The 57,671-nt window shown below is 30.7% G+C and carries 53 protein-coding genes (2 of these 53 only partly in view); 28 read left to right on the top strand and 25 right to left on the bottom strand.

Features of this window, described 5'->3' with window-relative positions:
• The 3 genes from WHD08_RS07610 to metE all read right to left on the bottom strand — a co-directional run.
• A protein-coding gene (locus WHD08_RS07610) for a hypothetical protein (protein WP_165732874.1) crosses the window boundary here: on the bottom strand, positions 1-262 show its 5' portion. It extends 47 nt beyond the left edge of the window; the window shows 262 of its 309 coding nt (coding positions 1-262); the start codon lies at positions 260-262; the stop codon falls past the left edge of the window.
• On the bottom strand, positions 263-1,558 hold the full coding sequence (locus WHD08_RS07605; RefSeq protein WP_208888649.1) for an NAD(P)/FAD-dependent oxidoreductase: 1,296 nt from the start codon (positions 1,556-1,558) through the stop codon (positions 263-265).
• Positions 1,559-1,644: 86 nt separating this feature from the next.
• Positions 1,645-3,951, bottom strand: coding sequence for a 5-methyltetrahydropteroyltriglutamate--homocysteine S-methyltransferase (metE, locus tag WHD08_RS07600; RefSeq protein ID WP_208888650.1), 2,307 nt, complete (start codon positions 3,949-3,951; stop codon positions 1,645-1,647).
• 153 nt (positions 3,952-4,104) lie between these two features.
• Between metE and WHD08_RS07595 the strand changes: the two genes are divergently transcribed.
• On the top strand, positions 4,105-4,566 hold the full coding sequence (locus WHD08_RS07595) for an Lrp/AsnC family transcriptional regulator (protein ID WP_165733172.1): 462 nt from the start codon (positions 4,105-4,107) through the stop codon (positions 4,564-4,566).
• Here the strand turns inward: WHD08_RS07595 and WHD08_RS07590 are convergent.
• The 4 genes from WHD08_RS07590 to dnaK all read right to left on the bottom strand — a co-directional run bounded on the left by WHD08_RS07590 (position 4,561) and on the right by dnaK (position 9,481).
• Entirely contained in the window at positions 4,561-5,085 is a 525-nt protein-coding gene (locus tag WHD08_RS07590; RefSeq protein WP_208888651.1) for a hypothetical protein, read from the bottom strand. The two genes, WHD08_RS07595 and WHD08_RS07590, sit on opposite strands and share 6 nt — an antisense overlap.
• Positions 5,086-5,094: 9 nt before the next feature.
• Positions 5,095-5,916: a hypothetical protein gene (locus WHD08_RS07585; RefSeq protein WP_340833746.1), complete on the bottom strand. Its 822-nt coding sequence runs from the start codon at positions 5,914-5,916 to the stop codon at positions 5,095-5,097.
• Positions 5,917-5,969: 53 nt separating this feature from the next.
• A complete protein-coding gene (locus tag WHD08_RS07580) occupies positions 5,970-7,406 on the bottom strand; it encodes an MBOAT family O-acyltransferase (RefSeq protein WP_208888653.1) in 1,437 nt (478 codons plus the stop codon).
• Positions 7,407-7,576: 170 nt separating this feature from the next.
• Complete coding sequence (dnaK, locus tag WHD08_RS07575) at positions 7,577-9,481, bottom strand: molecular chaperone DnaK (RefSeq protein ID WP_165732868.1); 1,905 nt, start codon at positions 9,479-9,481, stop codon at positions 7,577-7,579.
• A 257-nt stretch (positions 9,482-9,738) separates the two neighbouring features.
• Here dnaK and WHD08_RS07570 point away from each other — a divergent pair, with 257 nt between their 5' ends.
• Both WHD08_RS07570 and WHD08_RS07565 read left to right on the top strand, forming a co-directional pair.
• Positions 9,739-10,077, top strand: a complete 339-nt coding sequence (locus WHD08_RS07570) for a DUF2853 family protein (RefSeq protein ID WP_165732867.1) — start codon at positions 9,739-9,741, stop codon at positions 10,075-10,077.
• A gap of 84 nt (positions 10,078-10,161) precedes the next feature.
• Positions 10,162-11,586 (top strand): L-serine ammonia-lyase, encoded by a 1,425-nt coding sequence (locus WHD08_RS07565; protein WP_208888654.1) that lies wholly within the window; start codon positions 10,162-10,164, stop codon positions 11,584-11,586.
• A gap of 84 nt (positions 11,587-11,670) precedes the next feature.
• On the opposite strand, the gene yaaA is transcribed toward WHD08_RS07565, so the two are convergent.
• From yaaA to WHD08_RS07550, 3 genes are all read right to left on the bottom strand, one after another.
• Positions 11,671-12,429, bottom strand: a complete 759-nt coding sequence (gene yaaA, locus WHD08_RS07560; RefSeq protein WP_208888655.1) for a peroxide stress protein YaaA — start codon at positions 12,427-12,429, stop codon at positions 11,671-11,673.
• A gap of 187 nt (positions 12,430-12,616) precedes the next feature.
• Positions 12,617-13,657 carry an RluA family pseudouridine synthase gene (locus tag WHD08_RS07555; protein WP_208888656.1) on the bottom strand — a complete coding sequence of 347 codons (1,041 nt, stop codon included), beginning with the start codon at positions 13,655-13,657 and terminating at the stop codon, positions 12,617-12,619.
• A gap of 116 nt (positions 13,658-13,773) precedes the next feature.
• On the bottom strand, positions 13,774-14,331 hold the full coding sequence (locus tag WHD08_RS07550) for a PASTA domain-containing protein (protein ID WP_208888657.1): 558 nt from the start codon (positions 14,329-14,331) through the stop codon (positions 13,774-13,776).
• A gap of 92 nt (positions 14,332-14,423) precedes the next feature.
• On the opposite strand from WHD08_RS07550, the gene WHD08_RS07545 reads away from it, so the two are divergent.
• The 6 genes from WHD08_RS07545 (at position 14,424) to WHD08_RS07520 (ending at position 22,238) form a co-directional block, all read left to right on the top strand.
• Positions 14,424-15,398, top strand: a complete 975-nt coding sequence (locus WHD08_RS07545) for a D-alanine--D-alanine ligase (protein WP_208888658.1) — start codon at positions 14,424-14,426, stop codon at positions 15,396-15,398.
• Positions 15,399-15,711: 313 nt separating this feature from the next.
• A complete protein-coding gene (locus WHD08_RS07540; protein WP_208888659.1) occupies positions 15,712-16,071 on the top strand; it encodes a four helix bundle protein in 360 nt (119 codons plus the stop codon).
• 82 nt (positions 16,072-16,153) lie between these two features.
• On the top strand, positions 16,154-16,609 hold the full coding sequence (coaD, locus tag WHD08_RS07535; protein ID WP_208888660.1) for a pantetheine-phosphate adenylyltransferase: 456 nt from the start codon (positions 16,154-16,156) through the stop codon (positions 16,607-16,609).
• Positions 16,610-16,611: 2 nt separating this feature from the next.
• On the top strand, positions 16,612-18,369 hold the full coding sequence (locus WHD08_RS07530; RefSeq protein WP_208888661.1) for a M14 family metallopeptidase: 1,758 nt from the start codon (positions 16,612-16,614) through the stop codon (positions 18,367-18,369).
• A 3-nt stretch (positions 18,370-18,372) separates the two neighbouring features.
• Entirely contained in the window at positions 18,373-19,488 is a 1,116-nt protein-coding gene (locus tag WHD08_RS07525) for a lactonase family protein (RefSeq protein WP_208888662.1), read from the top strand.
• 1,061 nt (positions 19,489-20,549) lie between these two features.
• The gene (locus WHD08_RS07520) at positions 20,550-22,238 is read left to right on the top strand and encodes an LIC_10190 family membrane protein (RefSeq protein WP_422894396.1); all 1,689 of its coding nucleotides are present in this window, start codon (positions 20,550-20,552) and stop codon (positions 22,236-22,238) included.
• A gap of 309 nt (positions 22,239-22,547) precedes the next feature.
• Here the strand turns inward: WHD08_RS07520 and WHD08_RS07515 are convergent, their stop codons facing one another.
• From WHD08_RS07515 to WHD08_RS07500, 4 genes are all read right to left on the bottom strand, one after another.
• Entirely contained in the window at positions 22,548-23,360 is an 813-nt protein-coding gene (locus WHD08_RS07515; protein WP_208888664.1) for a TdeIII family type II restriction endonuclease, read from the bottom strand.
• A 28-nt stretch (positions 23,361-23,388) separates the two neighbouring features.
• The gene (gene dcm, locus WHD08_RS07510) at positions 23,389-24,627 is read right to left on the bottom strand and encodes a DNA (cytosine-5-)-methyltransferase (RefSeq protein WP_208888665.1); all 1,239 of its coding nucleotides are present in this window, start codon (positions 24,625-24,627) and stop codon (positions 23,389-23,391) included.
• 105 nt (positions 24,628-24,732) lie between these two features.
• Positions 24,733-26,625 (bottom strand): SulP family inorganic anion transporter, encoded by a 1,893-nt coding sequence (locus WHD08_RS07505; RefSeq protein WP_208888666.1) that lies wholly within the window; start codon positions 26,623-26,625, stop codon positions 24,733-24,735.
• A gap of 201 nt (positions 26,626-26,826) precedes the next feature.
• Positions 26,827-27,429, bottom strand: a complete 603-nt coding sequence (locus tag WHD08_RS07500) for an NUDIX hydrolase (protein ID WP_208888667.1) — start codon at positions 27,427-27,429, stop codon at positions 26,827-26,829.
• Positions 27,430-27,436: 7 nt separating this feature from the next.
• On the opposite strand from WHD08_RS07500, the gene pyrE reads away from it, so the two are divergent.
• Both pyrE and WHD08_RS07490 read left to right on the top strand, forming a co-directional pair.
• Positions 27,437-28,078 carry an orotate phosphoribosyltransferase gene (pyrE, locus tag WHD08_RS07495; RefSeq protein ID WP_165732852.1) on the top strand — a complete coding sequence of 214 codons (642 nt, stop codon included), beginning with the start codon at positions 27,437-27,439 and terminating at the stop codon, positions 28,076-28,078.
• A gap of 10 nt (positions 28,079-28,088) precedes the next feature.
• Complete coding sequence (locus WHD08_RS07490; protein ID WP_165732851.1) at positions 28,089-28,478, top strand: SRPBCC family protein; 390 nt, start codon at positions 28,089-28,091, stop codon at positions 28,476-28,478.
• Here the strand turns inward: WHD08_RS07490 and WHD08_RS07485 are convergent.
• Positions 28,475-29,206: a biotin--[acetyl-CoA-carboxylase] ligase gene (locus WHD08_RS07485; protein WP_165732850.1), complete on the bottom strand. Its 732-nt coding sequence runs from the start codon at positions 29,204-29,206 to the stop codon at positions 28,475-28,477. The genes WHD08_RS07490 and WHD08_RS07485 overlap by 4 nt on opposite strands.
• Before the next feature lie 87 nt (positions 29,207-29,293).
• Between WHD08_RS07485 and rsfS the strand changes: the two genes are divergently transcribed.
• From rsfS to WHD08_RS07450, 7 genes are read left to right on the top strand one after another with little or no spacing between them, the layout of a single operon-like run.
• A complete protein-coding gene (gene rsfS, locus WHD08_RS07480; protein WP_165732849.1) occupies positions 29,294-29,662 on the top strand; it encodes a ribosome silencing factor in 369 nt (122 codons plus the stop codon).
• Between the two features lie 20 nt (positions 29,663-29,682).
• On the top strand, positions 29,683-31,656 hold the full coding sequence (ftsH, locus tag WHD08_RS07475) for an ATP-dependent zinc metalloprotease FtsH (RefSeq protein WP_165732848.1): 1,974 nt from the start codon (positions 29,683-29,685) through the stop codon (positions 31,654-31,656).
• Between the two features lie 3 nt (positions 31,657-31,659).
• A complete protein-coding gene (locus tag WHD08_RS07470; RefSeq protein ID WP_208888668.1) occupies positions 31,660-32,244 on the top strand; it encodes a hypothetical protein in 585 nt (194 codons plus the stop codon).
• A gap of 1 nt (position 32,245) precedes the next feature.
• On the top strand, positions 32,246-33,040 hold the full coding sequence (locus WHD08_RS07465) for a phosphatidate cytidylyltransferase (RefSeq protein WP_208888669.1): 795 nt from the start codon (positions 32,246-32,248) through the stop codon (positions 33,038-33,040).
• Between the two features lie 2 nt (positions 33,041-33,042).
• Positions 33,043-33,699, top strand: coding sequence for a phosphatidylserine decarboxylase family protein (locus WHD08_RS07460; protein ID WP_208888670.1), 657 nt, complete (start codon positions 33,043-33,045; stop codon positions 33,697-33,699).
• Between the two features lie 5 nt (positions 33,700-33,704).
• Positions 33,705-33,971, top strand: a complete 267-nt coding sequence (locus tag WHD08_RS07455) for an acyl-CoA-binding protein (RefSeq protein WP_165732844.1) — start codon at positions 33,705-33,707, stop codon at positions 33,969-33,971.
• Positions 33,972-33,975: 4 nt separating this feature from the next.
• A complete protein-coding gene (locus WHD08_RS07450) occupies positions 33,976-34,605 on the top strand; it encodes a YceI family protein (protein WP_165732843.1) in 630 nt (209 codons plus the stop codon).
• 6 nt (positions 34,606-34,611) lie between these two features.
• Here WHD08_RS07450 and WHD08_RS07445 read toward each other — a convergent pair whose 3' ends face one another.
• Positions 34,612-35,487, bottom strand: coding sequence for a TIGR01777 family oxidoreductase (locus WHD08_RS07445; RefSeq protein ID WP_208888671.1), 876 nt, complete (start codon positions 35,485-35,487; stop codon positions 34,612-34,614).
• 124 nt (positions 35,488-35,611) lie between these two features.
• Here WHD08_RS07445 and WHD08_RS07440 point away from each other — a divergent pair, with 124 nt between their 5' ends.
• The gene (locus tag WHD08_RS07440) at positions 35,612-36,736 is read left to right on the top strand and encodes a vWA domain-containing protein (RefSeq protein ID WP_208888672.1); all 1,125 of its coding nucleotides are present in this window, start codon (positions 35,612-35,614) and stop codon (positions 36,734-36,736) included.
• A 60-nt stretch (positions 36,737-36,796) separates the two neighbouring features.
• Positions 36,797-38,263, top strand: coding sequence for a magnesium chelatase (locus WHD08_RS07435; RefSeq protein ID WP_208888673.1), 1,467 nt, complete (start codon positions 36,797-36,799; stop codon positions 38,261-38,263).
• Between the two features lie 567 nt (positions 38,264-38,830).
• Here the strand turns inward: WHD08_RS07435 and WHD08_RS07430 are convergent.
• The gene (locus tag WHD08_RS07430; RefSeq protein ID WP_208888674.1) at positions 38,831-39,415 is read right to left on the bottom strand and encodes a YdeI/OmpD-associated family protein; all 585 of its coding nucleotides are present in this window, start codon (positions 39,413-39,415) and stop codon (positions 38,831-38,833) included.
• A gap of 265 nt (positions 39,416-39,680) precedes the next feature.
• Between WHD08_RS07430 and WHD08_RS07425 the strand changes: the two genes are divergently transcribed.
• Genes WHD08_RS07425 through WHD08_RS07415 form a run of 3 tightly spaced genes read left to right on the top strand, consistent with a single transcriptional unit; the run spans position 39,681 to position 43,944 of the window.
• A complete protein-coding gene (locus WHD08_RS07425; RefSeq protein ID WP_208888675.1) occupies positions 39,681-41,780 on the top strand; it encodes an HAD-IIB family hydrolase in 2,100 nt (699 codons plus the stop codon).
• A gap of 4 nt (positions 41,781-41,784) precedes the next feature.
• Positions 41,785-43,059 carry a glycosyltransferase gene (locus tag WHD08_RS07420; RefSeq protein WP_208888676.1) on the top strand — a complete coding sequence of 425 codons (1,275 nt, stop codon included), beginning with the start codon at positions 41,785-41,787 and terminating at the stop codon, positions 43,057-43,059.
• A 3-nt stretch (positions 43,060-43,062) separates the two neighbouring features.
• Entirely contained in the window at positions 43,063-43,944 is an 882-nt protein-coding gene (locus WHD08_RS07415) for a carbohydrate kinase family protein (RefSeq protein WP_208888677.1), read from the top strand.
• A 76-nt stretch (positions 43,945-44,020) separates the two neighbouring features.
• Here WHD08_RS07415 and WHD08_RS07410 read toward each other — a convergent pair whose 3' ends face one another.
• From WHD08_RS07410 to WHD08_RS07380, 7 genes are all read right to left on the bottom strand, one after another.
• Positions 44,021-44,578: a hypothetical protein gene (locus WHD08_RS07410; RefSeq protein ID WP_208888678.1), complete on the bottom strand. Its 558-nt coding sequence runs from the start codon at positions 44,576-44,578 to the stop codon at positions 44,021-44,023.
• 145 nt (positions 44,579-44,723) lie between these two features.
• Entirely contained in the window at positions 44,724-45,278 is a 555-nt protein-coding gene (locus tag WHD08_RS07405) for a hypothetical protein (protein ID WP_208888679.1), read from the bottom strand.
• Between the two features lie 228 nt (positions 45,279-45,506).
• Positions 45,507-46,196 (bottom strand): hypothetical protein, encoded by a 690-nt coding sequence (locus WHD08_RS07400; RefSeq protein ID WP_208888680.1) that lies wholly within the window; start codon positions 46,194-46,196, stop codon positions 45,507-45,509.
• Positions 46,197-46,338: 142 nt separating this feature from the next.
• Complete coding sequence (locus WHD08_RS07395; RefSeq protein ID WP_208888681.1) at positions 46,339-47,664, bottom strand: M28 family peptidase; 1,326 nt, start codon at positions 47,662-47,664, stop codon at positions 46,339-46,341.
• Positions 47,665-47,813: 149 nt separating this feature from the next.
• Positions 47,814-48,764: a succinylglutamate desuccinylase/aspartoacylase family protein gene (locus tag WHD08_RS07390; protein WP_165732832.1), complete on the bottom strand. Its 951-nt coding sequence runs from the start codon at positions 48,762-48,764 to the stop codon at positions 47,814-47,816.
• Complete coding sequence (gene rimK / locus WHD08_RS07385) at positions 48,754-49,629, bottom strand: 30S ribosomal protein S6--L-glutamate ligase (RefSeq protein ID WP_165732831.1); 876 nt, start codon at positions 49,627-49,629, stop codon at positions 48,754-48,756. The genes WHD08_RS07390 and rimK overlap by 11 nt, the downstream gene beginning before the upstream one ends.
• On the bottom strand, positions 49,629-50,066 hold the full coding sequence (locus WHD08_RS07380) for an ATP-dependent zinc protease (RefSeq protein WP_165732830.1): 438 nt from the start codon (positions 50,064-50,066) through the stop codon (positions 49,629-49,631). The genes rimK and WHD08_RS07380 overlap by 1 nt, the downstream gene beginning before the upstream one ends.
• Before the next feature lie 393 nt (positions 50,067-50,459).
• Between WHD08_RS07380 and WHD08_RS07375 the strand changes: the two genes are divergently transcribed.
• Complete coding sequence (locus WHD08_RS07375) at positions 50,460-51,374, top strand: NAD(P)-dependent oxidoreductase (RefSeq protein WP_262887629.1); 915 nt, start codon at positions 50,460-50,462, stop codon at positions 51,372-51,374.
• Between the two features lie 216 nt (positions 51,375-51,590).
• Here the strand turns inward: WHD08_RS07375 and WHD08_RS07370 are convergent, their stop codons facing one another.
• Positions 51,591-53,147, bottom strand: coding sequence for an NAD(P)/FAD-dependent oxidoreductase (locus tag WHD08_RS07370; protein WP_208888682.1), 1,557 nt, complete (start codon positions 53,145-53,147; stop codon positions 51,591-51,593).
• Between the two features lie 453 nt (positions 53,148-53,600).
• On the opposite strand from WHD08_RS07370, the gene WHD08_RS07365 reads away from it, so the two are divergent.
• The 4 genes from WHD08_RS07365 to WHD08_RS07350 all read left to right on the top strand — a co-directional run.
• Positions 53,601-54,458 carry a PPK2 family polyphosphate kinase gene (locus WHD08_RS07365; protein WP_165732827.1) on the top strand — a complete coding sequence of 286 codons (858 nt, stop codon included), beginning with the start codon at positions 53,601-53,603 and terminating at the stop codon, positions 54,456-54,458.
• A 65-nt stretch (positions 54,459-54,523) separates the two neighbouring features.
• The gene (locus WHD08_RS07360; protein WP_208888683.1) at positions 54,524-55,351 is read left to right on the top strand and encodes a 3'-5' exonuclease; all 828 of its coding nucleotides are present in this window, start codon (positions 54,524-54,526) and stop codon (positions 55,349-55,351) included.
• 182 nt (positions 55,352-55,533) lie between these two features.
• The gene (locus WHD08_RS07355) at positions 55,534-56,019 is read left to right on the top strand and encodes an ABC transporter ATPase (protein ID WP_165732825.1); all 486 of its coding nucleotides are present in this window, start codon (positions 55,534-55,536) and stop codon (positions 56,017-56,019) included.
• 190 nt (positions 56,020-56,209) lie between these two features.
• Positions 56,210-57,671, top strand: the 5' portion of a protein-coding gene (locus tag WHD08_RS07350; protein WP_208888684.1) for a glycoside hydrolase family 3 N-terminal domain-containing protein. It continues 1,457 nt past the right edge of the window; 1,462 of the gene's 2,919 nt are visible here — the first part of the coding sequence; it begins with the start codon at positions 56,210-56,212; its stop codon lies off the right edge, out of view.

Genomic DNA, 57,671 nt, shown 5'->3' with positions numbered 1-57,671 from the left:
TAATACTAACAATTGTAAATGCAGAATATAAAATCCAACCAGTAATTTTATACAAAATATTAGGATGTTTTTTTAATCTTTCTGTTAAATTGGGATTTTCTCTTTCATGAATAACCTTGTCAATTTCATTTTGTTTTACAATATCGGCTTTGAGTTCTCTTTTCTTTTGATGAGAAATTAGGGTGTTGCAGTTTGTGCAATATTCTTTATTGGTGTTAAAAACCCCACAGTTCGGACACTTTATGATTCTTTTTTCTGCCATTTATTTTCTAAAACTAAAGCTGTTTTTATTTTTATAAGGTCTAATAATTAATCGGGTCTCTCTATCGAAACGAATATAATTATATACCCAATTTAGAAATACAATGGCTTTGTTTCTAAAACCTATTAAAGAAAATAAGTGGACAAACATCCAAACAAACCAAGCAAAAACTCCTTGAAATTTCCAGTTTTTTAAATCTACAACGGCTTTATTACGTCCAATAGTTGCCATAGAGCCTTTGTCTTTATATACAAATACTTCTTGTTTTTTATTGAAGAGTTTTGCCAATATGTTTTTTGCAACTAACCGACCTTGTTGAATAGCAGGTTGGGCCATCATTGGGTGTCCGAAAGGAGTTTTTTCTGAAGACATACAAGCAACATCGCCAATGGCATACACATTTGGGTGCCCTAAAACTTGATTGTATTCATTTACTTTTATTCTAGCGGCTCTTTCAATAACACATTCAGTGTTTAGGCCATCAATCATTTGTCCTTTTACGCCAGCAGCCCAAATAACAGTTTCTGCTTTAAAATGATCTTCTCCATTTGTAGTAACTGTTTTTCCATCATAATCTAAAACACGCAAATTTTTCCAAACATTTACACCTAGTTTTATTAGAAAATCTTCTGCTTTTTCAGAGGCTTTTGCGCTCATTCCTTTTAAAATACAATCAGAGCTTTGTATTAAGTTTATTTGCATTTGACGGATATCTAAATCAGGATAATCTTTAGGTAAGATTCCTTTTTTCATTTCTGCCAAAGCACCAGCTAATTCTACACCCGTTGGTCCACCACCAACAATTACAAAATTCATTAAAGCGTTTCTTTCTTCAATATTAGAGGTTAATAAAGCTTCTTCGAAGTTCTCTAAAATTAGACTTCTAATATTTAAAGACTGCGGAATGGATTTCATTTCCATTGTATGTTTTTGGATGTTGGTGTTTCCAAAAAAGTTGGTTGTAGAACCCGTAGCTATAATTAATTCATCATATTCTAAGCTTCCAATTGAAGTTTCAATGGTGTTATTCTCAGGGTTTATTTTTTGTACCTCAGTTAACCTAAAATAGAAGTTTTCTACATCGTTAAAACGCTTTCTTAATGGAAAAGCAATAGAATCTGGTTCTAATCCGCCTGTTGCTACTTGATATAACAAAGGTTGAAACGTATGGTAGTTATGTTTATCTAATAACACAACCTGCAGTTCTTGCTCTTCTAAGCCTCTAGCTGCCGCTAAACCAGCAAAACCACCACCAATAATTACAACTCTTGGAAAACTAGTTTGTGGTATGTTCATATAGTATCTTTTATGTCAAAAATACAATATGTTTACGTAAAAAAAGAGAACAGCCTAAGACTAATTCCTAAACTGTTCTGTTTTTATTAAACTGTGGTTGCTACTCTTTCTCTCATTAATTTTGCAGAAGCAACTAAATTTTCTAAAGCAGAAATTGTTTCTGGCCAATCTCTGGTTTTTAAACCACAATCTGGATTCACCCAAATATTTTCTGGTGGCAATAATTTTGTTGCTTTTATAAGTAAATGTTCAATTTCATTTATGTTTGGCACTCGTGGTGAGTGAATGTCATAAACTCCTGGTCCAATTTCATTGGGATATTTAAAATCGACAAAAACATCTAGTAATTCCATTTCCGAACGCGAAGTTTCTATGGTAATTACATCGGCATCCATATCTGCAATATTTGCAATGATGTCGTTAAACTCCGAGTAACACATGTGTGTGTGAATTTGCGTTTCATCCTTAACAACACTTGCTGAAATCTTAAACGCATTTACTGCCCATTTTAAATATGTTGCCCAATTATCCTTTCTTAAAGGCAAACCTTCTCTTATGGCAGGTTCATCAATCTGAATAATTTTTATACCTGCTTTTTCTAAATTAGCAACTTCATCTCGTATGGCTAGTGCAATCTGATTACACGTTGCTGCCCTTGGTTGATCATCTCTAACAAAAGACCATTGTAAAATTGTTACTGGCCCAGTAAGCATTCCTTTTACATACTTTTTAGACAAACTTTGCGCAAATTCAGTCCATTTTACAGTCATTGGGTTTTCTCTAGACACATCACCAAAAAGAATAGGAGGTTTTACACATCTTGTACCATAACTCTGCACCCATCCAAAACTAGAAAAAGCAAAACCATTTAATCTTTCTCCGAAATATTCTACCATGTCATTACGCTCAAATTCACCATGAACCAAAACATCTAAACCAATATTTTCTTGAAACCTGATAGCGCTCGTAATTTCTTTTTCTAAAAAGGAGTTGTATTTTTCTTCGGATAATTGATGCTTCTTGTATTTTAACCTTAAAGATCTAACTTCTTTTGTTTGTGGAAAAGAACCAATTGTTGTTGTTGGAAAAAGAGGGAGTTTTAATGCTGATTTTTGTGTTTTTTGTCTTTCTACAAAAATATTATTTCTTAAACTATCTGCTTCCGTTAATGCATTTATACGATTTTTAACCTGGTTGTTATGTATAAGTGTAGAGTTGTTCTTATTGATAAAAGCGAGTTTGTTTGCTTCTATCTCTTTAATATCTGATGCTTGTAAATTATTCTTAGCTATTTTTTTAAGCAATACAATTTCTTGTAATTTCTGTTTAGCAAAAGCCAACCATTGCGTTACTTCCTCCGGAATAGAACCGCCATTTTCGTTATCTAAATTATAAGGACTATGGAGTAAAGAACATGAAGAAGAAATCCAAAGATTATCGCCTTTAATTGCTTTTGCTTTGTTGATAATTTCTATGGAAGTATCAAAATTATTTTTCCAAATATTTCTTCCATCAACAATACCTAAAGACAGTATTTGGTTTTTATTTTGATGAACTAAAATAGAATCTAACTCATCTAAACCTCTCACTAAATCTACATGTAAAACATCAACAGGTAAAGACAGCGTTAGGTTTAAGTTATCGTTTAAATTACCAAAATAGTTGGCTAAAATAAATGTAATCTTAGGGAATTTAGCTTTTAAAAGAGTGTACGTTTTAAAATAAGCTTCTTGCTCTTTTAGTGTTAAATCTAAAGATAAATAAGGTTCATCAAACTGAATATTCGTTGCTCCTTCGTTTTGTAATTCTTCAATTAATTGAATATAAGTAGGTAATAAACGATCTAATAATTCTAATCTATGAAAGCCATTTTCCTTTTCTTTTCCAACCAATAAATAAGTTAAAGGACCAACTAATACAGGTTTTGTTTTAATACCTTCTTTTAATGCTTCTTGATATTCGCTGATAATTTTACAAGAATTTAATTCAAATTTTTGTTCTTTTTCAAATTCAGGAACTAAATAATGGTAATTTGTATCAAACCATTTTGTCATTTCCATTGCAACAATATCAAAACTATCTTTCTGAAAACCACGTGCCATTGCAAAGTATAAATCGACAAAAGAAACCTTGTTTTTTAATTCTCTAAATCTTTTAGGAATACAATTTAAGGTTAGCGACATGTCTAAAACTTGGTCGTATAAAGAAAAATCATTAGAAGGAATAATATCGATTCCTATTTCTTTCTGATTTAACCAGTTCTTCTTTTTAATGTCGCTGGCAACTTTTAATAGCGTTGTTTCATCTATATTTTCTTTCCAGTAACTTTCAATTGCTTTTTTTAGCTCTCTTTTTTCTCCAATTCTTGGATGCCCTAAAATAGTAGTTTTCATAGTTATAAGTTTTAATTACTGTACAAACCTATAACTTATAAATAAAAATAATGTATTTTGATTCATATTCAGAATATAAAACTATTTTTGAGTAAAATACAGTGTAAAATACTTTTATGTACTGTAATTGAACTTAAAAAAGAAAAATATTCTATGTATCAAGTTGATGAAATTGATTTACAACTACTTCGTTTATTACAAAAAGACGCGGATATTACTACAAAAGAACTTGCTCAGCGTGTAAATCTTACAAATACGCCTGTTTTTGATCGTATAAAACGATTAAAAAAAGAAGGGTATATAAAAAAAACAACGGCTGTTTTATGTAGCGAGAAGTTAGATGTTTCTTTAATTGTATTCTGTAATGTGAAGTTGAAGGAACATACCAAAGAAATAGGGAATCAGTTTGTAAAAGATATTATGTTTCTTAAAGAAGTAACAGAGTGTTATAACACTTCTGGCGATTTTGATTTCTTATTAAAAGTGATGGTAAAAGATATGAAACATTATCAATCGTTTGTGTTACAAAGTTTGGGTTCTGTGAAAGGTATAGGAAGTGCTCATAGTACTTTTGTGATGGGAGAAATTAAGAATAACCACGGAATTCCTTTATAATTCTCTTTTAATTTGTTGTAATGTTTTATTGGTGTTGATGAATTCTGTAATTACTTTATAACGAGTAGTGTCTATATCGTCTTCAAAATAGTTTGCCCATTTGGTTTCTTTAAATAAAATGGAAATCTGTTTTATTTTTTGTTGCGCTTCTGTTAACGTAAAAAAGGGATTCTTTGTCTCATTTTCTTTTTTAGGTTGAATTATCGCTGTTTTCTTATCAAAATCTACATCAATAAAGAATATTTTTTCTATTGAATTAATAGGGTAGAAGTCCACCCATTTAGCGAAACCAATTACTATTTGTTGGTTTTTATAGTCTTCGTTTGCTAGTAATTTCCATCTACAATTGGCAACTCTTCCCCAATGATTCGATTTTCTATACACACCTTCTTTGGTATAAAAATACATACTTTCAGATTTACTTTTATAATTGGTGTCTTCAGGGAATTCAAAATTTTCTATTTGTTTGAATTCACAAAAAGTATGTTTAAAGAAATTGGTTTTGTTGTAGGTTTTCATAATACTAGCTTACAAGCCAAAATTTTTAATTATGGATAGCGTAAATTGACGAGCGCCTTTATTATTTAAATGACCTAAATCTTTAAAGTATTTTATACTTTTAATAGAACCAGTATAATTGATTATATTATTTTCTTTACAAAATAAGTCGAACTCTTGGTTGTTTTTTCGGTTGTAGTAAGGAGAAGTATAAAGTGTTATTTGAATATTATTTTCTTTAGCATACTCTTTAATCTTAGTTAACAATGAATTATTATATTTTTTTACAAATTGATAAGTCTCGTTTTTTTTGTCAAACGTTGTTTTTAATCCAATAAAAAAATTATCAGCTCTTTTTTTTCCACCTAGAGTAAGTAGTAATTCTCTATATCCAATTTTAGGATTATATTTTATATATCTGTAAAAAGGAAAATAAACATCATATTTATAGTTAGCATCATAAATTTTCATGTGATTCTTTATACTACTATTTAAATTTATGTATGGCATAAAATAGCTTGCTCCAAGAAGGTTTCTTTTTCCAATAGTTGATTTCAAACTTGATTCATCTACCTGTAGAAAGATTCTTTTCGCTTTAATTTCGTTGTCATTTAATAGCTTTAACATTAAAAAATTTTCGGGTAAGCTTTGTCCTGAAATACCTAAATTAAGACTCTTTTTCTGTGTGATACTATCTATTAAATCTGTGTTAATATGAAATTCAACTCTAGAGGAACCTAAAAAAATATAATCAAATTGTGTGTTTTTATTTTTAAAAACATATTGAACTTTATTTCTGATAACATTTGTATGAAAATAGACTTGAGTGAAAATTAAATCAAGAATAATCATCAATATGAAGAGAATAATCAGCCTAATGGTTATATATTTTAAAAATCGAATCATTAAAATTGAAAATAAATGAAATTAGAATAATTAGAGTAAATACCAAATACAAGTAATAAAAGTAGAATTATAGTTTCATTAATCAGTTGAAATTTTCCATTAAAGGGAGTTTCTTCTTTTCTGTAAAACCATTCATATATTAATAAAATTGGTAATAAAAATATTATTTCAAAAGAGAATCTTTCTATAGTTGATAAATAATTAAGTTTTAGAAACGTTTCGTTTGAGAAAACTAATCTTAAGTAGTTTAAAGCATCCGTTATAGTTTCAGACCTAAAAAAGACCCAAGCTAAAGTGGTTAAAGTAAAAGTGAAAACTATTTGACCTAATTCTTTAATTGATGGAAATAATTTGTTTTCTGAAGTAATATTTAGATTTTTTCTGTTGTTGTTAGTTAGTAGGAGTGGTAGAAAAAATAGTGCATTAAGTCCACCCCAAACTACAAATGTCCAGTTGGCACCATGCCAGAATCCGCTCACTAAAAAAATAACAAAAACATTTCTAATTTGTTGAAATTTACTTCCTTTAGAACCACCTAGTGGGATATACAGGTAGTCTCTAAACCAAGTTGATAAACTTATATGCCAACGTCTCCAGAATTCTGCAATATCTCTTGAGAAATAAGGGTAGTTAAAGTTTCTCATTAATTTAAAACCAAATAATCTTGCTGTACCAATAGCAATATCAGAATATCCAGAAAAATCACAGTAAATTTGGAAAGAGAAATAGATGGCACCCAAAATTAATGTAACCCCACTTAACTCGTTGTAATTGCTAAATATATCGTTTGCATAAATAGCACAATTATCAGCAATTACAATCTTTTTAAACATTCCCCAGAGTATTAATTTAATTCCGGATTTTGCTAATTGATATTCAAATTTTCTTTTTATAAAAAATTGAGGTAATAAATTAGAAGCTCTCTCAATGGGACCAGCAACTAATTGTGGAAAGAATGAAACAAAACTTGCAAAGGCTATAAAGTTTTTTGTTGGTTCTAATTTGTTTCTATAAACATCAATTGTATAACTGAGTGTTTGAAAAGTATAAAAAGAAATTCCTACAGGAAGAATAATGTTTAAGGAACTTTCATGCATCTTTATGTCAAAGGTTGCCCAGAGTTGAATCCAATTATCAATAAAAAAATTGTAGTATTTAAAATAGCCTAATAAACCTATATTAAAAATGATACTAGTCCAAAGGAGGTATTTTCTTTGTAGATTATTTTTATTCTTCTTTAACCTTAGAGCTAATGTGTAATCTACTATTGTACTTAAAAGTATTAGTGACAAAAATCTCCAGTCCCACCAACCATAGAAAACATAGCTGGCTATTAATATTAATCCATTTTGTAATTCTATTTTTTTTAATATTAGCCAATACAAAAAAAAGACTGCAGGTAAAAACAATAAAAACTCAATAGAATTGAATAGCATTTTTTTTCTTTAGAGGAGCGAAGATACATTTTTAATAAAAAAACGCAATCAAATTAATGATTGCGTTTTAGTATTATAAGAAAATATGTTTTTCTTTTTATGAAGATTCCTCCTTTCGTCAGAATAAGCGATTCATTCACTTTTGCTGAAAAGCAAAATTGGTTCTCTGCTTACTTTACTTCTTCGAAATCTACATCTTCAACATTGTCTCCTTGAGCATCAGCTTCTGGTTGACCTTGTTGTTCAGCTCCAGGATTTGCTCCTTCAGCACCACCTTGTGCAGCATACATTTCTTCAGAAGCAACTTTCCAAGCTTCATTGATAGTTGCTAATGCAGTATCAATTAATGTTAAATCTTTAGATTCGTGAGCAGCTTTTAATTCAACTAAAGCAGCTTCGATTGGTGCTTTTTTATCCGCAGATAATTTATCACCAAACTCAGTTAATTGCTTTTCTGTTTGAAAAATCATAGAATCTGCTTCGTTAATTTTTTCTGCAGTTTCTTTAGCTTTTTTATCAGCATCCGCATTTGCTTCTGCATCTTCTCTCATTTTTTTGATATCATCTTCAGATAATCCAGAAGACGCTTCAATTCTAATTTCATGAGATTTGTTTGTTCCTTTGTCTAAAGCAGAAACTTTAATAATACCGTTTGCATCAATATCAAAAGTTACTTCTACTTGAGGTACACCTCTTTGTGCAGGAGGTAAACCATCTAAATGGAAACGTCCAATAGTATTGTTATCTGCAGCCATCGCTCTTTCACCTTGTAAAACGTGAATTTCTACTGATGGTTGGTTATCTACTGCTGTAGAGAATACTTGAGATTTTTTTGTAGGAATCGTTGTGTTTGCATCAATTAATTTTGTGAAAACATTCCCCATAGTTTCAATACCTAAAGATAAAGGAGTAACGTCTAATAACAATACATCTTTTACATCTCCAGATAAAACTCCACCTTGAATAGCAGCTCCTAAAGCAACAACTTCATCAGGGTTTACACCTTTACTTGGCGCTTTTTTAAAGAACTTCTCAACAGCTTCTTGTACAGCAGGTATTCTTGTAGAACCACCAACTAATACGATTTCATCGATATCAGAGATTGTTAAATCTGCATTTCTTAAAGCAGTCTGACAAGGCTCGATAGTTCTTTTTACTAAATCGTCAATTAATTGCTCAAATTTAGATCTAGATAAAGTTCTTACTAAGTGTTTTGGTCCGCTAGCAGTAGCAGTAACATATGGTAAGTTAATTTCTGTAGAAGCAGAAGAAGATAATTCAATCTTCGCTTTTTCTGCAGCTTCTTTTAAACGTTGTAAAGACATTGGATCTTTACGTAAATCTAAATCTTCATCCGCTTTAAACTCTTCAGCTAACCAGTTAATGATTTTTTCATCAACATCATCACCACCTAAATGTGTATCTCCATCTGTAGCTAATACTTCAAAAACTCCATCTCCTAATTCTAAGATAGAAACATCATGTGTTCCACCACCAAAATCAAAAACAACAATTTTCTTATCGTCATGAGATTTGTCTAAACCATAAGCTAATGCAGCAGCAGTTGGCTCATTTATAATTCTTTTTACTTGTAAACCTGCAATTTCACCAGCTTCTTTTGTAGCTTGTCTTTGTGCATCGTTAAAATATGCTGGTACAGTAATAACTGCTTCAGTAACCTCAGTTCCTAAATAATCTTCAGCAGTTTTTTTCATTTTTTGTAACACCATTGCAGAAATTTCTTGTGGCGTATATAAACGACCATCAATATCTACTCTAGGTGTATCATTATCTCCTCTTACTACTTTATAAGGAACTCTTGTAGCTTCTTGTGTAGATTCAGAAAATTTGTTACCCATAAAACGTTTAATAGAATAAACAGTTTTAGTAGGGTTTGTTACAGCTTGTCTCTTAGCTGGGTCACCAATTTTACGTTCTCCTCCTTCTACAAAGGCAACGATAGATGGTGTAGTTCTTTTTCCTTCTGCGTTAGGGATTACAACTGGCTCATTTCCTTCCATTACAGAAACACAAGAGTTTGTTGTACCTAAATCAATTCCAATTATTTTACTCATAATATTTATTTTAATAAATTTTAATTCAATTTTACATTTTCTATTAGGCAAATGCTGTGCCAACCCCTTTTTGACTAGCAAATGTCAGTTATTTTAAAAAAATATTTTAAATTGATGTGACATAATGACACAAAATGTATCTAATATATTGGATAGGAAGAATATTTGAATATAATTTTTAATTCCTTATATTTGGATAGTTCTATTTCAGACAAAGTAAATCTATAAGTTATAAATCTAAAATTCTAAAAAAAATCATGAGTAAATTTGACGAAAAAGTAGCACAGTATTCTAAGTTTATGGACGATAAAGGTCTAAAATATGATTCAGACTTGTTAAAAGCTGTAACAAAAGGACTAGGCCCATCTATTTATAAAAAAGATGCCGAAACCGTATCTGGTTCAGATGCAAAAGAGTTGTTAACTGTTAAAAATAATTTTTTAATTAAAAAGTTAGGTTTAGCAGATGGTCCAAAATTAGATGAAGCAATTAATAAAGTTGTGGAAGCAATTGGTAAATCTGAAAGAAATAAATATAGAGCTGTCGTTTACTATATGTTAGCGGTAGAATTTGGTAAGGAATCGATATATAACTAATATAAAATATATTTTTGATAATAAAATCCAACTCATTGAGTTGGATTTTTTACATTTACCGCTATTCTTAATTAAATCTTACGAATGTCGCAATTTATTAGTGTTTTTGATATGCTTAAAATAGGTGTTGGCCCCTCAAGTTCTCATACACTTGGCCCTTGGCGAGCTGCCGAACAATGGATCCTTCAATTAAAAGAAAATAATAACTTTGATTTGGTTGATGCTATTCAGGTAGATTTATATGGGTCTCTGTCTTTAACAGGAAAAGGACACGCTACCGATTTGGCAATTCAGTTAGGTTTAAGCGGTGCAGATCCAGAATACTTACCTATAGAAAACATTGCTACTATTATTGATGATATTAAAGATAAAAAAGTACTTTCTTTAAACGGAGAAAAAGAAGTGCCTTTTTATAAAGAATCAATTGTCTTTAATAGAGCCTTTTTACCATTTCATGCAAACGGAATTACTTTTAGAGGTTTTTTTAATGGCGATGAAGTTTCTACACAAACTTATTTTTCTATTGGTGGCGGTTTTATTGTGCAAGAAAATGATCATTTAGAAGAAGAAATAGAAATCAATAAAAAGAACTTTCCGTATCCAATCAATAGAGCTTTACAGCTTGAAGAATATTGTGAAAAAGAAAATTTATTAATTTCTGATATTGTTCTTTTAAATGAATTAGAATTAAATTCTGCAGAACATATAGATAAAGAATTGCATAGGATTTGGGATACGATGTTAGAATGTATGCATACAGGCTGTCATACAGAAGGAAGGCTTCCTGGAGGTTTAAATGTAAAAAGACGTGCTTTTGATACGCATAAAAAATTAATAAAAGATACCAGTTATACAAACCCTAAAGAATGGCTTACTGCCATTAGAAGTACAGAAGTAAAGTTTAGAGAAATTTTAAAATGGGTAAGTTGTTTTGCTCTTTCTGTAAATGAAGTAAATGCCGCTTTGGGTAGAGTAGTTACCGCACCAACAAACGGAAGTGCTGGCGTAATACCTGCTGTTTTAATGTATTATATGGTGATAGAAAATCACGAAGCAGATTTTAGTCACGTTAAAAAATTCTTATTAACGGCTGGCGAAATTGGGAGTGTTTTTAAGAAAAATGCTACAATCTCTGCAGCCATGGGAGGTTGTCAGGCAGAAATAGGAGTCTCTTCTGCAATGGCAGCAGCTGCTTTAACAGAACTATTAGGAGGTACAGCAGCTCAATGTTTGTCGGCTGCAGAAATTGCTATGGAACATCATTTAGGTTTAACCTGCGATCCTATTGCTGGTTTGGTGCAAGTGCCTTGTATAGAACGTAATTCTATGGGCGCAATAAAAGCGATTCATGCCGCAGAAATTGCCTTAGAAACAGATCCTAAAGAAGCTTTGGTGCATTTAGACAGTGTAATAGATACCATGTGGGAAACCGCAAAAGACATGAATAAAAACTACAAAGAAACCTCAGAAGGTGGTTTGGCAGTTACAGTGAGAATTGTAGATTGCTAATCAGTGGGCAGTTTACAGTCTCAGTATTCAGTAAGAGTTCACAGTGAAAAACTGAAAACGGTCACTGAATACTGTAAACTATTTTTATCTTGTAAACACCAAATCATTTCCAGAAGATAACTCTTCAGAAAAACGATATTTATCAACATTAAAACCTTTTAAATCTTCAATAGTTTTAACGTTATTGTCAATAATATAGCGTACCATTAAACCACGTGCTTTTTTAGCGTACGTCATCACAATTTTATATTCTCCGTTTTTATAGTCTTTAAAAACAGGTGTAATCATTGGTACTTTTAAAACCTTTTTAGGAATCACTTTAAAGTACTCTGTACTTGCTAAATTCACTAATAATTCTCCATCCTCTAATTCATCATTCAAAGCATTCGCAACAGTATCATCCCAGAATTTGTATAGATTTTCTTTAGTTCCTACTTTTAAACGAGTTCCCATTTCTAAACGATACGGCTGAATTAAATCCAACGGTTTTAACAAACCATACAAACCAGATAAGATTCTTAGATTATTTTGTAATAATGGAATTTTCTCTTCTTCAATAGAGTTTACATCAATTCCTTGAAAAACGGCACCTGTAAAAGCATAAATTGCTTGCTTTGCATTTTCTGGAGTAAAAGGAGTTGCCCAAGATTGATTTCTATCATAATTTAAAGCAGACAAATCATCAGAAATTTTCATCAATTCAGATAAATTTTTCTTAGAAAGTGTTTTTAGTTTCTTATTTAACTTTTCAGATTGGTCTAAAAAACGTGGTTGCGTATGTAAGCTTGTTGGTACTTTACTTTCGAAATCTAAAGATTTTGCTGGTGATATTATGATTTTCATATGATGTAATTCAGAAATAATTAAAGTATAAAAATACAAATGTTTATAGATTTCTTAAATGTATTTTAAGAGTAATATTTAATACTACTATCATTAAATGTAATAGTAAAGTTGATTTTCGATAAGTGTTTTCTATTTTAAATAAAAAAACTACTTTCTGTTTAGGAAAGTAGCTTTTTAAAATTAGTTAATCTAATTCAATATCTTTAGAATTCTCAGAGTAAGTTCTCCATTTTTCTAGACATTCTGTAATATCTGACGGTACTTCAGAATTAAAACGCATAAACTCACCCGTTTTTGGATGCGTAAATCCTAATGTTTTTGCATGTAGTGCCTGTCTTGGTAACACTTTAAAACAGTTGTTTACAAATTGCTTGTATTTAGTAAACGTAGTTCCTTTTAAAATATCATCTCCACCATAACGTTCGTCATTAAAAAGCGTGTGTCCAATGTGTTTAAAGTGTGCTCTAATTTGGTGTGTTCTACCTGTTTCTAATTTACATTGTACTAAAGTTACATATGTTAAGCGCTCTAAAACTTTATAATGTGTAACAGCGTGTTTTCCAAAATCTCCATCAGGAAAAACAGACATTTGTAAACGATTTTTTAAACTACGGCCTATATTTCCTTCAATCCTACCTTCATCTTCTTCTACATTTCCCCAAACTAAGGCGTAATACAAACGCTCTGTAGTTCTGTCAAAAAACTGTTTAGATAAATGAGCTAAGGCGAATTCGGTTTTTGCAACTACCAATAAACCACTAGTATCTTTATCAATTCTATGCACCAAACCTGGTCTTTCGTTAGAATTAGTTGGTAAGTTTTCTATATGATGAATTAAGCCATTCACCAAAGTACCAGAATAATTTCCGTGACCTGGATGTACTACCATACCTGCAGGTTTGTTCACTACAATTACGGTATCATCTTCATAAACGATGTCTAAAGGAATGTCTTCTGCCACCAATAAGTTTTCTGCTGGTGGATATGTTAAAACAACTCTAACTACATCGTTTGGTTTTACTTTATGATTCGATTTTACAATGGCATCATTCACCAAAATATTTCCTGCTTTTGCAGCTTGTTGAATTTTATTTCTAGTGGCGTTTTCTACAAAATTCATTAAAAATTTATCAACTCTTAAAGGTTCTTGTCCTTCACTAGCTGTAAATCTGTGATGTTCGTACAAATCGTCGTTTTCTATATCTTGAGGTTGATTTTCTTGCAAAATTTATTTTTTAAGTCGAAGTAGACATTCATCGAATATCAACCTTTAACAGTTTAATTTTTTATTTTTGAATACTGAATACTGAATACTGAATACTGAATACTGAATACTGAATACTAGTTCCCGTTTCCGTCACCTAAAACTAAATCTACGATAGAGTTTAGTGGTAATTTATCTCCGTGATTTAGAATTTCTCCTTTGTAACGCAATCCACGTACAACATCTTTACCAATATCTCTAACAGAAATTGGGTTTGTACCAATATTAAAACCAATAGAGCGTAAATGAGAAGTAGCTTGTCTTTTTGTTCTTCCGTTTAAATCAGGGACAGTAACATCTCTATATTTAGAGGGGTTTAAGGTTAAGTAAATTTTACGTTTTTCTTTTACAAAATCTCCTGTTTCTGGAGATTGTTCAATTACAGATTTTTTTGGATAATCTGGATTGTAGCTCGCGCTATCGATAACAATAAAATCTAGATTTAATTCTTCTAACTTTAGCTTTACATTTTCTAAAGACATTTTATGTAAGTTAGGAACTTGAATTTTTTGATCGTGATTGGTAGAATAGCCTAACCAATATTTTAAAGCAAAAATAAAGACCAACAAACCTACACCTGCAATAATAACTTGTATAAAGAAGGACTTACTTTTAATAAATTGAAAAACACTCATTTTTTGATTTTTAGAACGCACAAAGATATAAAAACTAAACGTTGCTATTTCTATAATTATTTTGATAAATTTGTTTTATTATTTTAGAATCCATGAAACAGAATATTGCAATTGTAATGGGTGGTTATTCATCCGAAGTTAATATTTCACTAACCAGTGGAAATGTAGTGTACAAGCACTTAAATAAAGAGAAATACAATCCGTATAGAGTCCATATTTTAAAAGATAAATGGGTTGCTTTAGATGATGATAATCAAGAATATCCAATAAATAGAAGCGATTTTTCTTTTTCATTGAATGGTACTTCTGTTATTTTCGATTGTGTTTTTAACGCAATACATGGCGCGCCCGGAGAAAACGGAACCTTGTTAGCGTATTTTAATTTGATCAATTTAAAACACACTTCTGCACCTTTTTATCAAATGGCATTAACATTTAATAAGCGAGATACTTTAAGTGTTGTTAAAGAATATGGCATTAAAACGGCAGTTTCTGTGTACTTAAATAAAGGTGATGTTGTAGATTTAGATGCTATAATTAACAAAGTTGGGTTGCCTTGTTTTGTGAAACCTAATAATGCGGGTTCTAGTTATGGAGTTTCTAAAGCGCATACAAAGGCAGAAATGTTACCTGCTTTAGAAAAAGCATATAAAGAAGATACAGAGATTTTAATTGAATCTTTTTTAGACGGACCAGAAGTTTCTGTTGGTGTAATTCATTATAAAGGAGAAACTACAGTATTGCCAATTACAGAGATTGTTACAGAAAACGATTTCTTTGATTATGAAGCTAAATACGAAGGGAAATCTCAAGAGATTACTCCTGCTAGAATTTCTGATGAAGAAAAAGTTAAAGTAGAAGAAATAGCAAAAAAGGTCTATAAAATTTTAAATATGTCTGGTTTTTCACGTTCAGAATATATTTTGGTTAACGGAGAACCACATTTCCTAGAAATGAATACGGTACCAGGTTTAACCGAAGAAAGTATTTTACCGCAACAAGCGAAAGTGGCAGGTATTTCTTTAGAGGAATTATTTGATAACGCAATTCAGTCGGCTTTTTTATAGAAACAAGATGTTTTTGAACCACGAGGCATGAAGATCACTGTTGTGTAATTGAAACAGGATGTTTTTTGAAACATGAGAGAAGGTGATCACTGTTGTGTGATTGAAACAAGATTATCACTGTTATGCTGTTTGATGCAAGATGATGTTGAAGCACGAAGCAAGATTATCACTGTTGTGTCGTTGAATCAGGATGTTTTTGAGACAAGATATTTTTGAAACAACGCGTAAAAACTAATTTATGTATATTGTAGTAACCAGAATGATTCTTGGTTCTTAGTTCAAAAACATCAAAAAATCAAAAAATTACAAAACTATGAAAAGACATAATTTTAAAAAGTTACAAATTTGGCAAGAAGCAATAGAATTAGTTACCTTAAACTATAAATTTACGTCAACTTTACCTGATTTCGAAAAATTTGGTTTGGTGAGTCAATTAAATAGGTGTGCTGTTTCTATTCCTTCTAATATATCCGAAGGTACAAGTAAAAGGACTAATAAACATTTTGTTTCTTTTTTAGAACATAGTTTAGGTTCTGCTTTTGAATGGGAAACACAAATTATAATTTGTAATAATTTAAACTTCATGTCTCATGAAGTTTTTCTCGATTTAGAAAAAAGAATTCAGAAATTACAACAAAAAATATCAAATTTTATAGACTCCTTAGATAAGTAATTTTATTTCAAGAGTCTTCGTTCGTGGTTCAAAAACATCATGATTCAAAAAAATCTAATAACATCAAATTTTTAAATAATAAATGAAAAGAGCAATTTTTCCAGGATCATTTGATCCAATAACATTAGGTCATTTTGATATCATTGCAAGAGGTGTAAAATTGTTTGATGAACTAATTATTGCCATCGGTGTAAATGCGGACAAAAAATATATGTTCAGTTTAGAAGAACGTAAAAAATTTATTGAAGACTGTTTTGCGCATGAACCTAAAATAAAAGTGGTTACCTATAAAGGGTTGACAGTTCATTTTTGTCAAGAAAACAATGTCGATTTTATTTTAAGAGGTTTAAGAAACCCCGCAGATTTTGAGTTCGAGAAAGCAATTGCACATACAAACCGAGATTTAGCGCCTATAGAAACCGTGTTTTTATTAACCGCAGCAAGCACTTCTTATATTTCTTCATCTATTGTAAGAGATGTAATTAGAAATGATGGAGATTACACAAAATTAGTTCCTAAAACGGTAAGAATTAAATAAATATGTGTAAACCTTTTAAAGCATTTTTTTTAGTTACTATTTTACTGTTGCTATTTTCTTGTGATCAATTATCTAAAGAAAAAAAAGATTTCACAACACTTTTCGAAAAGTCTAACGGAACCGAAACGCCAGAATACAAAGACATCATTTCATATTATAAAGATTTAGCTGAATCACATTCTTCGATATCTTTATTTTCGTTCGGACAAACAGATTCCGGAGAACCTTTGCATTTGGTTGTTTATAATAGAGAAAGTGTTTTTAATGTGGATGAAATTAAAAAATCAACCAAAAATAGAATTTTAATTAACAACGGAATTCACCCGGGAGAATCAGACGGAATTGACGCTTCCATGTTGTTGCTTAGAGATATTGTGGAAAACGATTCTTTAATAGAGAAATATAAAAACACTGTTATTTGTGTGATTCCAGTGTACAATGTTGGCGGTTCTTTAAATAGAAATTCGCACACAAGAGCCAATCAAAATGGCCCAAATGAATACGGATTTAGAGGAAATGCAAGGAATTATGATCTAAATAGAGATTTTATAAAACAAGACTCTAGAAATTCAGCGGCTTTTACAGCCGTTTTTCATACTGTAAACCCAGATGTTTTTATAGATAATCATGTAAGTAATGGAGCCGATTATCAATATGCAATTACACATTTATTTACGCAGCACAATAAACTAGGAGGGAAGTTAGGTAACTTTTTAGAGACACAGATGCGTCCGAGTATTGAGAATTCACTAGAGCAAAAAGGAATTTCAATTACACCTTATGTAAATGTTTGGGGCACTACTCCAGAAACAGGTTTTTCTCAGTTTTTCGATTCTCCAAGATATTCTACAGGATACACAACTTTGTTTAGTACCTTAGGATTGATGGTGGAAACACACATGTTAAAACCTTATAAAGTAAGAGTAGAACAAACGTATGAATTGATGTTTTCTGCGTTAGATTTTACGGAAGATCATTCCGATAAAATTAAAGAATTAAGAGCCAATGCTGTTGATGAGGTGTTATCTAAGAAAACTTATCCTATTGCTTTTAAGGTTGATAAAGAAAAACCTACAGAATTACAATTTAAAGGCTACGAGGCCGAGTATATCGATAGTAAAGTAACTACAGGGAAACGTTTGTTTTATGATACTACAAAGCCGTACACAAAACCCGTGAAATATTACAATAATTTTGTAGCGACTCAGTTTGTAAAAATTCCGAAAGGGTATATTTTAGAACAAGGTTGGCATAAAGTTTTAGAGCGCTTAAAAACCAATAAAATTGAATTTACTCGTTTAAAAAATGATACTATCATAACGGTGGAAGTAAATCATATTGCTGAATTTGAAACTCGAAAAACAGCCTACGAAGGTCATTATTTACATTACAATACCACAGTAAAACGGGTAACCCAAGATTATCAATTTAGAAAAGGAGATATTTACATTTCTACAAATCAAAACGGAGTTCGATATTTGTTAGAAACGTTGGAAGCTGCAGCAACAGATTCTTTTTTTAATTGGAATTTTTTCGACACTGTTTTACAACAAAAAGAAGGGTATTCTGCTTATGTTTTTGAAGATATTGCAGCCTCTTTTTTAGCTAATAATCCATCAATAGAAAAAGAGTTTTTAGAAAAACTGAATACAGATACTGAGTTTGCAAATAATCCAAAAGCACAACTAGATTTTATCTACAAAAAATCACCTCATTACGAACCAGCACATTTACGTTTGCCAATTTTTAAAATATTTTAAATTATGAAAGTACTACCAATCGTTTTGTTATCCATATTTTTCTTCGGATGTAAATCTGAAAAAGTTAAAACAGCAACAACAAACACAGTTGTTAAGATTAATTCCTTTTATGTTGGTACGTACACCAATAAAGATGCAAAAGGAATTTATAAATACGAACTTTCAGAAAAAGGAGAGCTACGAAAAGTAGGCTTGGTTGCAGAAACCATAAATCCTACTTTTTTAACGAAATCGAAAGATGATAAAATACTTTTTGCAGTGGGAGAAACCAATGTAAACGGAACTGGATTTATAAAATCTTTTAAAATTGAAAATGATTCTTTACTATTGGTAAGTAACGAAAAGTCTGGTGGAGCAGGGCCTTGTTTTGTCGCTATAAATGATGATAATTATTTGGTTACGGCAAATTATGGTGGCGGAAGTGTTGGTTTATTAAAGGCAGATGCTTCTGGTAAATTATCAGAGTTATTAAATGTGCAACAACATGTTGGTAAAGGAACAACAGACAGACAAAAAGGACCTCATGCGCATTCTGCGTGGTTTCATCCAACAAAAAAAGAAATTATCTCTGTAGATTTAGGAACCAATGAATTGTTGTTTTCTAACATAAATGAAGATAAACTTGTTTATACCAAGCAAAAGTCTTTAAAAATGGCAGAAGGAGCAGGACCAAGACACCTAACGTTTCATCCAAATAATAAATGGATTTATGTTTTAAATGAATTAGACAATACGGTTTCTCTGGTAAAAGAAAAAGAGGAATCGTATTTTGTAGATTTTACAATTTCTACCTTGCCAAAAGAATTTGCAGATTATAGCAAAGCAGCAGATATTCATATTTCTAAAGATGGAAAGTTTTTATATGCATCAAATCGCGGACACGAATCTATTGTTATTTATGTAGTAAATGCTGAAAATGGGACGTTAACCACAATTGGTTACGAACCTGTTTTAGGAAAAAATCCTCGTAACTTTTCATTGTCTTCAGATGAGCAATTTTTATTAGTTGCAAATCAAGATACCGATAATATTGTTTCTTTTAAAAGAGATATTGCTACGGGTATGTTAACTTTTGTAAGTGAGATTGCTGCACCATCTCCAGTTTGTATTTTGTTCTAGGTTTGTAGTAGGTGAAATTCAATTAGTGCGTTTTCTGTCTGATTCGGTCAAAGACTTTGTAGCGTGGTAAATATCCTTCGACAGGCTCAGGAGGACATTTTGCCTTTAAATTGGATTAAGATATATTATTAGTTATATTTTGTTTTCAAGAGTTATCAGGTAAAACTCAATGCAATGCTGGTGCGAGCGTCTCGCTCGTACTTTCTGAATTCTATTTATAAAAAAAAACAGCATAGATTGTTATGAGAGAAGTATTGTCGATTGCACGAGCGTGACGCTCGCGTTAGCGGATATTTATATATGAGTCTGTAGATTTAAATTGTTTTCAGATATTTTATTACAAAATCTATGTATCAATTTTGCAACGATATGTCAGTCAGAGCTTGTCGAAGACTTCTTTGAGTGTAAAAGATCCTTCGACAAACTCAGGAGGACATTGTGAATTTAAATTGGATTCAGATATATTATTAGTTATATTTTGTTTTCAAGAGTTATCAGTTAAAACTCAATGCAATGCTGGTGCGAGCGACTCGCTCGTACTTTCTGAATTCGATTTACAAAAAAAAACAGTATAGAATGTTATCAGAGAAGTATTGTCGATTGCACGAGTGTAACGCTCGCGTTAGCGGATGTTTATATATGAGCCTGTGCATTTAAATTGGTTTCAATTTTATAACACAAAATGTATGTTTACTATGTGTCTTTGTAGTTGATTTTGTACGTGTTAAAAATCCTTCGACAAGCTCAGGAGGACATTTTGCCTTTAAATTGGTTTCAGATATATTATTACAAAATCTATGTATCAATTTTGCAACGATATGTCAGTCAGAGCTTGTCGAAGACTTTTTTGAGTATAAAAGATTCTGCGATAAGCTAAGGAAGACAATGTGAGTTTTAATTGGGTTTAGATATATTATAACATAAAACCTATGTTTACTATGTGGTCAACTTTTTTTAAGAGTTGTCTGTTCGAGCGCAGTCGAGAACAATTCGATATTTAAGGAAGTAGAAAATTATTTTATTCGTAACTTGTAATCTCTAAAATCAATTTTAAAAAACACATGCTTTTAATTTTAATTAATTGGATTTATATTTTTATATCCTCCTTAAGCTTTGGGTTCTTATTAAAAAAACTATTTAAAATTGAATCCCAAAATTTTACCATCCACCATATTTTAGGACTGTTTTCAATTACATTATTCAGTTGGCTGTATGCTTTTTTCTTTGCTTTAGATCTTGCTTTTTACGGAATAATGAGCAGTATCACTCTTTTCTGTCTTTATTTTTTCAGAAATGATATTAAGATCCAGTTTAATCTGATTAAAAATAGTTGGTTGTCATTTAGTAAAACCTATAAATTTGGACTCCTTTTTATTTTTATCATTGCTTTGGCAATGTCTTCGGTTACACCTTCCATTTTTGATAATGAGAGTTATTACCTACAAACCATTAAGTGGTTAAATGAATATGGTTTTGTAAAAGGATTGGGGAATTTACACATCTTTTTTGCGCAAACTTCTAGTTGGCATATTTTACAAGCAGCGTTTACCTTTCCATTTTTAGAAACAAATTTTAACGATTTGAATGGTTTCTTTTTAATCATCTTTTCTTTTTTCTGCTTTCAGCAGTTGCATCAATTTAAGACAACAAAAAAAATACATCAATTATATATAGGAAGTGTGTTGGTTGGTTTGCCTTTTATTATTTTTTTCATCAACGCACCATCGCCAGATTTACCAGTGTTTTTAATCAGCCAGTTGTTGTTTTATCTTTTTATAAAGCATTTTAATAAGATTGATTATTCTAATTTTATTCTTATTCTATTACTCACAATTTTCTTATGTGTTATTAAAATTACGACGTGTGTATTGATTTTATTACCATTAATTTTATTTGTAAAGCATTATAAAATACTGAAAAGTAATTTGGTGAAACCAATTGTATTCTCCCTTTTTGTAGTTGGATTGTTTTTAATGAAAAATGTAATTCTTACCGGTTACTTGTTATATCCTTTACAAATTTTAGATGTTTTAGATGTCGATTGGAAAGTACCAACAGCACTTATTCAATTGTTTAAAGTAGGTACGTATAGTGCTGCCTTCGATTATCAAGAGTTGGCAAACCTTTCTACTTATCAATTGTTTATTGCTTGGATAACCTCGTTTAAATTTAACGGAATTATCAATATTATATTTACCACGCTTCTGGTTTCTTTTCCTTTTTTATGGTATTTTAAAAGTAAAGAAAAGTCCGTGTTTATTTTGTATATCATTGGTGTTTTACACTTTGTATTGGCTTGGGTTTTCTCTCCTCAATACCGCTTCTTCTTTTTTTACATGTTATTCTTTGCTATGCAAATCTGTGTTTGGTTTTTTAGAAAAGAAAAAACAATTGTATTTTTTACGGCTGTGAGTTTGTTATTAAGTTTGGTACCTTTTTTAACAGAATTAAAACTGAGTAATTACACAACCATTAAAAAAACGAATACTAAAACAAGCCTTTTAAAGTTTAATAATATCCTACAACCAAATGTAAATTCTAGCATGAGTGCCGACTTTGAGCAACATATAGAAAACGGATTTCATTATAATTCGCCAACAAAAGAAAGTTATTTCTGGACTGTAGGGATTGTGCCTTTGCCAGCTGTGAATTTCAAACAAATTTCATTTATAAAAAAGCACTATAAAATTATTCCGAGTTTAAGAACTGAGTATATTGGTGATGGTTTTAAGAGTGTGAATTGTGAGTAAAGTTAACCGATGTTTTAATTTATGACTTTTGTGTATTTCTAGTCTTATTACTTAGGTTTCATTAAAAGAAGGAGTAGTAGAACAACACAATTTCTTCGATTACCCAATGACAAGAATGTAAGAATCTCTGAAGATTCATGTGGGTGTTTTAGATAAAATTCATGAACCTCCAGCAAGGTATTGGCTAATTAGGTGGGGCTGTAATTGAGCGCGCAATTTGCAATGCCATTTTTAATGCAACCGGTAAACGTCATAGAAGTTTGCCTTTGGTGGATTTTGGGTTGGTTTAAAAATAAGAAATATAATTTCTTATTTTTCATAAAATATTTCCTGAATAATTTCTTCTAATTCACCTGACTCAGAAATAGAAATAAAAGCATTATGAATGATCTGGTAGGTATTTTCTCTACCCGAACAAAAATCCCAAAACTGATTTTCTACCCATCCTTCATTATCAGGTTCTATTGGCCAACCACCTCCCATCGTTTTGCTCCAGAAATTTATTTCTCCATATGGATTGTAAGGAAAGACAATTCGTGATTGAGCAGATTGGTTTGGAAATTGCGAATAAAAATATGCGTACCAATTAATTACTTGCTCAAAACACCGAGAAAGAGCACCTACATTTGGTTGAACAGTTTTAGTGTCAAAAAAATAATTTATTTCATTTTTTTTTAACCAAATATCAACACCAAAACCTCTTGGAGCAGCTGAGAAATCACTTATTGGATTGTTAATATAAGCCTGACATATTTCTTTTATTCTGTCATGACAATAAACTGAATTAAAAATAGGATCTTTATTATTTCTTCCTTCAATTACAATTTGTAATGTGTTTTGTAAATTTGCAGGCATATTTGTAGGCTTCGGTAAGTTTTGATTTATTACTTCAAAACCATTAAGACTTGCTAAATTTTTTGCAAGTGGTTCCCAAAGTGTTGTTCCTAAAGAGGTTTCCATGCCTCCAACTATTGAACGAATCTTTCTTTCTACAGGAATAATTAAATCAAGTATCTGAAAATTAGGGACAACATCTATCCTGTTTTTTATAAAATTTGTAATACTTCTAATTACTGTATCTCTAGAAATTTTAAATACTTGTTCTTCTGTTGGTATAGCCATAATAATAAATTATGACCGAAATATAATCTTATTTAATTACACTTTCGTAATAAGAATTCAAAAAGTTAATAATAGAATAACCTATTTCCTGTCCCAAATTACAAGGAACAGCATTTCCTATTTGCTTATATTGCTGAGATACTGAGCCTGTAAATTTCCAATCATCTGGAAAAGTTTGAATTCTTGCATATTCACGAACGGTAAAAGGACGTGTTTCTTCCGGGTGACATCGTTCCGTTTGTTTTTGAGCTGGACTACAGGTAAGTGTTAAACTTGGTTCATCCCAACCAATTCTTCTTGCAATTCCTGTTTTCCCTCCGCCTAAATAAAAACTTTTACCCATATACTTTTTTTGGATATCTAAAGGTAAATTTCTCCAATATCCTTTTTGAGGAACTAAATCTAAAACCTCTTTTTTATACTCAGGATATTTTGAGCCTTCTGATTTAGGTACATCAGAATTATATAATTCTCCTTTTTTTAGGGCATCAATTAAATTGTAAATTTTATAATGAGGTTTTGGGTATTCAAATTTTATATCTATATCTTTTCTAATTCCTACTAAAATTAAGCGTTCTCTTTTTTGAGGTACTTTGTAATTTATAGCTTTTAAAACTTGAACAGGAACAACATTATAGCCTATTTCGTCTAAAATAGAAATCATACCTTGTAAGGTTTTTCCTTTTTCATGAGATAATAACCCTTTTACGTTCTCTCCTATACAAATAGGTGGGTTTACTTCTTTTACGACTCTTGCAAATTCGTAAAACAAAGTTCCTCGAGCATCTTGAAGTCCTAGTTTTTTTCCAGCATAACTGAAAGCTTGACAAGGGAAACCTCCAGTGACAATATCAACCTTATTATTATATTCTTTAAAATTAAAAGATTTAATATCACCTTCTAAAACATTCCATTTAGGACGGTTTTCTCGTAAAGTGTTGCAAGCCCATTTATCTATTTCGTTTAAAGCAACACATTTAATTCCAGCTTTTTCTAAACCTATAGCTAAACCTCCTGCTCCAGCAAATAATTCTAAAACTTTAAAATTTTTAATTGGTTTTACAGCATTATCTACAGTATCTTCGTAGTTAATTGATAGCTGCTTCAATAATGTATTAACTTGTTCTTTTTTGTATATTCTATACTCACTAATTGGTTCTCTAACAGCAGTAAATTTACCATCTCTATCCCAACGCCTTAGAGTTTCCTTGCTTTTCCCAAGGATTTGAGAAACTTCATTTAAAGAATAATAATCTTTTGTAACCATATTACACAACCTTATACATTGGTTACAAATTTAGGTAAAAAAAATGAATTAAAAAAGCTCAACTTTTAAAAGTTGAGCTTTTTTAATTATCTATAAATACATTCTCTAAAATTTATATTCACCTAATGGTTTAGGAAAATCTTCAGGATTCGCTGCTAAATGATAACGAGGATCATCAATATCTTCTAAAATTACCTCAGAAAAAACAGGGCTAGATTTGTATAATAATAGTTTACAATCTTCGCTTAAATGTTTTAAAGTTACTTTTTTACCAGCTGCTTGGTATTTTTCTACCAAGTTAAAAATTGCTTCTATGGCAGAATGATCTGTAACACGTGCTTCTACAAAATCTATTTCTACAACATCTGGGTCATTTTTTATGTCAAACTTCCCGTTAAATTCTGTAATACTTCCAAAGAAAAGTGGTCCCCAAATTTCGTAAATTTTTGTTCCGTCTTCTTTAAAGCGTTTTCTAGCTCTAATTTTCTTAGCACTTGTCCAAGCAAAAGATAAAGCAGAAATAATAACCCCAACAAATACGGCAATGGCTAAATCAAAGAAAACTGTTACTGCAGATACTATGATTAATACAGCAGCATCAGACATTGGAATTTTCTTTAAAATTCTGAAACTAGACCAAGCAAATGTTTCTATAACCATCATAAACATAACTCCAACAAGCGCTGCAATTGGTACTTGCTCAATATATTTATCAGCAAATAAAATAAAAGTCAATAGGGTTAAAGCCATCATTATACCAGATAAACGTCCACGTCCGCCAGCATTAATGTTTATAACTGTTTGCCCAATCATACCACATCCACCAGTACCACCAAAAGCACCACTTACAATGTTTCCTGCACCTTGCGCAATACATTCCTGATTTCCGTTTCCTCTAGTTTCTGTTAATTCATCTACTAGATTCATAGTCATTAAGGTTTCTATTAAACCAACTGACGCTGCTAAAAAGGCATACGGAGCAATAAACTTTAAAGTATCTAAATTAAAAGGAAGGTTGCTCCACAATTCTAAAACATTTAAGTTTTTAGAAAGTTCTGCAATTCCGTTTAAACCAGCTCCACCACCGTCTCTAATAAAATCTCCAACATTAATAGAATTTAATCCGGTAAAAATAGAGATTAAAGTAACTATTAAAATAGCTGTTAATGCAGCAGGAATTTTTGTTGTAATTTTAGGTAAGCCCCAAACAATTAACATGGTTAGTAATACCAAACCAATCATTACATATAAGGTGTTGCCTTGCATGCTATATTTTACAACTCCAGAATCTTTAACAGAATAAAAACCTTCATCAGAAATATTAAAAACTACTTTTTTAGTGTTAAGATCAAAAACCTGACCTTCAGAAATTAAAAATAACTCTTCGTTTGTGGTACTATTTTTAACGATATTATCATCAATAGTAAATATTACCGTGTTAGAAACTAAATCTTTAACTTGGTTATTAGATACGCTATAAACCAGTTCTTTAGATTCTGTTTTACGCATATTTTGTCCGTAGAAATCTTTTTTGTTTTCTTTAAACATTCCCAATTGTGCCATAAAAATAACAATGGCCAATCCGTTTACAAAGCCCATCATTACGGGATGCGGAATTAGACGTACAAATTTGCCTAACTTAAAGAGGCCAGCAAAAACTTGTATCACACCCATTAATACCACGGCGGCTAAGAGATAGAAATAGCCCATATTTTCTACAGGATTGTCAAATAATAAGCCTTTTGCATGTCCTTCTTGTATCATATGAACAAAAATAACAGCTACAGCACCTGCTGCTCCAGAGATTAAACCTGGTCTTCCACCAAAACTTGCTGAAATAATTCCTACTACAAAAGCACCAAACAATGCCACAATAGGACTTATTTGTGCTACAAAGGCAAAAGCTACAACTTCTGGTATCATTGCTAAGGAAACGGTTATTCCTGCAAGTACATCATCTTTTGCGTTTGGTAATATTTTTCTAATAAATTCAGTCATAATTTGGTTAATTTTTAAAGTCGGCAAAGATAGACGGTTTTTTTAAAAAACGACCTTTCTTATGAGTATTGTTAATTCATATAAATGTATTTATCAGATAACTACGCAATGAATTCTTGAATAAGAACTAATTAAAAATGAAATACTTAACGGAGTAAAGAGAAAAAATTATAAAAACGAATATTAATTCTTAGAACTTTACTAATTAGAATTTTCTAGATAGGTGTTATACACTAATTGAATATTTGCATACGTATTTTCTAGTGCGGCCTTAATTGCTGTTTTATTTTTAAAAACAACTTCGGTAATGCCTTCTTCTAGTTGAGGTGTTAGTTTTTCTGAATAATTAGAAGTCATTAAATACCAATAAGTCTGTTTTAGTTTAACTCCTTTATGAAAATAAATATGATAGGTTGTCAGTAATGGTTTGATCATTTCTAGATTAGAAATGCCACATTCTTCTTCTACTTCTCTAATTGCAGCCGTTTCTATGGTTTCTCCTTTTTCAATCCATCCTTTTGGTAAATCCCAAACACCGTTTCTAAAAATAAATAAAACTTCTTTTTTGGGGTTTATTACTAATCCGCCAGCGGCGGGAATTAACTTCATATTTGATAAAAAAGATTTCCAATCATTCTCTAAGTCAGTAGAGTAGAAAACAACCCCTTTAAGTTCCTTGCTTTTTAGTTTCAGAATAATTTCATCAAAAACAATATTCTTAAAATTGTAAACAGGAAAAATATTTTCTTTTTGTGAACAAGAAGTGAAAATTATTGGCGTATCATTTACAAAAACTTTATACATTTGCGATATGATTTTAAACAAAGATACGGCAAAAAAAACAGCTGAACTTTTATTGCAAATAAAAGCAATAAAGTTAAGCCCAAATGATCCCTTTAATTGGGCGTCAGGTTGGAAGTCTCCAATATATTGTGATAATAGAGTTACTTTATCTTATCCTCCAGTTCGTGTTTTTCTTAAAGAAGAAATATCAAAACTTGTAGAATTAGAATATGGTAAGCCAGATGTTATTGCTGGTGTTGCTACAGGTGCAATTGCTATTGGGGTTTTAGTAGCGCAACAATTAGGTGTTCCTTTTATTTATGTTAGGCCAGAGCCAAAAAAGCATGGTAGAAAGAACCAAATTGAAGGGCATTTAGAAAGCGGACAAAATGTTGTTGTAATTGAAGATTTAATAAGTACAGGTAATAGTAGCTTAAATGCAGTAGAAGCTTTAAAAGAAGCGGGTGGTGTTGTAAAAGGTATGGTTGCTATTTTTTCTTATGGATTTGATATTGCAAAGAAGAATTTTGAAGAAAAAAATGTAGGATTAACTACTTTAAGTAATTACGAAAACTTGTTAGAACAAGCTTTAGATAGTAATTATATTACAGATAAAGAGTTGGCTACATTAAATGATTGGAGAAAGAACCCTAGTGAGTGGAAACAGTAAAATTTAAAATATGAATATAAACGGAAATACAGTTACTATTGACAAATCTGCTGAAGAATTGTTTGCCTTTTTTTCAGATTTAAAGAACTTTGAGCAATTAATGCCAGAAAATATTCAAAAATTTGAAGTTGATGGTGAATCTTTTATATTCGGTTTACCTGGTATGCCAGAGATTAGACTTGTTTTAAAAGAAAAAACACCGTTTACTAATATTACATTAGGTGCTGCAAGTAGTAAATTACCTTTTACTTTAGCTGCGGATCTTAATGAGATTGAAGAAAACAAAACAGAAGTAAGCTTAAAATTCGATGGAGAATTTAATGCAATGATGGCAATGATGATTAAAAAACCATTGACAAAATTTGTAGATACACTTACAGAAAATATAGGGAAACTTTAAAGGAAAGAAATTTCTTTAAGTCCAAATTCTTTGATGACATCGTCTTCTAATTGAACTTGTAGCTTTCCGAAATCTGAAATTCCAGAAATCATTCCCATAAAAATCTCATCCTTACTATTTTTAAACATAGTAGGGATATTTTTTTTATACAATACGTCTAAATATTTTTCTTCTAAAAGGTTGAAATTTTGAGAAGTTAAGCGTTTTATATTTTTTTTAATTTCGTCTAAAATAGCTTTTAGTAAAAGATCTAAATCATATTCTAGACCGGTTTCTAATTTTAAAGAAGTAGCGTTGTTTAAGTATGCTGGAAAAGTTTCTTGATTTATATTTATCCCAATTCCTACAAAAGAATTTTTAATACGGTCGCCAGAAAACGTGTTTTCTATTAAAATGCCACAAATTTTCTTGTTTGCTGACAGAATGTCGTTAGGCCATTTTATAGACGGCTTTGGTAAATTATTAGCAAATAAAACATCATAAATAGCTAATGAGATTGCAAAGTTTAAATATTTTTTTTGAACTACCTTTAAATCGGTAAAGCTAATAAAGATACTGAATGTAAGGTTTTTGTGAGGTTCGGATACCCACTTGTTTTGTTGCTGACCTCTCCCTTTTATTTGGTTTTGAGTAACAACAGTTGTAAAATTCTCTAGGGTAGAATTTTGAGCTAAATCCTTTAAAAAAGAATTCGTAGAATCGGTGGCACTAAGTTTGATTGTTTTCAAGTGTTAAATAAAGTGTAAACTACTGTAATAATACACAAAATACTCGCAAAAAAATAATAACTTTGCGTTAAATATAGAAAAAAGTTAATGACAAATAAAAAAGTAAGTACAGATGATTTAATTGCTTTAATTATTAAAGGGATTGATGAGGTAAAAGGAGAAAATATTCAATTATTAGACTTACGAGATATAGAGAATACTGTATGCGATTATTTTATAATCTGCTCGGGTAACTCAAATACACAAGTAAATGCAATTTCTGGTTCTATTCAAAAAATAGTAAGCAAAGAACTTAAAGACAAACCTTGGCATATAGAAGGTCAAACAAATTCTGAATGGGTTTTAATGGATTATGTAAACGTAGTAGTACACATTTTTCAAAAACAAGTTCGTGACTATTATGATATTGAAAGTCTTTGGGGTGATGCAAAAATTACAGAGATAAAATCAGTTTAATCTTTTTATTTTTTAAATAAATGAGTGATTCAAAAAAAGATAGTAATTCTAATATGCCTAAATTTAAGTTTAACGCGTATTGGATATATGGTGCAATATTTGTAGTAATAATGGCATTCCAGTTTTTTAGTAGTGGAGATTTAGCTACTAAAAGTATTTCTAAAAATGAGTTTAATGACATTTTAAAAGACAATGATATTTCTAGAATTGTTGTTTTAAATAATAATTTAGCTCAGATTTATATTAAAGAAGAAGCACAAAAAAAAGAGCGTTATAGTAAGATTATAAACTCTGCTTTTTATACACAAGGCTCTTCTTTTTATGACTATAATTTCGGGGATTTACAAAATTTCGAAAATAATATTGAAAAAGCGAGACAAGCGAACGAGTTAGACTTTGATATAAAAAATGAAAACAAAACAAGTATTTTTGATACTATTTTAGGTTTCTTACCTTTTATAATATTAATTGCTGTTTGGTTATTTTTTATGAAAAGAATGTCTGGTGGTGGTGCTGGATCTGGTGGTGGAGGTCAAATCTTTAGCATTGGTAAGTCTAAAGCAAAGTTATTTGACAAAGACACAAAGGTTAAAACTACGTTCGAAAATGTTGCCGGATTAGAAGGTGCTAAAGAAGAAGTACAAGAAATTGTAGACTTCTTAAAGAACCCTGAGAAATATACTTCTTTAGGAGGTAAAATTCCAAAAGGAGCTTTATTAGTAGGACCTCCTGGAACAGGAAAAACATTATTAGCCAAAGCAGTTGCAGGTGAAGCAGATGTTCCTTTTTTCTCATTATCTGGTTCAGATTTTGTTGAAATGTTTGTAGGTGTAGGTGCTTCTCGTGTAAGAGATTTATTTAAAAAAGCTGCAGAGAAATCTCCATCTATTATTTTTATTGATGAGATAGACGCTATTGGTAGAGCTCGTGGAAAAAATAGTATGACTGGTGGTAATGATGAGCGTGAAAACACGTTGAATCAATTATTAACAGAAATGGATGGTTTTGGTACAGATGTAAATGTTATTGTATTAGCAGCAACAAACAGAGCAGATGTTTTAGATAGTGCGTTAATGCGTGCTGGTCGTTTTGATAGACAGATCTATGTAGATTTACCAAACATCAACGAAAGGAAAGAAATTTTTGAAGTACACATCAAACCTTTAAAATTAGCAGAAGATGTTAAGATAGATTTCTTAGCTCAACAAACGCCTGGTTTTTCTGGGGCAGATATTGCAAACATGTGTAACGAATCGGCATTAATTGCTGCCAGAAATGGTAAAAAAGCAATTCATCATCAAGATTTCTTAGATGCTGTAGATAGAATTGTTGGTGGTTTAGAAAAGAAAAATAAAGTAATTACACCTAAAGAGAAAAAAGTAATTGCTTTTCATGAAGCAGGTCACGCAACTATTAGTTGGATGTTAGAGCATGCTGCACCATTGGTAAAAGTTACTATTGTACCAAGAGGACAATCTTTAGGAGCTGCTTGGTATTTGCCAGCAGAAAGAATGATTGTACAGACAGAGCAGATGTTAGATGAAATGTGTGCTACCATGGGAGGTAGAGCCGCAGAAAAAGTAATGTTTGATAAAATATCTACAGGGGCTTTAAGTGATTTAGAAAAAGTGACTAAGCAAGCAAAAGCAATGGTAACTGTTTATGGTTTAAATGAAGCAGTTGGTAATGTTACCTATTATGATTCTTCTGGAAACGATGGTTTTGTTAAACCTTATAGTGAAGAGACTGGTAAAACAATAGATCAAGAAATTTCTAAAATTATTGAAGCTCAATATTTAAGAGCAATCGAAATTTTACAAGAAAACAAAGATAAATTAACGACTCTTGCAGAATTATTATTGGAAAAAGAAGTTATTTTTAAAGACGATTTAGAAAAGATATTCGGTAAAAGACCTTTTGAAGAACCTCTTGAAGTAGAAATCGTTGATGAGAAAAAAGACATTCCTCCAGTAGAATTAAAAACTGAAGAATAATAAATGAATTTTTTTAAAAAGCTATTCAACATACCCAATAAAGAAGAAAATGACATCCAAAGACAAGAAGTAGATCTTTCTTTGGATGATCTTTTTGTACATAATTTCCTTGAAAAAGGAGGTAAGTTTTTATATTGTTTAAAAGAAAGTGAAGTTGTAGAGAATTTAAAGAGCATTTTAAAAGAGAATAATTGGAATCAATTAACACTTTTAGATGACAAGTTATCTGCCTTTTTAAACAGACATGAGGTGGCAATGAATAGAAATTTCAATTCAAATTTTCCTGTTTTCTTGAATTGTGAGCATTTGATTGCAGATAATGGAGATATTTTATTTTCATCGAAACAATTAAAAAGTATTAAGTTGTCAGAAATGCCTCAAAATTTTATAGTTTATGCAACTACGAGTCAGTTGGTTAAAGATATGGGGCAAGGTTTAACGGGTATTAAAATTCATCATAAGAATGATTTACCAACCAACATTTCTGCCATAAAAAATTATAACATTCATAAAAATGATGATAATTTCTTAAACTACGGAAACAGTAACTCAAAAAACTTATATTTGCTGCTATTAGAAGATTTATAATATGAGTAACCTTTTAAAAAGGAGTCTTTCAGGCATAATTTACGTTTTAATTTTTATATCAGCGATTCTTTTTTCTAAAGAATCGTATGTGGTTCTAACAACTATTTTTGGATTGTTGTGCGTTTGGGAGTTTTCTAAACTCATCAACTTTAAAGGAATGATAGGGTATATTTTCTTTTGTTTTACATTGTTCTTAATGTTAAAAAGACCAGAAAGTTATGCCGTAATTATTATTTTAGGAATTACTATAATTTCATCGTTATCTCTAATCTATTACTTATTTACTAAAAAAGAAATTACTTTTTCTAATGATAGATCTAAATCTGGTTTACTGATTAGATATCCTGTTTTTTCTATGATTTTTTTAATCCTTTTACCTATTTGTAAAGATGGTTATAACCCTCATTTAATAATTTCTATTTTAATTATGATTTGGGTAAATGATAGTTTTGCTTTTTTAGTGGGTAAAAATTTTGGAAAACGAAAATTGTTTATTTCGGTTTCTCCAAAAAAGACACAAGAAGGTTTTTTAGGAGGTTTGGCTTTTGCTTTAATAGCTGCCTTTATAATTAGTAAATTTAATACCGATTTTACAGTAGTTAATTGGTTAGTTATAGCTGTTATTGTTAGTGTAATTGGTACGATTGGAGATTTAGTAGAATCTAAATTTAAAAGACAAGCCAATATTAAAGATAGTGGTACTATTATGCCTGGGCATGGTGGTATTTTAGATAGATTGGATAGCTTGTTATTTGCAGCACCATTTGTATATTTGTATATTAATTTTATAATTTAAGTATGATTCGTTTTCACAAAGAAGGGTATAAAATAATTGTTATTACCTTTATAATAACAATTGTAGGTGTATTATTAGCCGATAATTTAATTAATATACCTTGGCTTGTTAAAGTAATTCAAGTTATATTACTTGCTTTTTTAGTAATTGTGCTACAATTTTTTAGAAATCCTAAAAGAGTTGCTGCTTTAAATGATAACATAATAGTTGCACCGGTAGATGGTAAAGTAGTTGTTATAGAAGAAGTAGAAGAACCAGAATACTTTAAAGGAAAAAGATTACAAGTGTCTATTTTTATGTCTCCTATTAACGTACACGTTACTAGATATGCCATGAGTGGAGTTGTAAAATATAGTAAATATCATCCAGGTAAATACTTGGTTGCATGGCACCCGAAAGCATCTACAGAAAACGAAAGAACTACGGTAGTAGTTAATAATGCAGCTTTTGGTGATGTTTTATATAGACAAATTGCTGGAGCTTTGGCAAAAAGAATTGTCAATTATGCAAAGGTTGGCGATACAGCAGTACAAGGAGCAGATGCAGGTTTTATAAAATTTGGTTCTAGAGTAGACCTTTTTCTTCCATTAGGTACAAAGCTAAATGTATCTTTAAATGACACAGTAAAAGGTGGGGTTCAGATAATTGCAGAAAAATAACACATATGGAATCTGATTTAGATAAAGAGTTTAACGAAGCTTTCTATAGGATTTCTATGCTAGAAGAATCGATTGCTCCAGACATTATGCTAAAATTTTATGCTTATAACAAGCAAGCAAATTTTGGTAATAAGTTTTCTTTTAATGATGAGCATAACGTTAGAAGTGCTTTTAAGTTAAATGCATGGATGCAATTAAACGGCATGAAATCTGACGTAGCAAAACAAGAATACATTAATTTAGCAAAAACAGTTTTAAATACTAAACAATAACATTATGAAAAGAGTCGTAGTTTTATCATTATTAATGATTGTAGCATTTAATTTTTCATCTTGTAAATCAGATAAAAAATCTGATGAGAAAAAAGAAGATACAATTAAAACTAAAACAAGTGCAGTAGCTTTTTCTTTAGAGGAAGCAAAAAATGAAATAAACTTTGTAGCTTATAAGACTACAGAGAAAGTACCTGTAGGAGGTCAGTTTAATAAAGTTGACATAATTTCTGGAGGAGAAGGAAGTTCTATTAAAGAAGCTATTAATAATACGGAGTTTTCAATTCCTGTAAGTAGCATTTTTACAAAAGACACGAGTAGAGATTTTAAAATTCAAAAATTCTTCTTTGGTGTGATGGACAATACAAAATTACTTTCTGGTAAATTATTAATAACTGATGATACCAATGGTGTTGCAGAAATTAAAATGAACGGAGTTACAGAGAATGTAGCTTTTACTTATACAATAGAAGGAAAGGTTTTTAAGATGGAGGCTACTATGGATATTACCAAATGGAATGCATCTGAGGCTTTAGCATCATTAAATACAGCTTGTTTAGAATTGCATAAAGGAGCTGATGGAGTTTCTAAAACATGGAGTGATGTGGCTTTAAATATCACATCTACTTTCTAAGAAGCATTATAAATTATTCAACGCTTTTTTAAGTGTTTCAAATCGAAAAGAATATCCGTTCTTTTCGATTTTTTTTGCCGAAATTTTACTGCCTTCTAGTAATATTTTTGCCATATCTCCAAACACAAGCTTCAAAATAAAACTGGGAACTCCAATTCCTATATAAGGTCTTTTTATGCTTTTAGCTAATTCCTTAGTAAAGGTTTTACTAGTGTGATGTTCTGGAGCAACTGCATTAAAAACACCTTCTAAATCATCTTCAACAGCTTTAACGTAGATGGCACACAAATCATCTAAGTGAATCCAAGGCAAAAATTGTTTTCCAGAACCTAAAGGAGTTATAATAGGTGTTTTCATTTTGTCTAATGCACCGCCTTTATCTGTTAAGACAACACCAGTTCTTAAGATTGTTACCGGAATGTTTTTTGTTGAAAATTGCTGTGCGGCGTTTTCCCACTTTAGGCAAACATCACCTAAAAAATCATTAGCTGCTTTATCGCTTTCCTCGTATATTTTATCATTAGTGATCGCTCCGTAATAACCAACTCCTGATGCAGAAATAAAACCTTTTAATTCGATTTTTAATTCGGTTATTTTATCAAAAAGTAAATTGGCGGTTTTTACTCTACTATCAATTATTATCTGTTTTCTTTCTTCTGTCCAACGTTTGTCGGCAATTCCTGCTCCGGCTAAATGAATGATATAATCTGAGTTTACCAGCGCTTTTTCATCAACATAATTAGAAGAGATGTCCCATTTAAATTCGTTTTCATTTTTGGGACTTCTGCTTAAAATTACTACTTCATGATTTTTATCAATTAGTAATTTTGATAATCTTTTGCCGACTAAACCTGTACCACCTGTTATAATTATTTTTGCCATAATGTAAATATAATTATTTTTTGTTTAATGTTTTTAAAATATTATAAAACAAATTTATGCATGCATATAATAAAGCAATGTTAATGTTTATTTTTCATCCGTATAAAACTGTACTTTTATAGTAATGAAAAATAATAATAAAAGAAAAGGTTTTGTTTTTAAAACTTACGAAGCGGTACATCAATCTCCTTTCGAAAAATTATTTGAAATTTTTAAGGAGTTGATAACACATACTTTTGGCGATTTTGATGAAGCCATAGATTGGTTGCGTTCTTTAGATAAAGAATATAAATTGACCGATGAAAATTATACCATTGATGATTTTATAGAAGATTTAAAGAAGAAAGGCTATATAAAAGAAGAAATAAAAGGTGATGGAACTGGGGGTACAAAAATTACTCCCAAAACTGAACGTGCCATTCGTCAGCAAGCGTTGAATCATATTTTTGGGAAAATAAAAAGAAGTGGTGCTGGTAACCATAAAAGTAAATCTCCAGGAATAGGAGATGAGCATACGGGAGATTTAAGAGCGTATCAATTTGGGGATGCCTTAGATAAAGTTTCGGTTACAGAAAGCATCAGGAATGCTCAAATAAATAACGGAATTGATAATTTCAATTTAACTGAAAACGATTTGGTGGTGGAAGAAACCATGCACAAAAGTCAAATGAGTACCGTTTTAATGATTGATATTAGTCATTCTATGATTTTATATGGTGAAGATAGAATTACTCCTGCCAAAAAAGTAGCCATGGCGTTGGCAGAATTAATAACAACTCGTTATCCTAAAGACACTTTAGATATTATTGTTTTTGGAAATGATGCTTGGGCTATTAAAATTAAAGATTTGCCATATTTACAAGTAGGACCATATCATACAAATACGGTTGCAGGTTTACAATTAGCGATGGATTTACTCCGAAGAAAACGAAATACTAACAAACAAATTTTTATGATTACCGATGGAAAGCCAAGTTGCTTGCGTTTGCCAGACGGACAATATTATAAGAATAGTAATGGTTTAGACAAATACATTGTAAACAAATGTTATGCAATGGGGCAACAAGCAAGAAAATTAAACATTCCGATTACTACTTTTATGATTGCACAAGATCCGTATTTAATGCAATTTATAAAGGCATTTACAAAAGCAAATCAAGGAAAAGCATTTTATACAGGTTTAAAAGGCTTGGGAGAAATGATTTTTGAAGATTATGAAACCAATAGAAAAAAGAGAATTAGAGGATAGAAATAAGTGACAAAGTTGCAAAGTAAAAAGTTGCAAAGTTTGTTTCAAAGAAAAATATATATGAGCATAAATACGATAAATTCATTAGGTGAATTAAAAGCATCAGGATATAAATCTAAATCAATTAAAGATGAGTTAAGAGAAAATCTGATTGTTAAAATAAAAAATAAAGAAACTGCTTTTAAAGGAGTTCACGGGTATGAGAATACGGTAATTCCGGAATTAGAAAGAGCTATTTTAAGTAAGCATAACATTAATTTATTAGGATTAAGAGGACAAGCAAAAACACGTCTGGCTAGATTGATGGTCGATTTATTGGATGAATACATTCCGGTTGTTGCTGGTTCTGAGATTAACGACGATCCTTTACAGCCAATTTCTAGATTTGCTATTGAGCTGATTAAAGAAAAAGGAGATGAAACACCTATTTTTTGGTTGCATAGAAATGAGCGTTTTGTAGAAAAATTAGCAACGCCAGATGTAACTGTTGCCGATATTATTGGTGATGTAGATCCTATAAAAGCAGCCAATTTAAAATTGAGTTATGCAGATGATAGAGTAATTCACTACGGAATGATTCCACGTGCAAACAGGTGTATTTTCGTAATTAATGAATTACCAGATTTACAAGCTAGAATTCAGGTGGCACTTTTTAATATTTTACAAGAAGGTGATATTCAAATTAGAGGGTTTAAATTACGTTTGCCTTTAGATATGCAGTTTGTGTTTACAGCAAACCCAGAAGACTATACGAATAGAGGAAGTATTGTTACCCCTTTAAAAGATAGAATTGGTTCGCAGATTTTAACGCATTATCCAGAGGATATTGAAACAGCTAAAACAATTACACAGCAAGAAGCAAACAAGGTAGGTTCTCAAAAGGATTTTATAGCAGTACCCGAATTGGCAAAAGACTTGTTAGAGCAAATTGTTTTTGAAGCTAGAGAAAGTGAGTTTATCGATGCCAAAAGTGGTGTGAGTGCACGTCTAAGTATTTCTGCTTTCGAAAACTTATTAAGTACTGCAGAAAGAAGAGCGTTACTTTCTGGTGATGATAAAACAATGATTCGCTTAAATGATTTTGACGGAATCATTCCTGCTATTACAGGAAAAGTAGAGTTGGTTTATGAAGGAGAGCAAGAAGGTGCACAAGTAGTGGCAGAGACCTTAATTAAGGATGCGATTAAAACGTTGTTTCCAAGTTATTTTCCGGAGATAAAAAAGTTAGAAAAGCAAGATGAAGAATCTCCTTATGACGATATTATTTCTTGGTTTTTTAATGCTGATGAAGATTTCGAATTGTTAGATGAACATACAGAAGCGCAATACAAAGCAGAATTAGACAAAGTAAAGCCTTTAGATGCTTTTCTTAAAAAACACCAACCAAATATGAATGAAGTAGATGCGTATTTTGTAAAAGAGTTTATTCTTTGGGCATTGGTAGAGTTTAAAAAACTAAGCAAATATCGTTTTGCAGAAGGTACTCAGTTTAAAGATCCTTATGGAAACTTTATAAGCGGCCTGTAAGTTTTAAAGACACTTTAGATATGAATGTTAAATTGAGCTTGTGGAAACTTTTTAAAAGAACTTCGGCAAGCTCAGTTTGGCATTCTTTGTTTTAATTAGTTTTTTAGATGAAGAATTAATGTATTCCTAAAAACTGTTCAAAATACAATCTGTACTGTTTTTACTCAGTTTTGTCATTTCGACCTAAAGAAGAAATCGCATAAGGCTTCTTTTTTTTTATATGAATTTTAATTTTGTACTCAAAAAAAACTTCGACAAGCTCAGTTAGACATTCTTAGGTTTAATTGTTTTTTTAGATGAAGAATTAAGGTATTGTTAAAATACAGTTCAAAATACAATCTGTATTGGGTTCACACAGTTTTGTCATTTCGACCTTAAGGAGAAATCACATAACACTTCTTTTTTTTTTGTTTGCTATATGAATTTTAATCTTATGCTCAAATAAAACTTCGATAAACTCAGTTTGATATTCTTAGGTTTAATTGCTTTTTTAGATGAAGAATATAAAAGTATCGTAAAAAACAATTCAGCATACAAATGTCAGTCTGAGTTTTTTGAAGACCAAAACTACCTATTTCCTCTAGATTTTTTATTTGCCTCACATAATTGAATAATCTCCATAATTCTTTTTTGCCTAGTGGCTTCTCTCTTTGCTTGATGTATCCAATATAAGTACTGCTTTTTATAACTAGGAGCAAAATTGCTAAAATTGGTAAAATTGGTAAAAGCTATTTCATTTTTATCAAAGGCAAGTTTTAGGTCATTAGGAATGATTCCTTTTTCTACTTCATCTAATGCTGTCCAAGAACCATTTAGTTTTGCAATTTCTATAATATCTAATCCACTTTGGTGCATTAAATTATCAGCAATTAAATTTTGTATATAATTTTTATTTACAGCACTCCAAACACTTTTTTCCTTTCTTGGACAGAAATATTGCCTACGTTTACCTTCTCCTAAACTTTTTACAGTGGCGTCTATCCAACCATAACACAAAGCAACTTTTACAGCTTCTTCCCAACGCATAGATTCCTCTTCATTTTCTACTTTATAAAAAATAAGATAAATACCTGTTGATAAATTATGATTTTTGGACAGCCAAAAGCGCCATTCAATATCATTTTTAAAGTAAAATTCTTCGATTTCATTCATAATTTAGAACACTAAGAGCAACTTGTTTCTTTTTTATCCAATTAGTATTAATTGAAATTTATAATTAAAGCGTGTTGTTTACATAGGTAGGTAAAATAAGAAAATAATTTTTATCATTCTCTATTTAGTATTTTTTGATAGTCATAATTATCACAATCATAAAAATGGCGGAACAAATAACGATAGATTGCTCAAGTTTTGGTTGTCCTTAAATTTTTAATTAAATTCAGTGTTATTAATGATTCTCTCATAAAAACACAATGAAATGACTGTAAAAAGCTTAAAAAATGAAAATAAAATAAAATTATTGTCCTTTGATATTGATAATACTTTAATTGACTTTCATACCTATAAAAGTAACTTTAAAAAAATATGGGAAAAGTATCATGATCAGAACGATGTGCTTTTAACATATAATACCGGTAGATTAATAGATGACGTCTTAGATTTAATAGATAAAGAGGTGCTTCCAGAGCCCGATTATATTATTTCTGGAGTAGGTACACATATTTATAATTTTAAAAAAGGTGCTGTCGAAAAAGAATTTAATGATGTTTTAGATGACGGTTGGAATTTGGAATCTGTAGAAAATATCATTCAAAAAATCAAACACCCTATTAGTGATCAACCAACAAAATTTCAACATTCTTATAAAAGAAGTTATTTCTTTCATGATGCGAGTAACGATCTTATTGAAAGTATAGAGCAAGATTTTGCAGATGCAGATATGGATGTGAATATTGTGTATTCTGGCAATAAGTTTTTAGATGTTTTGCCTAAATGGGCAAACAAAGGAAATGCTTTGCGTTGGCTGTTAAGAAGATTAAAATTTAAATCTGATCAGGTTTTAGTTGCTGGAGATAGTGGGAATGATTCCGCAATGTTCGATTTAAAAGATGTGTCTGGAATAGTGGTTGCAAATGCACATGATGAATTGTATCTGTATACAAAACATAAAAAAGTTTATCATACAGAAAAAGAAAAAGGAGATGGTATTATAGAAGGGTTAATTTTCTATGAAATATTACCAAAAGAGGCGCTTGAAGATACAAATATTGATCACTCTGATGATTTTTTTATCAAAAAGGAGAAAGAAAATATTGCGCAAGAAGATACCGATGAAAAAGTTGCTTTAATTAAAGAAGGATATGTAAAAGCAATTGAAGCTTTAAAGAAAAATATTACACCACTTGGCTTTTCAGCATGTTCTATAAAGGATAATATTCCAAATGGTACAGATGAAAATTATCATAGTGTTTGGGCTAGAGATGGTGCAATTACAGTAATTGGTTCGTTGTCTTTAATTGATGATGAAGAAATTCATACTTGCCAAAGACAAACATTGGTTACTTTGATAGAGCATATTTCTAGAAACGGACAAATACCTGCAAATGTTCGGTTAAAAGACCAAGAGCCAGATTATTCTGGAGTGGGTGGAATTTGTTCTATTGATAGTGGAATTTGGGTAGTAATTGCTTTTTACGAATATGTAAATGTTACGAAAGATATTAAGTTTTTAAGAAAATATATTGGAGATATAAAAGAAACTATGCGATGGTTAGGGGCGCATGATAGTAATAATGATGCACTTTTAGAAATTCCGGAAGCAGGAGATTGGACAGATTTATTTGGTAGAAGTTATAACATTTTATACGATGAAATTCTATGGTATAGATCTAATGTTTGTTTCGGACGAATGTTAGAAATGTTAGGAAATCATGAAGATGCAGGAGAGTATATTAGATGGTCTCAGGTAATTAAAAAAGAGATTGTACAAAACTTTTGGCCTTCTACAAAGCAAAAATTATTTCAATCTGTTTCATTTGCAGAAAAACAATTTACTTTAGGAGATACTTCTTATTTAATAGCACAAACAACACCTTTCGATTTTAGCTGGCGTTGCGATACCCTTGGAAATATTTTAGCCTTTTTACACGGAACCATAGATGCTGAAAAAGCGCATCAAACTTTTAAGTTTATGTTGGGGGTTGGAGTTAATGATCCTTTTCCGGTAGCAAATGTATACCCAGTAGTAAGTCCTGGAGATCCAGATTGGAAACCTTATTACACAGTAAATCTTTTGAATTTACCCAACCATTATCATAACGGAGGTATTTGGCCTTTTGTTGGTGGATTCTGGGTGAAATTCGTCAATAAGTTAGGGTTTAAAGACATCGCAATAGAAGAATTACACAAACTAGCTTTAATCAATAAAGAAGGAATTAATGAAGAGTGGGAGTTTACAGAGTGGGCACATGGAACTACAGGGAAACCAATGGGAAAGGCCTATCAAGCTTGGTCCGCAGCGCAGTATATATCAGCTTGTAACGATTTAAAAATAATTAAAACTAAAACTAAAAAATAGAAATATGAAATCAATATTAATGATCTCTTTACATGGATATGTAGGGGCACACGCAGAATTAGGAAAACCAGATACAGGAGGTCAAGTAGTATATGTATTAGAATTAGCAGATAGATTTAGTAGATTAGGTAAACGTGTAGATCTGGTAACACGGCAGTTTGAAGATCAACCAGAATATGATCATGTAGATGAAAATTTTAATGTTTGGAGAATTCCTTTTGGAGGAAAAAAATTCATTAGAAAAGAAGATATGCACGATCATCTAAAAAAATTTGTGACCAATACGTTGGCTGCAATTAAGAAAGAAAATAAAAAGTACGATGTTGTGTATTCTCATTACTGGGATGCAGGTTGGGCAGGACAAAAAATTGCAGAAGAATTAGGTATTTGTCATGTGCATACACCACATTCTTTAGGTTGGTGGAAACAACACTCTATGGGAAGTGATATGGATGAGAAAGAGATGGAGAAAACATATCGCTTTAAAGAACGTATTAGAAAAGAATACTTTGTGTATCAGATGTGTAATTTTGTGATTGCAACTACGCTTCCTCAAGTAGATTTATTAGTACAGCAATATGATGTGTTGTCTAGAAATTGTAGCATGATTCCTCCAGGAATTGATGAAAATAGGTTTTTTCCAGTTCCGTCTAAAGAAAATGATAAAATCAGATTAAAATATGATATCAAACCAACCGATATTTTGGCGTTGGGTAGAATGGCGCATAATAAAGGCTACGATTTATTAATACGTTCGTTACCAACGGTTTTTGAATTATGCCCAGAAGCAAGGTTAGTCGCTGCCATTGGTGGAGATTCTCAGCAAGATAGGGATGGAATAGAGACTTTAAAAGTATTGGCTAAAGAATTGGGTATTGAAGATAAAATAAAGTGGAAAAATTATATTGCTGATGAAGATTTAGCAAATGTATATAGATCTGCAAGTATTTTTGTGATGCCTTCTAGATATGAGCCTTTTGGGATGGTTGCTATTGAGGCAATGGCTTGTGGTACGCCAAGTGTAATAACAGTTCATGGTGGTTTGTGCGATTTAATTGATTTTGGAAATCAGGCTTTATTTGCAGATCCACACAGACCAAAAGAGTTTGGAGCAATGATGGCAATGCCTTTGTTATATCCTAAATTAAGAAACGAAATGTCTGTAGAAGGTGCACGTTTTGCACGTAGAAATTTTGGTTGGACAGGTATTGCTAAAAGAATGTTAACCATTTTTGCGAGTTCAATTAATCAAAGAACATCAGAAACTAATATTTATTAAAGTATGTCTAAAATTGTATGTTTTGGTGAAGTTTTGTGGGATGTTTTTCCTACGCATAAAAAAATAGGAGGAGCGCCTCTAAATGTTGCTGTTCGTTTAAAATCTTTTAAGAATGATGTTGCTATGGTAAGTGCCATTGGTAATGATGAATTAGGAAAGTTGATTTTAAATTACATAAACGATTTAAAAATAAATGCTGATGCTGTCGTCATTTTAGAGGATTATACAACAGGAGAAGTTGCTGTAACATTAAATGAAAAAGGAGCTGCTACCTATGAAATTGTACATCCAAGGGCTTGGGATAAAATTCCGCTTACAACAGCAGCGGCAACATTGGTAAAACAAGCTGATGCTTTTGTTTTTGGGAGTTTAATTACTAGGGATACTGTTTCTAAAAACACGTTGTATCAACTTTTAAAGCTTACTAAATATGCTATTTTTGATGTGAATTTAAGAGCTCCTTTTTATTCAAAAGAAATTTTAGTAGCGTTAATGGAGAAAGCAGATTTTATTAAGTTTAATGATGAAGAGCTTTATGAAGTAAGTGCTTTTTTAGGTTCTCCTTTTCATAATTTAGAACAAAACATACATTTTATATCAGAAAAAACAAAAACAGCACATATTTGCGTTACAAAAGGCGAACATGGTGCTGTTTTATTATATAACAATGCTTTGTTTTATAATAGTGGTTATAAAATTAAAGTAGTAGACACTGTTGGTTCTGGAGATTCTTTTTTAGCATCTTTAATCAGTCAGTTAATTAATGGTTCAGCTCCACAAAAAGCAATTGATTTTGCTTGTGCTGTTGGTGCCTTAGTTGCTCAAAATGAAGGAGCAAATCCTATTATTACAGAAAATGAAGTTGTTCAGTTTAGTGGTTTATAGATTTTTTTTAAATTATTAAAAGCGTATTTCCCTTTTTTATATCTTTCAGTAGGAATGGAAAAAATTTTACAAAATATTAATTTATTAGAATTTTCCCACAATTAATTTCGTGGTTATTGATTGTGTAAATTAGTTCTTCTTTTTGTAATTCAAATCCAGCTCTTACTGTTCCATTTACACCTTTGTTAGAAATAACAACCGCATAAAAAAGATGCGAGCTATTAGGTTTAATTATTGTTCTCAATTTGGATGGTTTATTCATATTTTCTTTAAGAAAATTTATTATATCCAAACCATAATTCGGTAATGATTCTTTCTCAAGGGTCATCTCGTTATTTGGTATATACAAATTGAAGTTTATGTTAGGTGCGGAAGGTATTATAAATGAATTGGCAGAAAAATCTATTTCTAATTCCAAATTGGAAGCCGAATTATTAGATATAGAAGTCCAAAATGTTACATAAACAAATTCTTTTCCGTTTGTTGTTGTAAATCTTTGTCCGCCTTTTGGATAACTATTCTGAACTGTGATATCCTTATTAATAGAATTTTTATATTCAAATTTGGTATGAAAATTTTGTCCTATTATTGTATTTGTGAACAGAAATATAGTAAATACGATAGAGAGTTTCATTAGTTTACCTTTTTTTTCGGCTTACGTACAATGTGTTTCTGTATTGGAAGTTACGTTTTTAATGAACGGCTATTTTCCGAAGGAAAATTGAAGTTTTAGGTAGAACACTAAAATAGCAATTTTAATACATGGTGTTGTTAGTATTTTACTGTTTGACTTTTACTTCAAAATCTATATTCTCAGAATAATAATCTAGGTAAATAAAGATTGGATTTTTCGTGTCAAGTAATTTATAACTTTCCACAATACCATTTTCACTAAAACTTAAATTTGTAAAATTTTCATAAGGATGTAAACAGCTAAACCTGAATAGTGAGAATAAGTTATAAGGAATATTTTTTATTTTCAATTCAGCAATACTTGTTATTATTTTCTTTTTTTTGTTCTTGTATTTAATTAATTTTACTGTTTTTGATAAGCTGTCTTTAGCTATAACTTTAAAATCAAAGACTGTATTAGGTAAATCTCTATAAAATACATTTGAGGTATTTTCATATTTAAATTGATGATGAATCTCTTTTTCATATCCCTCACTTTCAATTACTTTAAAAAAGTGATGTTTTGAATTTTTTAAATCAACAATTTCTCCAATGTTTTTATCTTTAAATTTATATATATATAAGAAATAGCTATTGTCGTTTTTGTTAGAATAAATAATTTTCTGCTTATAGAAACCGTTTTCTGATTTATATTTAGTCAACAAGTTAAATTTATAATTCTGAGCTAAACAATTAACCGAAATCATTAGTGTTAGTATAAGTATAGTTTCTCTCAAATTATTATTATTTAATTACCTACGTTGTTGTATAAACTTTACTGAGTTGCTTAAGTACTAAATTTACTAAATAAAACACGAACTACGAAATTCTATGGGAATTTCCCAAGTGAGCTAAAATCAGTAATAAAATTTATATTTTGTTAGCAATAGTTATATTTTTACGACCTTCATATTATATTTTGTAAAATAATCAAGAATAAATTGTACTTTATCTTTATCAGAATTTTTCATTTTTTTGTAAAGTTGCTTTCCTAGTACTTTTGGGAATTGTTTAAAATCTGATTTAGACTCTATTATATGCAATCCATCCAAATCTTGAAAGTATAATGTTTTGGATTCAATAAATTGATCTTTTTCCAAATCCATATGTGATGGCCATTCTACACTTTCTTCAAAAGATAAAACTTTATTTTTTAGATAAATATAATCATGTAAATATAAATTTAGTTTCCCTTCTTTAAGTTGATTTTCTGAGTTTTCAATTAAAACAGTCATAAAAGCATTTCTTTTTACCGCACGACTAAATGTTTTTATTTTAAATGGTAAGGATTTTAAAGTTAAAGTTTTTTCTTCTGAATTTTTCATTAATAAATATGTGAAATTATCAGGGTTTATTGTTTTTTTATCTCCTTTTTCTGTAATATAGACAAAACCTCTTTGTATTGTTTTAATCGGCAATACTTCACCTTTTATTAGTGTTGTATCATTCTTTTTATTTACTAAATAATAATCTATTGGTTTTTTAATATTTGGATTCAGCTTATCTATACTTTGAAGTGCTTGAGAATAACTTAAGGATATAAATCCTATTGATATAGCAAAGAATAATTTAGTTTTCATAAGTTTTTTATTGAGATTGGTTTAAGTTTTTGATTTTCAATATAAAGTATCAAGAATCACACCAAATTATTTAATAATAGGTGTGATTCTTAAATTCATTTTTTTATTATTGCCAAATGTTAATACTTTAAGCATATAACTACTATCTCATTATCTCATTAGGAAAAACAACTACACTTTCATGTCCATTTTCTCCAACAGCTGCCACACCAAAAAAGAAGTTGTCAATAACAATTTCGCCTAAAGTAAATTCTGTAGTTTCTACATATCTAGAATGATCCCAAGTAGGAGAGGTAGTGTCACGCCAATAAATCTTATAACCTTTAGCTCCATCAACTTTACTCCATTTTAATTTTACAGCAGCTTCTACAATTCCGCCAATAGCAACTTCTTTTGGGGAAGCAGGAGCCCAAGCTAAATTAGCCATTGTAATTGCGTTTACAGCGGTTAGTTTTTTTGCATAGTCAAAATTTACATGCTCAAAAGTATCTCCGTATGCAATACCGTTTTCAGTTCTAATATCTTGATGTTGCTGTGTGTAGTTTTCATGCGCTTCCATAATTCTAATTCCAGCAAAACCTAAGTCGTTAAAAGGTCTGTGGTGTCCTCCGCGTCCAAATCTGTCTAATCTATAAATCATCATAGGATTCATTTCTGGCATATAAGTTTTTACACTTTTATGAATGTATCTTGCCAATTGTCTCGAAATTCCATCGACTTCACCACCATAAAATCTGCGCATTTTTCGTTGGTTATCAGTTTCATTTGCAGGCACCGGTTCCGAGAAGATTCTAAAGCTACGATTGTCGATAACGCCATCTACCCCTTTAATATTACCAATCATATCATTGTTTAAAACACCAATAATATCCCAACCTTTTTCTTTGGCATATTTAGCCAAACCAGCGCCACCAAACAAACCTTGTTCTTCACCAGAAAGCCCTACATAAATAATACTGCTTTCAAATTGATATTTGCTTAATACTCTTGCGGCTTCTATGGTTCCTGCCATTCCGGAAGCATTATCATTTGCACCAGGAGCATCTGTGGTAAAATCCATTGTATCGCTTGCACGAGAATCAATATCACCACTCATAATAATATACTTGTTTGGGTATTTTGTTCCTTTTTGAACTGCCACAACATTTACAACCCACGCATCATGAGGCACTCTTCTATTGCCTTTTTTTGAAACAAAGTCCTTTTGATAAAAGGTGTTTATACAGTTGTTGCAATTGCTAGATATTTTATCGAATTCGGCTTTTATCCAGCGTCTAGCTGCACCAATACCACGAGTTGTAGAAATAGTATCTGAAAAAGTATTTCTTGTACCAAATTCTGTTAGCGTTTTTATATCAGCTTTAATATTATCTGCAGAAATATCGTTTATGATATCGTAAATTTTAAGATCTGTTTGTGCAGAAATAGTAATGGACATTAATAAGAATAAGAGTGTAATTTTTTTCATCTAGAGGAAAGTTTAGATGCCTAATTTACAAAACAAAAAAGAGAACAGATTAAAAACCTGTTCTCTTTTACTATTTTATTTAAAATGCTATAACCTGTTAGAAATCTATCATCAACCTTTAGGTTAAAATATTGCTTGCAGCATGTACATTATTCATCAATACTAACATGAAATAAAGCATCTCCTTTATTTACAATTGGTGTTTTATTAATACAGAAAATATTACAATCAAATGGCGCATAAATTTTCTTTTTAAACTCCCCAAAAGGATCTTGTATTACACCTAATACTTCTTTCTTTTTAACAAAGCTTCCGTTGGCAACTCTAATTTTAAACATCCCAGAATCTGGAGCTCTTAACCATTTTGCCTTATGGACAAAAACAGGGGTTTCTCTAACCGTAATGTCTCCTTCAATAAGTCCTAAACGAATTAATACATTTCTAGTTCCGTTAACACCTTCGTTAATAATTGTAGGGTTTAGTTCCTTAGATTTTCCACCTTCAAAAAGTAAAACGGTTTTACCCATTTTATGCAAGGTGTCTCTAAGTGATTTTGTGATGTTTTCAGAAAAAACAATCATTGGAGGGTTAAAAACCTTTGCCAATTCTAATGCTTTTTCATCGTCTTTACTACATCTTATTTGTGCAATATTATCACGGTCACCACCACCTGTATGAAAATCAATGACATAATCTACCAGTGGTGCAATTTCTTTTGTAAATTGATATGCAAATTGACTAGCTAAAGATCCACTAGCAGAACCAGGAAACATTCTATTTAAATCACGTCCATCAGGAAATTCTCTAGTCTGTATTAAATATCCAAAAATATTAAAAACAGGAATACAAATAATGGTTCCTGTTTTAGGTTTATTAATCTTTAAATTAATAATTTCTCTAATAATTCCAACACCATTTGTTTCATCACCATGTATACCCGCTAGCAATAAAACTACGGGACCAGGCTTCTGAGAACGCTCTATAATTATAGGAACTTTTACAGTGGTTCTGGTATGTAGTTTTGCTACTTCTAAATCTAAAACAGTACGTTTTCCTTCAGGAATTACTTTTCCTAAAAGGATAAAAGGTTTACTCGACATGAATTTCTAAATAACGAATTATTTCTTTCGCAATATTTTTACCTGTTGCTACTTCAATTCCTTCTAAACCTGGAGAAGAATTTACTTCTAATACCAAAGGTCCTTTAGATGATTGTAACATATCTACACCAGCAACACCCAAACCTAAAGCTTTGGTTGCTTTTAATGCAGTTTTTTCTTCTTCATCGGTTAATTCTATGACAGTTGCGTTACCACCTCTGTGTAAATTAGAACGGAATTCTCCTTCTTTACCCTGACGTTTCATAGCACCAATTACTTTACCATCAACTACAAAAGCTCTAATATCTGCACCACCAGCTTCTTTAATAAATTCTTGCGCAATTACTCTTGCACCCAATCCATTAAAAGCCTCTAAAACAGAAGTAGCAGCATTTTTTGTTTCTGCTAAAACCACACCTAAACCTTGTGTTCCTTCCAATAATTTTAAAATTAAAGGCGCACCACCAACAGATTCAACAACGTGCTCTACATCTTTTGTGTAATTGGTGAAAACTGTTTTTGGCAACCCAACACCAGCTCTTGCTAAAATTTGTAAACTGCTTAATTTATCTCTAGATTTTACTAAAGCTTGAGAAGAAACTGCAGAAAATACTTTCATCATTTCAAATTGACGAATAACAGCAGTTCCATAAAAAGTTACAGAAGCACCAATTCTTGGTATAATAGCATCGATGTTTTCTAAATATTCTCCTTTATAAAATATTTTTGGAGATCTTTTTTCAATTTCAATGTTACATTTTAAATGGTCTACAACCATTACTTCATGACCTCTTTTTTCGGCGGATTCTACCAATCTTCTAGTTGAATACAATTTAGGATTTCTAGACAGAATTACAATTCTCATTATATTTTATTTTTTAATTTGTGTGATAAGTTTGACTTTGTAGTGTCTATCACGAATTTTTTATTTAAAAACTTTCTTCCAAGCAAGATCGGGAATTTCATGTCTTTACGTTCACTTAATGTTAAATGAATAGGGAATATTTCGTTGAAAATTACAATTTCAGTTTCCACTAAAAATCTTTTTTCGGAAATTCCATTCGAGCTTTTTACCAATTTAGAAGCGTAGTTTTTTGTAGTAAACTCCTTATTATTGTAAAATGGATGTTCTGGATCTAATAACTTAAACCGGATAAAATTTTTTCCGTCTATGGTTATTTCTTCAATATTAGAACAATGTATTGATGATGTATAAGCGCCAGAATCAATTTTTAAATCGATGTCTTCTAGATGCAGTTCCGGAAAATCGGCTTTATCAATACGACCAATAGTTATTTTCATATATTAATTTAATCAGTTGTAAAATTAGTGATAGTTATTCGATATCTTGATAGAATGAAAAAAAATATAAAGAATTATCAAATAACTAATCTAACTATAAGGTTTTTAAAAATTAGATAAATTTTTGATGTTTTAAAATAGATATAAATATCAATTATATTTGAATACTAAATTTAGATAAATATAGAAAAAAATATAAAACTTTTTCTTGCTAGAGCTATTCTATTTTAGAAAATGGACTATTCGTTTACAACATGGTTAAAATATCTATTTACAATTTTTTGTTTTTATTAATAAATTACAAATCAGTGTGTTAAAAATATAAGTTAAAGAGTTTAAAGAACAGAGGATAGTTCTGTTAAATGTTTTTTTAATGCTGATAGATGCATATCTTTGCACTCTAATTATAAATTAAAAGAATTAAATATGAAAAAACCTACTATCGGATTTATCGGACTTGGCCTTATGGGTGGTAACATGGTTGAAAATTTGCAAAAAAGAGGTTATGAGTTAACAGTAATGGACCTTAACAAAGATGAGGTTGCAACTGTAGTGGCTCGTGGTAATGCTACCGAAGCTAGCTCTCCTAAGGAATTAGCAGAAAAAAGTGATATTATAATGTTTTGTTTAACTACATCTGCTGTAGTTGAAAAGATTGTTTACGGTGAAGATGGAATTTTAGCGGGTATTAAAGAAGGTGCTGTTTTAATTGATTTTGGAACTTCAATTCCTGCATCTACTATTAAAATTGGTAAAGATTTAGCAGCTAAAGGAGCTGGTATGATTGATGCACCATTAGGTCGTACTCCGGCACACGCAAAAGATGGTTTATTAAACATCATGGCAGCTGGAGATAAAGTTACTTTTGATAAAGTAAAACCAGTTTTAGACGAGCAAGGAGAAAATGTATTTTATTTAGGAGCTTTAGGAGCAGGTCATACAACTAAGTTAATTAATAACTTTATGGGAATGACTACTGTTGTTGCAATGTCTCAGGCTTTTGCTGCTGCAAAACTTGCAGGTGTAGATACACAACAATTGTTTGACATTATGTCTTCTGGACCGTCAAACTCTCCATTTATGAAATTCTGTAAACATTACGCAGTAGATAACGTAAGTGATTTAGGTTTTTCTATTAACAATGCAAATAAAGATTTAGGTTATTTTGTTCAGATGATGAACGATTTAGGAACTACTTCTAAAATAGCAGAAGCTACTTCAGCAAACCTTCAAGCAGCTGTTGCAGCTGATATGGGAAGCGGAAATGTTCCTGAAATTTTTGATTACTTTACAAGTTTAAAGAAATAATTATTTTCGCAATAGCGGAAGTATAAAATAAGTTTTGATTTTAATATCAAAATGAAATATATAAAAATACCTCAAGTTTTTCTTGAGGTATTTTTTTTGTTTTTATAATGATTTACGATATGTCAGTTCGAGTGAAATTTCTTTTTAGAAATTTTGTATCGAGAACTAATATAGAACTACTGTTTTATATTAGTTCTAAAGTTAATATTTTAAAGTCTACAATTTTGCAATTGCTGCTTCTGCACAACGTTCTCCGTCCATGGCTGCAGAAACAATTCCACCAGCATAACCACCACCTTCACCACAAGGATATAAACCTTCTATTTCTGTATGTTCTAAACTTTCTTTTCTTGGTATGTTTACTGGTGATGAAGTTCTAGATTCTACACCAATAATATTTGCTTCGTTGGTATAATAACCGTGCATTTTTTGTCCGAATGCAGCAAAACCTTTTCTTAACCTACCTCCAATAATTTTTGGTAATAAAGAATGTAAAGGAGCCGAATTTAATCCTGGTTGATAAGAACAGTCATTCAAATCATTAGAAAGCCTACCATCCACAAAATCTACCAATCTTTGTGCAGGTGCAGCTTGTGTTCTTCCACCAGCAAAAAAGGCTATTTTTTCTAAATCTTTCTGAAATTCTAATCCTTTTAAAGGTCCAAACTCTTCGTATTTTTTAAAATCTTTATCAATATCTAACTCAACAACAATACCCGAGTTTGCAAAACGGTTATTTCTACGAGAAGGCGACATTCCGTTTACAACAACTTCACCGTTTGCGGTAGCTGCAGGAACAATAAAGCCACCAGGACACATACAAAAAGAATACACACCTCTGTTATTTACTTGGTGCACCAAACTATACGCTGCTGCAGGTAATAATTCGTCTCTTTCTCCTGAACAATGATATTGAATTTGATCTATAATTTCCTGTGGATGTTCTACACGAACTCCCATAGCAAAAGATTTCGCTTTTAAAGCAATCTCTTTTTTATGTAACAATTCATAAATGTCTCTTGCCGAATGTCCAGTTGCCAAAATAACTGAATTCACAGCCATTTCTGTTCCGTTTTTAAGATGGATAGCTTGTAACTTATTATTTTTTACAGTAAAATCTGTAACACGAGTTTCAAAATGAATTTCTCCACCGTATTTTAAAATATTCTCACGAACATTTTCGATGATTTTTGGTAATTTATTGGTTCCAATATGCGGATGTGCATCTACTAAAATTTGTTCTGTTGCTCCATGAAAAACTAGGTTTTCAAAAATTCTTCTAACATCGCCACGTTTTAAAGAACGGGTGTAGAGTTTTCCGTCAGAATAAGTTCCTGCACCACCTTCTCCAAAACAATAATTAGAATCTTCGTTTACAAAATGATCTTGATTGATGGCTTTTAAATCACGTCTTCTATCTTGTACATTTTTTCCACGTTCTAAAACAATTGGTTTGTAACCTAATTCAATACAACGTAAAGCAGCGTACATTCCTGCAGGTCCAAAACCAATAATATGAATTTCTTTGGCATTAGAAACGTCTTTATATTCAAAAGTATAATCAGATTTCTCTGGTACTTTTTCATTGATATAAACAGCTACTTTGTAGTTAAAGATGATGTCTTTTTTACGTGCATCAATCGATTTGCGCAATACTTTAACAGCAGAAATTTCACTTTTATCAAGGCTTAATTGCTTAGAAGCTTTGTATAATAAGATGTTTTCTTTACGTTCTTCTATTAAATTTACTCGAAGTTGAATTTCTTTTACCATGTGGCAAAAATAATGAAATTTAAAGTCTAAAAAAGCTAGGAATTCATGAATTTCTCTTCAATACGATATAATGATAATTTTTAGCGTTAAAAATATTTAAGTTGAGTAGGTAAATTGATGTATTCTGTTTTTTAAGTTGTGGTTGTAAAAGGCCTTTTTTTTGTTCTTCTATTTTCTGTTCGAGTATAGTTGACGTCTATTTACTGACTAAAATTGGTCTTGATTACATGCAACGAGACATTTAATTCATTTTTAAAATTAGATAAATTTTGAGGTATTTTAATATCTGAATAAAATGAAACATGCTAACTTTATACTAAAATTAAGAATTAGATATTTTATTTTTTTTAATTTTAAATGATGACTATATTGTGAATATAATTATTATAAAATGCTGTGAAAATCACGGGTAAAAATCACGATTTTATCTATCTTTAAAAAATATTTGAAAGGATGCTAGACAAAGAAAAATATAAAGTAAAAGGGACTATTCAATTGACTGATTTTAATACAAAAGAAGTAATAGAAAAGTCTAAGAAGAAGCTAAAGAAAATTAGAAAAAAACTGAGTGAGATTCAGGATACAATGTATGCAGAAGGCAAATATAGTATGCTTATTTGCTTACAAGGAATGGATACTTCGGGCAAAGACAGTTTAATTAGAGAGGTTTTTAAAGATGTAAATGCACGTGGAGTAGAAGTGCATAGTTTTAAAGTGCCAACAGAGTTGGAATTAAAACACGATTTTTTATGGCGTCATTATATTGCGCTTCCTGCAAAAGGTAAAATAGGTGTTTTTAATAGAACGCATTATGAAAACGTGTTGGTGACAAGAGTACATCCAGAATATGTTTTTGGAGAAAATATTCCGACCATAAATACGTTAGAGGATATAAATGATGCTTTTTTTCATGAGAGAATGGAAAGAATCAATAATTTTGAAAAGCATATTGCAGATAATGGAACCATCGTATTAAAGTTCTTTTTAAATTTATCTAAAGACGAACAAAAAAATAGATTACTAAGAAGATTAAATTTACCTGACAAGAATTGGAAATTTTCTGCAGGCGATTTAAAAGAACGTAAACTGTGGGATAAATACCAGTTTTGTTATGAAGATTTATTAAACAGAACTTCTAAAGAAAATGCACCTTGGTTTATAATTCCTGCGGATGACAAACCAACTGCAAGATTTATTTTAGCAGATATTGTATTAGAAGAATTAGAAAAATATAACTTTAAAGAGCCTACTTTGCCTGCAAAAATTCAGGATCAAGTAGCAGCATTTAAAACACAATTAAATAACGAATAGTTCTTGCTTTCGATTTAATAGGTAATTATTTTACCTGAACGGAGTAGAGAAGTTAAAATATTAAAATGAACTTAGATTTAAAGAAGCCAATCGTATTTTTCGATTTAGAAACAACAGGAGTAAACATTGCAACAGATAAAGTTGTTGAAATAGCCATTTTAAAAGTATTTCCAAACGGAAATAAGGAAAGTAAAACTTGGTTGGTAAATCCGGAAATGGAAATTCCACAAGGATCTATAGATGTACACGGAATTACAAATGAAAAAGTAGCTACGGAACCAACTTTTAAAGAATTAGCACCACAAATAAATGAAATGATTGCAGATTCAGATTTAGCTGGTTTTAACTCTAATCGTTTTGATATTCCGCTTTTAGCGGAAGAATTAATGCGTGCTGGTATCGACTTTGATATGAAAAATAGAAAAGCGATTGATGTACAAGTAATTTTTCATAAAAAAGAGCAAAGAACGTTAAGTGCTGGATATCAGTTTTACTGCGGAAAAGAATTAGAAGGAGCGCATGGAGCAGAAGCAGATACCAATGCAACGTACGAAATTTTGTTAGCTCAGTTAGATAAATATAGCGACATAGAGAATACTGTAGATGCTTTAAGCGAATATTCTACACACGGAGAAAGAGCCGATTTTGCTGGTTTTATTTTAATGAATGATAAAAAGCAAGAAATTTTCTCTTTCGGAAAATACAAAGGTAGAACGGTAGAAGAGGTGTTTAAAGAAAACCCTGGTTATAATAACTGGATGCAAAATGCAGACTTTCCTTTATATACCAAAAAGGTTTTAAAAGAAATTAAAGAAAGAATGACTGCGCCAAAAAAGCAAATGTCTGACAAAGAAAAATTGGAAGCTTTACAGCAGAAGTTTAATTTACGTTAGGTTTAATATTATTAGATATCTAAAGTATTGGTTTTTTTTGTCATTTCGAAATGAGCCTTTTTAGGTGATTGAGAAATCTCATAATTAATTAAGAACTTAATTTTTACTCTTGTAATTTAAATAGGTTAAACCAAACTGACAATTACACAGTTAAACGCATAAACAGTTACACACAACAAAATATGTTTACAGAATATAAAAATTTACCTAATAATTCTCGTGTTTGGATTTACCAATCCGACAGAGAATTTACCAATAATGAAATCGAATTCATTTCAGAAAAAGCAATTGACTTTATCAATCAATGGACACGTCATGGCGATGATTTAAAAGGATCATTTACTATTAAATATAATCAGTTTTTAGTGTTGGCAGTAGATGAAAGTTTTAACAATGTTTCTGGTTGTTCTATAGATAGTTCTGTTCGTTTTATTAAAGAGTTAGAAAACGAATTACAATTAGATTTAATGGACAAAATGAATGTTACTTTTAAAGATAATGACAATATTAACTTAGTAAAATTGTTCGATTTTCAGAAGTTTGCAGAAGCACAAAAAGTAACTGCAGAAACCATTGTTTTTAATAATATGGTAGCTACCAAAGAAGATTTTGAAAATAATTGGGAAATCCCAGCAAAAGATAGTTGGCACAAAAGATTTTTGGTATAAAAATTGCCTTTTAAGTATTAAATTTAGTTAGCAAATTGTTGCGTTAAGGATAGAGCGGTTTGTTTGAGCTCTTTTTTAGGTTTCAGTTCGAGTGGTTACGCTTTTTAGCGTAATTGTATTGAGAACAAACCTAAAAAAAGCGAGTAGCGAAAGCCTGTTAAAACGCCCTAAAAATAGTTCCCATAATAATATGAAGAAAGAGTTATTAATAGTCGTTTTTATAAGTTTTGTTTTTAATTTATCTGCACAAAGTGTAGATCCTTTAATAGCGAAAGATGCAGAGGCGCAAGATATTTGGGTAGATAGTATTTTAAAAAATATGTCAATTGATGAGAAGATTGGTCAGCTTTTTATGATACAAGCCTATTCTAATAAAGACAAAAAACACGAAACTTATATTACAAATATGATTCAGAAATATCATGTTGGTAATTTAATTTTTATGCAAGGAACTCCTGAAAAACAGGCAGTACTTACTAATAAATTTCAAGATTCGGCAAAAGTACCTTTGTTAATTGGTTTTGATGGAGAATGGGGGTTGGACATGCGTTTAAAAGACACCTACAGATTTCCATGGAACATGACTTTGGGTGCTATTGAAAAGGATTCTTTAATAACTGAATTCGGAAAGCATTTGGGAATGCATTGTAAGCGATTGGGAATTCATGTAAACTTTGCGCCGGTTGTAGATATTAATACAAATCCAGACAACCCAATTATTGGAAACAGGTCTTTTGGAGAAGATAAAGAAAACGTAACACAAAAAGCAATTTCGTTTACAAAAGGGATGCAAAGTCAAGGTGTTTTGGCAAATGCAAAACATTTTCCTGGTCATGGAGATACCGCAACAGATTCTCACCATACATTACCTGTTTTAAATTTTGATTTGGCACGCTTAGATTCTGTTGAATTGTATCCGTATAAAAGAGTGTTTGATGCTGGTATGGCAAGTGTTATGACGGCACATTTAAGTATTGCTAGTTTAGAGCCAGATAGTAGATTGCCTACTTCTTTATCTAAAAATGTGGTGACTAATTTATTACAACATAAATTAGGTTTTTTAGGCTTGGTAATTACCGATGGTTTAAACATGAAAGGTGCTGCAAATTATGCTACTTCGGCAGAAATTAATTTGGCAGCTATACAAGCAGGAAATGATTTGTTGTTAATTCCGCAAGAGATTCCTGCTACGGTAAATATGATTAAAAAGGCTATTGAGTTAAAGACACTAACGGAAGAAAGAATCAATTTTTCTGTTCGTAAAATATTAAAAGCAAAATATTGGGCAGGTTTAAATGATTATAAACCAGTTGTCTTAAATAATTTGCATGAAGACTTAAATTCAATTGATGATGAATTATTACATAGAGAATTGGTGAAGAATTCTTTAACGGTTGTCAAAAATAAAAACTACAATATACCTATTACCAATTTAGAGGAAAGAAAAATTGCATATGTAAAATTAGGCGACGATTCTGGATATCCTTTTATTGATATGCTTCAAAATTATGGACAAGTAGATGAGGTTTATAGTGAGAATTTAGACGGACTTATAACAAAATTAAAACCTTATAACTTGGTAATTGTTGGTTTTCATAAATCGAATGCGAACCCATGGAAAAGTTATAAGTTTACAAATAAAGAATTGGTTT

This window comes from Polaribacter sejongensis, assembly GCF_038024065.1.
Lineage (GTDB): Bacteria > Bacteroidota > Bacteroidia > Flavobacteriales > Flavobacteriaceae > Polaribacter > Polaribacter sejongensis.
The sequence above is the reverse complement of the archived record's forward strand: the minus strand, read 5'-3'. Positions and strand labels throughout refer to the sequence as shown.

Bases quoted from the DNA above. Each gene is read 5' to 3' on its own strand.
- WHD08_RS07585 (WP_340833746.1), bottom strand. From the start codon at position 5,916: ATGATTATTCTTGATTTAATTTTCACTCAAGTCTATTTTCATACAAAT.
- metE (WP_208888650.1), bottom strand. From the start codon at position 3,951: ATGAAAACTACTATTTTAGGGCATCCAAGAATTGGAGAAAAAAGAGAG.
- WHD08_RS07565 (WP_208888654.1), top strand. From the start codon at position 10,162: ATGTCGCAATTTATTAGTGTTTTTGATATGCTTAAAATAGGTGTTGGC.
- WHD08_RS07425 (WP_208888675.1), top strand. From the start codon at position 39,681: ATGACTGTAAAAAGCTTAAAAAATGAAAATAAAATAAAATTATTGTCC.
- WHD08_RS07525 (WP_208888662.1), top strand. From the start codon at position 18,373: ATGAAAGTACTACCAATCGTTTTGTTATCCATATTTTTCTTCGGATGT.
- WHD08_RS07470 (WP_208888668.1), top strand. From the start codon at position 31,660: ATGAATTTTTTTAAAAAGCTATTCAACATACCCAATAAAGAAGAAAAT.
- WHD08_RS07540 (WP_208888659.1), top strand. From the start codon at position 15,712: ATGAAAAGACATAATTTTAAAAAGTTACAAATTTGGCAAGAAGCAATA.
- WHD08_RS07450 (WP_165732843.1), top strand. From the start codon at position 33,976: ATGAAAAGAGTCGTAGTTTTATCATTATTAATGATTGTAGCATTTAAT.
- coaD (WP_208888660.1), top strand. From the start codon at position 16,154: ATGAAAAGAGCAATTTTTCCAGGATCATTTGATCCAATAACATTAGGT.
- WHD08_RS07380 (WP_165732830.1), bottom strand. From the start codon at position 50,066: ATGAAAATAACTATTGGTCGTATTGATAAAGCCGATTTTCCGGAACTG.
- WHD08_RS07370 (WP_208888682.1), bottom strand. From the start codon at position 53,147: ATGGTAAAAGAAATTCAACTTCGAGTAAATTTAATAGAAGAACGTAAA.
- pyrE (WP_165732852.1), top strand. From the start codon at position 27,437: ATGATTTTAAACAAAGATACGGCAAAAAAAACAGCTGAACTTTTATTG.
- WHD08_RS07595 (WP_165733172.1), top strand. From the start codon at position 4,105: ATGTATCAAGTTGATGAAATTGATTTACAACTACTTCGTTTATTACAA.
- WHD08_RS07445 (WP_208888671.1), bottom strand. From the start codon at position 35,487: ATGGCAAAAATAATTATAACAGGTGGTACAGGTTTAGTCGGCAAAAGA.
- WHD08_RS07590 (WP_208888651.1), bottom strand. From the start codon at position 5,085: ATGAAAACCTACAACAAAACCAATTTCTTTAAACATACTTTTTGTGAA.
- WHD08_RS07530 (WP_208888661.1), top strand. From the start codon at position 16,612: ATGTGTAAACCTTTTAAAGCATTTTTTTTAGTTACTATTTTACTGTTG.
- WHD08_RS07520 (WP_422894396.1), top strand. From the start codon at position 20,550: ATGCTTTTAATTTTAATTAATTGGATTTATATTTTTATATCCTCCTTA.
- WHD08_RS07460 (WP_208888670.1), top strand. From the start codon at position 33,043: ATGATTCGTTTTCACAAAGAAGGGTATAAAATAATTGTTATTACCTTT.
- WHD08_RS07395 (WP_208888681.1), bottom strand. From the start codon at position 47,664: ATGAAAAAAATTACACTCTTATTCTTATTAATGTCCATTACTATTTCT.
- WHD08_RS07430 (WP_208888674.1), bottom strand. From the start codon at position 39,415: ATGAATGAAATCGAAGAATTTTACTTTAAAAATGATATTGAATGGCGC.
- dcm (WP_208888665.1), bottom strand. From the start codon at position 24,627: ATGGTTACAAAAGATTATTATTCTTTAAATGAAGTTTCTCAAATCCTT.
- WHD08_RS07570 (WP_165732867.1), top strand. From the start codon at position 9,739: ATGAGTAAATTTGACGAAAAAGTAGCACAGTATTCTAAGTTTATGGAC.
- WHD08_RS07455 (WP_165732844.1), top strand. From the start codon at position 33,705: ATGGAATCTGATTTAGATAAAGAGTTTAACGAAGCTTTCTATAGGATT.
- WHD08_RS07390 (WP_165732832.1), bottom strand. From the start codon at position 48,764: ATGTCGAGTAAACCTTTTATCCTTTTAGGAAAAGTAATTCCTGAAGGA.
- WHD08_RS07580 (WP_208888653.1), bottom strand. From the start codon at position 7,406: ATGCTATTCAATTCTATTGAGTTTTTATTGTTTTTACCTGCAGTCTTT.
- WHD08_RS07400 (WP_208888680.1), bottom strand. From the start codon at position 46,196: ATGAAAACTAAATTATTCTTTGCTATATCAATAGGATTTATATCCTTA.
- WHD08_RS07545 (WP_208888658.1), top strand. From the start codon at position 14,424: ATGAAACAGAATATTGCAATTGTAATGGGTGGTTATTCATCCGAAGTT.
- yaaA (WP_208888655.1), bottom strand. From the start codon at position 12,429: ATGAAAATCATAATATCACCAGCAAAATCTTTAGATTTCGAAAGTAAA.
- WHD08_RS07355 (WP_165732825.1), top strand. From the start codon at position 55,534: ATGTTTACAGAATATAAAAATTTACCTAATAATTCTCGTGTTTGGATT.
- WHD08_RS07515 (WP_208888664.1), bottom strand. From the start codon at position 23,360: ATGGCTATACCAACAGAAGAACAAGTATTTAAAATTTCTAGAGATACA.
- WHD08_RS07410 (WP_208888678.1), bottom strand. From the start codon at position 44,578: ATGAAACTCTCTATCGTATTTACTATATTTCTGTTCACAAATACAATA.
- ftsH (WP_165732848.1), top strand. From the start codon at position 29,683: ATGAGTGATTCAAAAAAAGATAGTAATTCTAATATGCCTAAATTTAAG.
- WHD08_RS07550 (WP_208888657.1), bottom strand. From the start codon at position 14,331: ATGAGTGTTTTTCAATTTATTAAAAGTAAGTCCTTCTTTATACAAGTT.
- WHD08_RS07415 (WP_208888677.1), top strand. From the start codon at position 43,063: ATGTCTAAAATTGTATGTTTTGGTGAAGTTTTGTGGGATGTTTTTCCT.
- WHD08_RS07360 (WP_208888683.1), top strand. From the start codon at position 54,524: ATGAACTTAGATTTAAAGAAGCCAATCGTATTTTTCGATTTAGAAACA.
- WHD08_RS07420 (WP_208888676.1), top strand. From the start codon at position 41,785: ATGAAATCAATATTAATGATCTCTTTACATGGATATGTAGGGGCACAC.
- WHD08_RS07490 (WP_165732851.1), top strand. From the start codon at position 28,089: ATGAATATAAACGGAAATACAGTTACTATTGACAAATCTGCTGAAGAA.
- WHD08_RS07500 (WP_208888667.1), bottom strand. From the start codon at position 27,429: ATGTATAAAGTTTTTGTAAATGATACGCCAATAATTTTCACTTCTTGT.
- WHD08_RS07435 (WP_208888673.1), top strand. From the start codon at position 36,797: ATGAGCATAAATACGATAAATTCATTAGGTGAATTAAAAGCATCAGGA.
- WHD08_RS07440 (WP_208888672.1), top strand. From the start codon at position 35,612: ATGAAAAATAATAATAAAAGAAAAGGTTTTGTTTTTAAAACTTACGAA.
- rimK (WP_165732831.1), bottom strand. From the start codon at position 49,629: ATGAGAATTGTAATTCTGTCTAGAAATCCTAAATTGTATTCAACTAGA.
- dnaK (WP_165732868.1), bottom strand. From the start codon at position 9,481: ATGAGTAAAATAATTGGAATTGATTTAGGTACAACAAACTCTTGTGTT.
- WHD08_RS07465 (WP_208888669.1), top strand. From the start codon at position 32,246: ATGAGTAACCTTTTAAAAAGGAGTCTTTCAGGCATAATTTACGTTTTA.
- WHD08_RS07605 (WP_208888649.1), bottom strand. From the start codon at position 1,558: ATGAACATACCACAAACTAGTTTTCCAAGAGTTGTAATTATTGGTGGT.
- rsfS (WP_165732849.1), top strand. From the start codon at position 29,294: ATGACAAATAAAAAAGTAAGTACAGATGATTTAATTGCTTTAATTATT.
- WHD08_RS07365 (WP_165732827.1), top strand. From the start codon at position 53,601: ATGCTAGACAAAGAAAAATATAAAGTAAAAGGGACTATTCAATTGACT.
- WHD08_RS07505 (WP_208888666.1), bottom strand. From the start codon at position 26,625: ATGACTGAATTTATTAGAAAAATATTACCAAACGCAAAAGATGATGTA.